Annotated in this window: 56 protein-coding genes (2 of these 56 running past the window's edge); 27 read left to right on the top strand and 29 right to left on the bottom strand. The window is 55.7% G+C overall.

What is annotated here, in order from left to right; genetic code table 11:
• The 4 genes from tssK to exaC form a co-directional block, all read right to left on the bottom strand.
• Positions 1-601, bottom strand: partial view of a type VI secretion system baseplate subunit TssK gene (gene tssK / locus H7K52_RS15340; RefSeq protein ID WP_033762909.1) — the beginning only. 740 nt of this gene lie to the left of the window's left edge; only the first 601 of its 1,341 coding nucleotides appear in the window; the start codon lies at positions 599-601; its stop codon lies beyond the left edge, outside the window.
• A gap of 5 nt (positions 602-606) precedes the next feature.
• On the bottom strand, positions 607-1,101 hold the full coding sequence (tssJ, locus tag H7K52_RS15335) for a type VI secretion system lipoprotein TssJ (RefSeq protein WP_003853323.1): 495 nt from the start codon (positions 1,099-1,101) through the stop codon (positions 607-609).
• 23 nt (positions 1,102-1,124) lie between these two features.
• Positions 1,125-1,721, bottom strand: a complete 597-nt coding sequence (locus H7K52_RS15330; protein ID WP_003853326.1) for a hypothetical protein — start codon at positions 1,719-1,721, stop codon at positions 1,125-1,127.
• 1,057 nt (positions 1,722-2,778) lie between these two features.
• A complete protein-coding gene (exaC, locus tag H7K52_RS15325; RefSeq protein WP_182630191.1) occupies positions 2,779-4,299 on the bottom strand; it encodes an acetaldehyde dehydrogenase ExaC in 1,521 nt (506 codons plus the stop codon).
• Between the two features lie 233 nt (positions 4,300-4,532).
• On the opposite strand from exaC, the gene H7K52_RS15320 reads away from it, so the two are divergent.
• Positions 4,533-5,096, top strand: coding sequence for a class I SAM-dependent methyltransferase (locus H7K52_RS15320; protein ID WP_003853330.1), 564 nt, complete (start codon positions 4,533-4,535; stop codon positions 5,094-5,096).
• Here H7K52_RS15320 and H7K52_RS15315 read toward each other — a convergent pair.
• Positions 5,084-5,809, bottom strand: coding sequence for a glutamine amidotransferase (locus H7K52_RS15315; protein ID WP_182630190.1), 726 nt, complete (start codon positions 5,807-5,809; stop codon positions 5,084-5,086). The genes H7K52_RS15320 and H7K52_RS15315 overlap by 13 nt on opposite strands.
• Positions 5,810-5,979: 170 nt before the next feature.
• On the opposite strand from H7K52_RS15315, the gene H7K52_RS15310 reads away from it, so the two are divergent.
• Positions 5,980-6,864, top strand: coding sequence for a DMT family transporter (locus tag H7K52_RS15310; protein ID WP_140033519.1), 885 nt, complete (start codon positions 5,980-5,982; stop codon positions 6,862-6,864).
• 46 nt (positions 6,865-6,910) lie between these two features.
• A complete protein-coding gene (locus H7K52_RS15305; RefSeq protein ID WP_182630189.1) occupies positions 6,911-8,290 on the top strand; it encodes a CoA transferase in 1,380 nt (459 codons plus the stop codon).
• A gap of 1 nt (position 8,291) precedes the next feature.
• Here the strand turns inward: H7K52_RS15305 and H7K52_RS15300 are convergent, their stop codons facing one another.
• Genes H7K52_RS15300 through ghrA form a run of 3 tightly spaced genes read right to left on the bottom strand, consistent with a single transcriptional unit; the run spans position 8,292 to position 10,605 of the window.
• Positions 8,292-8,858, bottom strand: a complete 567-nt coding sequence (locus H7K52_RS15300) for a TorD/DmsD family molecular chaperone (RefSeq protein WP_003853337.1) — start codon at positions 8,856-8,858, stop codon at positions 8,292-8,294.
• A 28-nt stretch (positions 8,859-8,886) separates the two neighbouring features.
• On the bottom strand, positions 8,887-9,624 hold the full coding sequence (locus H7K52_RS15295) for a phosphatase (protein WP_008925969.1): 738 nt from the start codon (positions 9,622-9,624) through the stop codon (positions 8,887-8,889).
• Positions 9,625-9,663: 39 nt separating this feature from the next.
• On the bottom strand, positions 9,664-10,605 hold the full coding sequence (gene ghrA / locus H7K52_RS15290; RefSeq protein ID WP_182630188.1) for a glyoxylate/hydroxypyruvate reductase GhrA: 942 nt from the start codon (positions 10,603-10,605) through the stop codon (positions 9,664-9,666).
• 209 nt (positions 10,606-10,814) lie between these two features.
• Between ghrA and treA the strand changes: the two genes are divergently transcribed.
• Both treA and H7K52_RS15280 read left to right on the top strand, forming a co-directional pair.
• Positions 10,815-12,500: an alpha,alpha-trehalase TreA gene (gene treA, locus H7K52_RS15285; protein WP_039661055.1), complete on the top strand. Its 1,686-nt coding sequence runs from the start codon at positions 10,815-10,817 to the stop codon at positions 12,498-12,500.
• A 191-nt stretch (positions 12,501-12,691) separates the two neighbouring features.
• Positions 12,692-14,791, top strand: a complete 2,100-nt coding sequence (locus H7K52_RS15280) for a TonB-dependent siderophore receptor (RefSeq protein ID WP_182630187.1) — start codon at positions 12,692-12,694, stop codon at positions 14,789-14,791.
• Between the two features lie 67 nt (positions 14,792-14,858).
• Here H7K52_RS15280 and H7K52_RS15275 read toward each other — a convergent pair whose 3' ends face one another.
• On the bottom strand, positions 14,859-15,107 hold the full coding sequence (locus H7K52_RS15275; RefSeq protein ID WP_003851381.1) for a GlsB/YeaQ/YmgE family stress response membrane protein: 249 nt from the start codon (positions 15,105-15,107) through the stop codon (positions 14,859-14,861).
• Positions 15,108-15,316: 209 nt separating this feature from the next.
• Between H7K52_RS15275 and H7K52_RS15270 the strand changes: the two genes are divergently transcribed.
• Both H7K52_RS15270 and H7K52_RS15265 read left to right on the top strand, forming a co-directional pair.
• A complete protein-coding gene (locus H7K52_RS15270) occupies positions 15,317-16,051 on the top strand; it encodes a flagellar brake protein (protein WP_008925965.1) in 735 nt (244 codons plus the stop codon).
• Between the two features lie 96 nt (positions 16,052-16,147).
• Positions 16,148-17,278 carry a mechanosensitive ion channel family protein gene (locus H7K52_RS15265; protein ID WP_008925964.1) on the top strand — a complete coding sequence of 377 codons (1,131 nt, stop codon included), beginning with the start codon at positions 16,148-16,150 and terminating at the stop codon, positions 17,276-17,278.
• A 117-nt stretch (positions 17,279-17,395) separates the two neighbouring features.
• Here the strand turns inward: H7K52_RS15265 and H7K52_RS15260 are convergent, their stop codons facing one another.
• From H7K52_RS15260 to H7K52_RS15225, 8 genes are all read right to left on the bottom strand, one after another.
• On the bottom strand, positions 17,396-18,814 hold the full coding sequence (locus H7K52_RS15260; protein ID WP_003851383.1) for an L-fucose/L-arabinose isomerase family protein: 1,419 nt from the start codon (positions 18,812-18,814) through the stop codon (positions 17,396-17,398).
• A 20-nt stretch (positions 18,815-18,834) separates the two neighbouring features.
• The gene (locus H7K52_RS15255) at positions 18,835-20,322 is read right to left on the bottom strand and encodes an FGGY family carbohydrate kinase (RefSeq protein ID WP_182630186.1); all 1,488 of its coding nucleotides are present in this window, start codon (positions 20,320-20,322) and stop codon (positions 18,835-18,837) included.
• A 2-nt stretch (positions 20,323-20,324) separates the two neighbouring features.
• Positions 20,325-21,269, bottom strand: a complete 945-nt coding sequence (locus H7K52_RS15250) for a transketolase family protein (protein ID WP_033762428.1) — start codon at positions 21,267-21,269, stop codon at positions 20,325-20,327.
• Entirely contained in the window at positions 21,262-22,092 is an 831-nt protein-coding gene (locus H7K52_RS15245) for a transketolase (protein WP_033762432.1), read from the bottom strand. Before H7K52_RS15245 ends, H7K52_RS15250 begins: the two co-directional genes overlap by 8 nt.
• A gap of 192 nt (positions 22,093-22,284) precedes the next feature.
• Complete coding sequence (locus tag H7K52_RS15240) at positions 22,285-23,391, bottom strand: ABC transporter permease (RefSeq protein ID WP_003851388.1); 1,107 nt, start codon at positions 23,389-23,391, stop codon at positions 22,285-22,287.
• 2 nt (positions 23,392-23,393) lie between these two features.
• On the bottom strand, positions 23,394-24,908 hold the full coding sequence (locus H7K52_RS15235; protein ID WP_140033522.1) for a sugar ABC transporter ATP-binding protein: 1,515 nt from the start codon (positions 24,906-24,908) through the stop codon (positions 23,394-23,396).
• Positions 24,908-25,507 carry a DUF2291 family protein gene (locus H7K52_RS15230; protein WP_003851391.1) on the bottom strand — a complete coding sequence of 200 codons (600 nt, stop codon included), beginning with the start codon at positions 25,505-25,507 and terminating at the stop codon, positions 24,908-24,910. The genes H7K52_RS15235 and H7K52_RS15230 overlap by 1 nt, the downstream gene beginning before the upstream one ends.
• A 2-nt stretch (positions 25,508-25,509) precedes the next feature.
• The gene (locus H7K52_RS15225) at positions 25,510-26,451 is read right to left on the bottom strand and encodes a D-ribose ABC transporter substrate-binding protein (protein ID WP_003851394.1); all 942 of its coding nucleotides are present in this window, start codon (positions 26,449-26,451) and stop codon (positions 25,510-25,512) included.
• Positions 26,452-26,633: 182 nt separating this feature from the next.
• Between H7K52_RS15225 and H7K52_RS15220 the strand changes: the two genes are divergently transcribed.
• The gene (locus tag H7K52_RS15220) at positions 26,634-27,590 is read left to right on the top strand and encodes a sugar-binding transcriptional regulator (RefSeq protein WP_003851396.1); all 957 of its coding nucleotides are present in this window, start codon (positions 26,634-26,636) and stop codon (positions 27,588-27,590) included.
• Between the two features lie 10 nt (positions 27,591-27,600).
• Here H7K52_RS15220 and emtA read toward each other — a convergent pair whose 3' ends face one another.
• Positions 27,601-28,230, bottom strand: a complete 630-nt coding sequence (gene emtA / locus H7K52_RS15215) for a membrane-bound lytic murein transglycosylase EmtA (RefSeq protein WP_003851398.1) — start codon at positions 28,228-28,230, stop codon at positions 27,601-27,603.
• A 164-nt stretch (positions 28,231-28,394) separates the two neighbouring features.
• Between emtA and ldcA the strand changes: the two genes are divergently transcribed.
• Positions 28,395-29,318, top strand: a complete 924-nt coding sequence (gene ldcA, locus H7K52_RS15210) for a muramoyltetrapeptide carboxypeptidase (protein WP_182630197.1) — start codon at positions 28,395-28,397, stop codon at positions 29,316-29,318.
• A gap of 22 nt (positions 29,319-29,340) precedes the next feature.
• Positions 29,341-30,003 (top strand): MBL fold metallo-hydrolase, encoded by a 663-nt coding sequence (locus H7K52_RS15205; protein ID WP_008925955.1) that lies wholly within the window; start codon positions 29,341-29,343, stop codon positions 30,001-30,003.
• Here H7K52_RS15205 and H7K52_RS15200 read toward each other — a convergent pair whose 3' ends face one another.
• The 3 genes from H7K52_RS15200 to H7K52_RS15190 form a co-directional block, all read right to left on the bottom strand.
• Positions 30,004-30,417 carry a GNAT family N-acetyltransferase gene (locus H7K52_RS15200; RefSeq protein ID WP_154926101.1) on the bottom strand — a complete coding sequence of 138 codons (414 nt, stop codon included), beginning with the start codon at positions 30,415-30,417 and terminating at the stop codon, positions 30,004-30,006. It abuts the gene before it with no gap.
• A gap of 16 nt (positions 30,418-30,433) precedes the next feature.
• Complete coding sequence (locus H7K52_RS15195) at positions 30,434-30,817, bottom strand: hypothetical protein (RefSeq protein ID WP_003851405.1); 384 nt, start codon at positions 30,815-30,817, stop codon at positions 30,434-30,436.
• 184 nt (positions 30,818-31,001) lie between these two features.
• Complete coding sequence (locus tag H7K52_RS15190; protein WP_003851407.1) at positions 31,002-31,181, bottom strand: hypothetical protein; 180 nt, start codon at positions 31,179-31,181, stop codon at positions 31,002-31,004.
• Positions 31,182-31,395: 214 nt separating this feature from the next.
• Between H7K52_RS15190 and H7K52_RS15185 the strand changes: the two genes are divergently transcribed.
• The 3 genes from H7K52_RS15185 to H7K52_RS15175 all read left to right on the top strand — a co-directional run bounded on the left by H7K52_RS15185 (position 31,396) and on the right by H7K52_RS15175 (position 33,378).
• Positions 31,396-31,725 carry a hypothetical protein gene (locus tag H7K52_RS15185; RefSeq protein WP_033762441.1) on the top strand — a complete coding sequence of 110 codons (330 nt, stop codon included), beginning with the start codon at positions 31,396-31,398 and terminating at the stop codon, positions 31,723-31,725.
• A gap of 61 nt (positions 31,726-31,786) precedes the next feature.
• On the top strand, positions 31,787-32,344 hold the full coding sequence (locus H7K52_RS15180; RefSeq protein ID WP_105099306.1) for a hypothetical protein: 558 nt from the start codon (positions 31,787-31,789) through the stop codon (positions 32,342-32,344).
• Between the two features lie 23 nt (positions 32,345-32,367).
• Complete coding sequence (locus tag H7K52_RS15175) at positions 32,368-33,378, top strand: Ppx/GppA phosphatase family protein (RefSeq protein ID WP_182630185.1); 1,011 nt, start codon at positions 32,368-32,370, stop codon at positions 33,376-33,378.
• 15 nt (positions 33,379-33,393) lie between these two features.
• Here the strand turns inward: H7K52_RS15175 and H7K52_RS15170 are convergent, their stop codons facing one another.
• Positions 33,394-33,606 (bottom strand): DUF2767 family protein, encoded by a 213-nt coding sequence (locus H7K52_RS15170; protein ID WP_008925950.1) that lies wholly within the window; start codon positions 33,604-33,606, stop codon positions 33,394-33,396.
• Between the two features lie 187 nt (positions 33,607-33,793).
• Between H7K52_RS15170 and H7K52_RS15165 the strand changes: the two genes are divergently transcribed.
• The 4 genes from H7K52_RS15165 (at position 33,794) to H7K52_RS15150 (ending at position 36,100) form a co-directional block, all read left to right on the top strand.
• Complete coding sequence (locus H7K52_RS15165; protein ID WP_003851418.1) at positions 33,794-34,042, top strand: ElaB/YgaM/YqjD family protein; 249 nt, start codon at positions 33,794-33,796, stop codon at positions 34,040-34,042.
• Positions 34,043-34,206: 164 nt separating this feature from the next.
• Positions 34,207-34,377: a hypothetical protein gene (locus tag H7K52_RS15160; RefSeq protein ID WP_003851420.1), complete on the top strand. Its 171-nt coding sequence runs from the start codon at positions 34,207-34,209 to the stop codon at positions 34,375-34,377.
• Positions 34,378-34,712: 335 nt separating this feature from the next.
• Complete coding sequence (locus H7K52_RS15155) at positions 34,713-35,774, top strand: glycosyltransferase family 9 protein (RefSeq protein ID WP_105099309.1); 1,062 nt, start codon at positions 34,713-34,715, stop codon at positions 35,772-35,774.
• Positions 35,774-36,100 (top strand): DUF1493 family protein, encoded by a 327-nt coding sequence (locus tag H7K52_RS15150; protein WP_003851424.1) that lies wholly within the window; start codon positions 35,774-35,776, stop codon positions 36,098-36,100. Before H7K52_RS15155 ends, H7K52_RS15150 begins: the two co-directional genes overlap by 1 nt.
• Here the strand turns inward: H7K52_RS15150 and H7K52_RS15145 are convergent.
• Both H7K52_RS15145 and icd read right to left on the bottom strand, forming a co-directional pair.
• Positions 36,097-37,107: a glycosyltransferase family 9 protein gene (locus tag H7K52_RS15145; protein ID WP_039661036.1), complete on the bottom strand. Its 1,011-nt coding sequence runs from the start codon at positions 37,105-37,107 to the stop codon at positions 36,097-36,099. The two genes, H7K52_RS15150 and H7K52_RS15145, sit on opposite strands and share 4 nt — an antisense overlap.
• A 720-nt stretch (positions 37,108-37,827) precedes the next feature.
• Positions 37,828-39,078: an NADP-dependent isocitrate dehydrogenase gene (gene icd, locus H7K52_RS15140; RefSeq protein ID WP_008925947.1), complete on the bottom strand. Its 1,251-nt coding sequence runs from the start codon at positions 39,076-39,078 to the stop codon at positions 37,828-37,830.
• Positions 39,079-39,182: 104 nt separating this feature from the next.
• On the opposite strand from icd, the gene rluE reads away from it, so the two are divergent.
• The 8 genes from rluE (at position 39,183) to H7K52_RS15100 (ending at position 47,037) form a co-directional block, all read left to right on the top strand.
• The gene (gene rluE / locus H7K52_RS15135) at positions 39,183-39,845 is read left to right on the top strand and encodes a 23S rRNA pseudouridine(2457) synthase RluE (protein ID WP_220486836.1); all 663 of its coding nucleotides are present in this window, start codon (positions 39,183-39,185) and stop codon (positions 39,843-39,845) included.
• Positions 39,846-39,889: 44 nt separating this feature from the next.
• Positions 39,890-40,363: an NUDIX domain-containing protein gene (locus tag H7K52_RS15130; RefSeq protein ID WP_003849831.1), complete on the top strand. Its 474-nt coding sequence runs from the start codon at positions 39,890-39,892 to the stop codon at positions 40,361-40,363.
• Positions 40,364-40,405: 42 nt separating this feature from the next.
• Positions 40,406-41,518 carry a tRNA 2-thiouridine(34) synthase MnmA gene (gene mnmA, locus H7K52_RS15125; RefSeq protein ID WP_003849832.1) on the top strand — a complete coding sequence of 371 codons (1,113 nt, stop codon included), beginning with the start codon at positions 40,406-40,408 and terminating at the stop codon, positions 41,516-41,518.
• A 42-nt stretch (positions 41,519-41,560) separates the two neighbouring features.
• Complete coding sequence (gene hflD / locus H7K52_RS15120; protein ID WP_008925946.1) at positions 41,561-42,202, top strand: high frequency lysogenization protein HflD; 642 nt, start codon at positions 41,561-41,563, stop codon at positions 42,200-42,202.
• A 43-nt stretch (positions 42,203-42,245) separates the two neighbouring features.
• Positions 42,246-43,616 carry an adenylosuccinate lyase gene (purB, locus tag H7K52_RS15115; RefSeq protein ID WP_008925945.1) on the top strand — a complete coding sequence of 457 codons (1,371 nt, stop codon included), beginning with the start codon at positions 42,246-42,248 and terminating at the stop codon, positions 43,614-43,616.
• A 104-nt stretch (positions 43,617-43,720) separates the two neighbouring features.
• Positions 43,721-44,389, top strand: coding sequence for a two-component system response regulator PhoP (gene phoP / locus H7K52_RS15110; RefSeq protein WP_003849836.1), 669 nt, complete (start codon positions 43,721-43,723; stop codon positions 44,387-44,389).
• 2 nt (positions 44,390-44,391) lie between these two features.
• Positions 44,392-45,852, top strand: coding sequence for a two-component system sensor histidine kinase PhoQ (gene phoQ, locus H7K52_RS15105; RefSeq protein WP_003849837.1), 1,461 nt, complete (start codon positions 44,392-44,394; stop codon positions 45,850-45,852).
• Positions 45,853-45,909: 57 nt separating this feature from the next.
• Positions 45,910-47,037 (top strand): ribosomal protein uL16 3-hydroxylase, encoded by a 1,128-nt coding sequence (locus H7K52_RS15100; protein WP_008925944.1) that lies wholly within the window; start codon positions 45,910-45,912, stop codon positions 47,035-47,037.
• A gap of 70 nt (positions 47,038-47,107) precedes the next feature.
• Here H7K52_RS15100 and pepT read toward each other — a convergent pair whose 3' ends face one another.
• From pepT to lolC, 5 genes are all read right to left on the bottom strand, one after another.
• Entirely contained in the window at positions 47,108-48,337 is a 1,230-nt protein-coding gene (gene pepT, locus H7K52_RS15095) for a peptidase T (RefSeq protein WP_182630183.1), read from the bottom strand.
• 479 nt (positions 48,338-48,816) lie between these two features.
• The gene (gene cobB, locus H7K52_RS15090; RefSeq protein WP_003849841.1) at positions 48,817-49,650 is read right to left on the bottom strand and encodes a Sir2 family NAD+-dependent deacetylase; all 834 of its coding nucleotides are present in this window, start codon (positions 49,648-49,650) and stop codon (positions 48,817-48,819) included.
• Between the two features lie 146 nt (positions 49,651-49,796).
• Entirely contained in the window at positions 49,797-51,041 is a 1,245-nt protein-coding gene (gene lolE, locus H7K52_RS15085) for a lipoprotein-releasing ABC transporter permease subunit LolE (RefSeq protein WP_003849842.1), read from the bottom strand.
• Entirely contained in the window at positions 51,041-51,745 is a 705-nt protein-coding gene (gene lolD, locus H7K52_RS15080; RefSeq protein WP_003849843.1) for a lipoprotein-releasing ABC transporter ATP-binding protein LolD, read from the bottom strand. The genes lolE and lolD overlap by 1 nt, the downstream gene beginning before the upstream one ends.
• On the bottom strand, positions 51,738-52,937 hold the full coding sequence (lolC, locus tag H7K52_RS15075) for a lipoprotein-releasing ABC transporter permease subunit LolC (protein ID WP_033743171.1): 1,200 nt from the start codon (positions 52,935-52,937) through the stop codon (positions 51,738-51,740). Before lolC ends, lolD begins: the two co-directional genes overlap by 8 nt.
• Before the next feature lie 249 nt (positions 52,938-53,186).
• Here lolC and H7K52_RS15070 point away from each other — a divergent pair, with 249 nt between their 5' ends.
• Complete coding sequence (locus H7K52_RS15070; RefSeq protein ID WP_003849845.1) at positions 53,187-53,396, top strand: hypothetical protein; 210 nt, start codon at positions 53,187-53,189, stop codon at positions 53,394-53,396.
• Between the two features lie 228 nt (positions 53,397-53,624).
• Positions 53,625-56,964, top strand: the 5' portion of a protein-coding gene (gene mfd, locus H7K52_RS15065; protein WP_182630182.1) for a transcription-repair coupling factor. Its footprint extends 104 nt past the window's final position; 3,340 of the gene's 3,444 nt are visible here — the first part of the coding sequence; it begins with the start codon at positions 53,625-53,627; its stop codon lies off the right edge, out of view.

The following is a 56,964-nucleotide window of genomic DNA, read 5'->3' as shown; positions in this document are numbered from 1 at the left end:
TTTGCAGTGGACGACTGCTGTTCAGGCCCAGCATCGGCGGGATGTAGTCGCTGTCGAGCCGGATGTGGTTGTCGCTGCGTTTTTCAATCACCTGCGCCACGCCCATCGCAGTCCACTCGGCGGTGAGATCCTGCTCCAGCATCAGACGCAGGCGCAGCTTGCCGAATTGCACTGTGGCGCTGCCCACGGCCTGTGCGTTGTCATCTTCCACGTCCGCTTCCCAGGCAAGGTAGCGCGCCAGAGAGTCCTGCGACTCCTGGAAAGCGACGGCTTCACGGCCATTGCGTCGGGCCGGTATCGCCAGCACGACCTTGCTGCGGTCAACAGAGGCCGGAAGATCCAGCGGTGCCGGGCCATGCTGTGGCTGGCTGAAGGAGAAAAATGTGCCATCCGGCAGGCAGCCGCTGGCGGCGCTCAGCGCAAGTTTTCCCTGACGCAGCAACGCTTCATCAAACTCCAGATCGTAAAAGCCCCAGGTATAAGCGCGCTGTGACTGGCCCCACTCACGCAGGGTGCTGAGAAGATAATTTTCTGACTGCTGGAAATGATGGGGACGCAGGAACATCCCCTCGGTCCAGACCACTTTTTCGGCTCTGTTCATAGGCATCACTGTTTTTCCACGCGAAGGCCATTAATCCCCGCCACAATGCGCGCATTCAGCTCGCCATCGTTACGTTTCCAGAACGCCCAGAATGAGGGCGACGCATCTTCAGGCACCGGCAGCGACAGGCGCCAGACTTTGCCGTCCAGCGCCTGATATTCCGCCATGATGCCGATGAAGCGTGTCTCCGGCAGGCTCTTGATGCGCAGCGTTTTACTGCGCTGCTCGGGTGTCAGGAAGAACTGCTGGGTATTGAGTTGTGCGCTGCCCAGTACGGTGGCGGACTGGTTTTGCAGGGAGAAGAAGTCTGCTGACATGAACTCCGCATCGGAGCTCAGTAACAACACCCGGACTTTCAGCGGCGCACCGCCATTGAGCTGATTCTGTCCTTGCACGTCCAGGTTGTAATAAGCCACAGGCTGCTTACTGCTGCTACAGGCCGCCAGCAGCAACGCCAGCAGCACTATCAGCCCACCACGCAGTTGAGTTGTTCTCATCATCAAGCCCTCCCTGCTTTTTGCGATTAGTTAATGATCCAGGTTCCGTTGGTGCTGTTCTGACAGGCAGTGCTGTCACCATTCACCGCGACACAGGTTTTCTTCTTGCTGCTACTGCGCGCACGACGTTTAGGCTGATCGGCTTTAACTGTCTGATCGTAGAGATCGCTTTTCACCACGGCGCGAAACGGCACATAGCCCGTCAACGTAACTGTCGCCTGCGGCGTGGCAGATTGCGGTGCATCTTTCACGGTAGCCGTGCCGCTATCCGGTTTCGCTTCTGCAGCCTGGGCCGGTTCACCCAGCGCCAGCCAGTTGTTCTCCACCTGACCAATCACGGTATAGCTTTCACCGGTTTTCAGCGTCTCCACCACCTTGCCACCGTAGCCTGGCTGGCTCATCACCGAGCCAGGATAGAGCGCGCGGTAAGTCTCGTTAATCGGGCTGAACTGCGCGGGGGGTTTTACGGCATAACGGTGGCTGAGCGCTACGCCGTCCACCGTGCTGGTGACCAGTGTGTCATCGGTCATTTTTGGCGGTGTTTTACAACCCGCGAGAGAGAAAACAAACATCAGGCCTAGTGCAATGTGGAGCTTCGCCATTTTTTTCATGTTGTGTTCCATTCATATCCTGGAGAGAGGCCAAAGGCCGGTTGTGAGTGTTGAAAATTTAGAAACAGGGCTTGAAAGAAGCGCAATCAGGGCCATTCAGAATGATCATTCTTAAACGAACGGCGCAAAACTGTTGCGTAACCTTACAAAAAACGATCAGTTAAAGTTAAGTATGAAAAACCATCAGCGAAGGTATGAGCGGGAATGGAGAAGAATCTGACCTGGCAATAAACGATCAGAAACATGATCAATTTTTTCCCGGCAAATTTTAGCAGGCAGGCAAAACCCAAGTTTTACTAATGCCATCCCTGGTCGTAAAACCGACAAACTGAATACGATTTACATACATAACGCTATTCGCTTACGAAATAAAATGACTTAACACACCTGTTAACACATGAATTAAATGCTTAACTTTCATGTACTTATTATCATTATAAAATTTCATAGCTACCGCACGAGCCAGGTAGTCCCTGCCCGTGGGTCTGAAATTACGATCCATGTGTAAATATAAGCTTCGAGTTTACAGAAGATTGACAAAATTTCAACGGGCCTATTTCATTAGAATTTACTTAAGAAATAATTAACTAAATAAGTTAAGCCAAATATGTCGAGCTTTTAAGCACCCACTTAGGACAAATCTTAACAACATGCAAAAATATAAAGTATTTTTACAAATTAGTGTTTTCACCCCTGAAGCATCATTAAAGTAACTCATGTAAAAAGTGGTGCTGATTGCGGGTGACGGAAGCGTGGTGAGAAACGGCATCCTTCACTGAAGTGCCGTTAAAGCGGCAGGATTTATCTGTAAAGAGACAATTTATCAATGAGTTAATTGATTGAATGACAGCGTTGCCGTGAGTGAAGAAGGGAAAGGAATTAAGGCAGATAAGCGAAACGCTACACGGCCACACTCTGTGCGCAGCCAGGACTGATTAAGCGTTCTTTACAAAAATCTGACCGCTGATAAGTTTAAGTGTGTCAGCAGGTTACAAAGTCGGGACATAAAAAAACCACGCCTCAGCGTGGTTTAACGGTAACAAACGGAAAAATTATTTGGTCAGGTCGATCAGAAGAAGCCCAGCGGCTCGATGCTGTAACTGACCAGCAGGTTTTTGGTCTGCTGATAGTGGTCCAGCATCATTTTGTGCGTCTCGCGACCAATACCCGATTTTTTATACCCACCAAACGCGGCGTGTGCCGGATAGAGGTGGTAGCAGTTAGTCCAGACGCGACCGGCTTTAATCGCCCTGCCCACCCGATAAGCACGGTTGATATCTCGTGTCCAGACGCCCGCACCCAGCCCATAAATAGAGTCGTTAGCAATGCTGACCGCTTCCGCCTCATCCCTAAAAGTGGTGATGCCGATCACCGGTCCAAAGATCTCCTCCTGGAAAACCCGCATGCTGTTGTTGCCTTTCAGCAGGGTGGGCTGAATGTAGTAACCGCTGTTAAGTTCATCATCCAGCTTCTCTACACCGCCACCCACCAGTACTTCGGCACCCTCCTGACGGGCAACCTCAAGGTAAGAGAGAATTTTATCAAACTGCTGCTGTGACGCCTGCGCGCCCACCATGGTCTCGGTGTCCAGCGGATCGCCCCGTTTAATGGTTTTTACCCGCTTCATTACGGCGGCCATAAACGGTTCGTAGATGGACTCCTGCACCAGTGCACGTGACGGACAGGTACAGATTTCGCCCTGATTCAGGAAGCCCAGCACCACGCCTTCAGCGGCTTTCTCAATAAAGCTCTCTTCCGCCTGCATGATGTCTTCAAAGAAGATGTTGGGTGATTTGCCCCCCAGTTCGACCGTTGAGGGAATCAGGCTTTTCGCTGCCAGTTCCAGAATGTGACCCCCGGTGGCGGTAGAGCCGGTAAAGGCCACCTTAGCAATGCCGGAGTGAGAAGCCAGCGCTTCGCCTGCCTCTTTACCAAAGCCGTGCACCACGTTCAGCACGCCTGGCGGCAGCAGGTCTTTAATCAGATCGACAAAAACGGTGATCGACAGCGGCGTCTGTTCTGCCGGTTTAAGTACAACGCAGTTACCTGCGCCCAGCGCCGGCGCCAGTTTCCAGGCCGCCATTAACAACGGGAAGTTCCAGGGGATAATTTGCGCCACCACGCCCAGCGGCTCGTGGAAATGGTAGGCAGCGGTGAACTCATCAATCTCTGCCGCACTGCCTTCCTGCGCCCGCACACAACCGGCAAAGTAGCGGAAGTGATCGACCGCCAGCGGCATATCCGCCGCCAGCGTTTCGCGTACCGGTTTCCCGTTGTCCCAGGTTTCATAGACCGCCATGGTCTCCAGATGCTGTTCCAGCCGATCGGCGATCTTCAGTAACAGCAGAGAACGTTGTTGTGGCGATGTCTTTCCCCAGGCGTCAGCCGCCGCAGCCGCAGCGGCGACGGCGTTATCAACATCGGCGGCATCTGAGCGGGGAAACTCACCGGCCGCAGAGCCGTTCACTGGCGAAGTATTGGTGAAGTAGTTGCCGTTCACCGGCGCGACGAATTCACCATTAATGAAGTTGCCATAATTCTTTTGTAATGTGATCAGAGAACCCTGTTCTCCGGGGGCGGCGTAACGCATGGTCATTCTCCTGACAGGTGACTGATGTAACAATGATGAAACTTATTATTAACATGAAGCATCATTGAGAGTCTGTCAGGTCTGTTATCCGGAAACTGTGACCGCCCCGAAGGAATAGGCGTTTCCGCTTCGTCTTTAGATAATTCCGACTTTTACCCAAACGGCTGTTCAAAGAGAAACTTCTGCGGCACAAAGAGGGTCAACCTGAGGATAAATTCATTCTGGAGATGAACATGCTGGCTTCAGCTATTACCCTGATGCGCGCTAAAGCCAATTTCGTGCATCAGTTTATCCGCAACCCACGCAAGATGGGCAGCATTACGCCCTCATCTGAGGCGTTGTGCCGCGCCATGATCGCATCAGTCGAATGGCCTGAAACATTACGTGTTGCCGAACTCGGCGCGGGTGATGGGGTGCTGACGCGCTGGATACTGGATCAGATGTCACCTGATGCCACGCTGGATGCTTTTGAGATCAGTAACACGCTGGCAGACAAACTTGTCGCGATGGATGATCCACGCATGACAGTACGGACCTGTTCTGCGGAGTACCTGAGCGGGGAATATGACGTGATTTTCTCTGGCCTGCCGCTGCTGTCACTTCCGCCTGAGCTGCGTGAAGCCATTCTGCGCGCGGTTTATAACGCCCTCGGCCCGAAGGGCGTGTTTGTGCAGTTCCAGTACACCTCGCTGACCCAGCCTGACTTGTCGCGCTACTTCACCTGGGAGCGCCAGCGGGTGCTGAAAAATGTGCCACCCGCCTGGGTTTATCGCTGCACGCGTCACTACGCGCCCTGAGCACGCCCCATTGCCGGGCGCGTCTGTTGCCAGAATGCCACCAGCAACGCACGCGCCCAGTCTTTTCCTTCAATCTCGTTTGCCCCATCCTCTGCGCAGCCCTGCGGCGTACAGACGTTCATGATGTGCCGTGAAAATTCGGGATGAAACTGCACTGAGAGCGCATGCGGTGTATAGCGCACAATCTGGCAGCCATCGCGTGCAGACGCGGCCAGCACCTGCGCCTGAGGCGGCGCGCTGATAACCGACTGACGATGCGATAGCCAGACGCTGAAATCCTGTGGCAGGTTTTGCAGCAGCGGATCGCGCTGCGCCTGAGCTGAGCAGCGAATCGGTAACAGACCACGCTCCCATCCATTGGGGTTATCTGCCACTTCGCCGCCCAGCGCATAGGCCATCAGCTGATGACCATAGCAGACGCCCAGCAGCGGCAGCTCGTGATCAATAGCCGCCCGTATCCACGCAGCGCTGCGTTCGCTCCACTCAGCATGGTCGGTGACCATCGCCCAGGAGCCGCTGAGGATCGCACCAGATATCTGATCGAAATTGGGTAATGCCTCGCCCAGATGGGGCCGGACAATCAGGTACGCATCAGGTTGCAAATCCAGCGCATCAATAAACCAGCGCGGCTGTTCACCAATCTCTGAGATGACATTTGCGGGTGGGACTTCAAGCTGAATTAACGCAAGGGGTAACGCGGACACAGGTGTCATACCGAATCGGTTCCTTAAGAAGTCGTTTCAAATCAGTCTGCCAGCATCGCACGCAAAAGTCTCAGCGGCTGCGCGGCAATTGCAGAAAATTTGTTGCTGCGATTGGCTGGAATGCCGCAGTTCGTGCCATCATTAGCGGGCTAAGCAAAAATCATCAAAAGGATATTATCGTGGCTGTGCGGCATTTTTTTCTGATTCTGATGGTGGTTTCAATCTGGGCCTTCAACAACGTTGCAGTGAAATGGGGCCTGCTGGAGCTGCCGCCTCTGTTTCTGACGTTTATGAGATTTGTGGTCGTGGCCATCGTGCTGGTGCCGTTTTGCCGGATTAATCGTCAACAGTTACGCTGGCTGCTGCTGCTGGCGTTTACGTTCGGCTTTATGCACTTCTCGCTGCTGTTTGTGGGCCTGCGCTACACCGATGCCGGCACTGGCGCCATTGTGGTGCAGCTGGGAACGCCCATTGCGATGCTGCTGGCAATGGTGGTGTTGAAAGAGAAGCTGAAGCTGGTGCAGTTGATGGGCATTATGATCTCGCTGAGCGGCGTGGTCGTGCTCTCCGGCAGCCCGACGATTCCGTCCTGGTGGGTGCTTTGTCTGCTGCTGTGCAGCGCCACCGGCTGGGCCGTCAGTAATCTGATTGTGAAGAAGTCACCGCCGATAAAGCCCTTAACCATGACCGGATGGATTGCGTTCCTGGCGATTCCAATCACAGGCGCGTCCAGCTTTGTGATGGAGTCGAACCAGCTCTATGCCCTGCAGCATGCAGGCTGGCACGGCTGGTTCGCAATTCTCTACAGCGCCATCGCCTCATCGATTGTGGCGTATACGCTGTGGTATATGCTGCTGAAGAAATATAACGTCAATCTGATCATGCCCTACTCGCTGCTGACGCCGGTTTTATCCGTGCTGATGGGGATTGTGGTACTCGGTGACAGCCTGAACAGCTTTAAGATTATCGGTGCTTCACTGGTGATCCTCGGCACGGCCATCGCGGTGATTAACCTGCGTAACCTGCGGATGCATGCCCGCTTCCCGCGCCTGCGGCGGCGTTAATCCGGCGTGCTATGCTTGAGAAATGACCTTTCTCAGGGAGCACAACATGGACTTAAAGCTTGCCGCTTCTTTGTGGCAGCAGATGCAGCAGGGATTGCGGGGCGACGCCGACGCCTTGCCTCTTCCCGCTTTCGTTGATCGCGCCACCTTCTCTTCTGCTTTTGCCGTCAGTGAACTGGCGGCCACCAGCATTGGTCTGGCAACTCAGGCCACCGCCGCGCTCATCGCCGCCTCCCGCCCTGACTATTGCTCTCCGCCCGTCGCCGTTAATGTGCGCCTGGCATCGCGCTGGTTTCAGCAGAGTTTTTATCCGCTGAACCGTGCTGCACCCGCGATGTGGGATGCGTTTGCCGGTGACTATCGCAGCCGCGATGGCTGGATCCGCCTGCATACCAATGCCGCACATCACCGGCTGGCGATGGAGCAGGTGCTGGGCGCGCACGCCGATCGCGCGGCGCTGGCGATGCAGGTCCAGCGGTGGCAGGCCAGCGAACTGGAGCAGGCGATTATTGATGCCGGTGGCTGTGCCGCAGAGATGCGAAGCGCCGCTGCCTGGCAGCAGCATCCGCAGGGTCAGGCAGTGCAGCGCGAACCGCTGTTTAGCTGGCAGATCACCCAGCCAGCTCCTCTGCCCGACTGGCCGCTGGCCGAGGCGCGTCCGTTAATGGGTATAAAAGTTCTGGATCTGACGCGGATTATTGCCGGGCCGGTCGCTACCCGGATTCTTGCCAGCCTGGGGGCCCGCGTGCTGCGCATCGATCCGCCGGGCTGGCAGGAGCCGACACTGGATGAGGAGCTGAGCTGCGGCAAGCGCCGTGCGGTGCTCGACCTGACTCAGACTGCCGATCGCGAGCAGTTTATCCGCCTGCTGCGCGAGGCAGACGTGCTGGTGCATGGCTATCGGGCGGATGCGCTGGAACGGCTTGGGTTTGACGCAGAGACCCTTCAGGCGCTCTCACCTGGCCTTGTCCTTGCCGGGCTTAATGCGTGGGGCTGGCAGGGACCGTGGCGCAACCGCCGGGGGTTTGACAGTCTGGTGCAGATGGGATGTGGCATTGCTGAACGGGGTATGCAGTGGCAGCAGAGCGACAAACCGGTTCCGCTGCCAGTTCAGGCACTGGATCATGCCACTGGCTATCTGCTGGCGGCGGCGGTGCTGGAGGGATTGAGGCGACGCGTTACAGATGGTCACGGCAGCCAGGTTCGGCTGTCACTGGCGCGCACCGCATGGCTATTGCAGCAGCACCCACTCGGGCAGTGCGCAGGCGCTGGCATTGAGCCACAGGTTAAAGATAACCTGCCCTGTTACGAATTAACGCCGTGGGGATTGGGGGTAAGGCTGCGGGCAGCAGCCTGGCTCCCCGGCACCCCGCAGATGTTCGCGACATCTGGCTCCGCGCCGGGTACGCACCCGGCGACCTGGTGAATCAGGCGTCGGGCGTTTCTTCGCTGCTATCCAGCAATTCGTTGTACATCGCCTGAATCGCTTCGCGGCTCAGCATCGCGAGGGTGCGGTAGAACGCAGTGGTAGCGTGCGCTTCCACTTTACCCAGGAACGTACCGCACCACGGCAGCAGATACTCTTCAAACAGCGCCAGTTGCGCTGCGCTCTCATCTTCCGCGGACTGATCTTCCAGCCATGATGCGGCCAGCAGCAGCACACCAAAATGGTCAGCAGGCGCATCGCTCAGCGGCATTCCGCGTGAGGTCAGAAATGCACGCACGTCCGCTTCAGCTTTGCCTTCCGGCCACTGTGACGCGTAAGGCGGCACATTACAGTCGCTGCCAACGAACAGCGCATTGTAATCAGCAGCCAGCGCCTGCGGATCGCTGTTCTGTTGCAGACGCGTCAGCAGCTCATCCTGCTCCAGCGGCCACTGCGACTGCAGTTTGCCTTCACGCAGCAGTGTGAACAGCGGCACCAGCAACGGGTCCTGCGGCTGACGATTAAACAGTGAGCCAATCACACGGCACAGAATGGAAAACTCATTCATGAGTCAGATTTCCTTGAGGCAAAATAAATTAAAAGTCAGCCAGTTCAGCAATAGATTTGCCGCTACGCATTTCCAGAAAGTCGAGCAGGCGACGCGGCGTGACATTTAACACCCGATCCTCGGGAAAATCCACCTCGCGGGCAATGCGCAGGCAGTGCTCGAAATGGCCGAGCGTGAAAGCCGTATGGGAGTCGGAGCCAAATGCCAGTCGTCCACCTGCATCGCGCACGGCGGCGGCGATAGCCCGGCAGTTAGGTTCACTGCCCGGACGCGAGTGGGTAAAGGAGGAGTTATTCAGCTCCAGCGCCACATTGTAATGCGCTGCGGCCTCGGCAATCGCCGGGATATCGACAGGGAATTTCGGGTTGCCCGGATGGCTGATGATATGGACCAGACCACCTGCCATGGCGGCAATCATTGCGTCAGTGTGATGCTTTCTGTCCCGCGGCGCATAAACCGGCTCGTGAAAACCGGCGACGATTAAATCCAGCGCATCAAGCATCGGACCTGAACAGTCGATCTCGCCCTGCTGATTTTTAATATTGGCTTCGATACCGCGCAGAATCCCTACACCATCAATAACACGCGGCCAGACGCGCATATTAATAAAGTGCCAGTAGTGCGGCGCGTCGGCCATGTCAGGGCCGTGATCGGTGATGGCAAACAGTTTCAGGCCGGTTTGCTTCGCCTGAGTCACGTAGTCATGCAGCGTGCTGTAAGCATGCGTGCTGGCGATGGTGTGCATATGCAGATCTACCGGATACATCCTCTTCTCCTGCTGAATGCCCCTGACGGGGCCGTTTCATTAATAGCCGCGCTGACGATCCACCCTGCCCTGCGGCGGCTCGCCTGCTTGATCCTGATTGATGGCACGGGCGATGTAGTCGATAGCTTCGTCGATTAAGGTTACCGCCGCATTATGGGGTGTGATCGTGACACGCGGATGGGACCATAGCGGATGTGCTTCGGGCAGCGGTTCCACCTGAAAGACATCCAGTGCTGCCGCTTTCAGCTGACCGCTGTTGAGCGCAGCCAGCAGATCCTCTTCCACCACCTGCGCGCCGCGTGCGATGTTAAGGAAGAACGCGCCGTGCGGCAGCTGCTGTAAAAAGTGCTGATCGATGAGATTGATTGTCTCGTGTGTGCTCGGCAGCAGGTTGATGATCACCCGCGTCTCCTGCAGAAACGCAGGCAACGCATCGTGTCCGGCAAAGCTGGTTACGCCATCAATTTTTTTTGGTGAGCGGCTCCAGACACGCAGCGGAAATCCCCAGGGTTTCAGGCTCTCCGCCACGCTTTGTCCCAGTACGCCGGCGCCCAGGATGCCGATGGTAAACGCTTCACGCGTGTAAGCGGGCAGCGGCTGCCAGCACTGTTGCTGCTGCTGAAGACGGTAGTCGTCAAAACGACGGAACCAGCTCAGCACGCTATGCACCGCGTACTCCTGCATCTGACGCGCCATCCCGGTATCTTCCAGCCGGTACAGCGGCACGCTGTCGGGCAGCATCTCAGGATGCTGCTGCAGCTGCTTAAGAATTTCGTCAACACCTGCGCCCAGTGCAAAAACGCCGCGCAGTGTGGCGCGTCCCTGCAGCATCTCTGCGGGCGGGGAGCGGACCAGCGCATAATCAGCCGGACCGTTGTCGCCTGGCTGCCAGGCGCGAACCCGCGCCTGAGGCAGGCGTTGTTGTAAACCGTTAATCCAGGCCGCTGCAGACTGCGACGGGTGATACCAGATGATCTCCATCCTGCTCTCCTTTTTTCTTTCAGCGTCGGGGAAAAGTGGGGTGAGAGCAAGAAAAAACCGGCGTGAAAAAGCGGTTTTTTCCATAAAAATAATTCCCGTGGCTTCACATTTCCGGCTCGCGTCAGGGTTAAATAGACAGATAAGGTCTAAAGTTGGTCCTGTGGTCAATGCGTTACGCGCGGCCGCATTTCGGACAAGGAGAAAAACCGATGACAAAAATTGAGGTAAACGCCAACCCACGGCGTCAGCGTTATGCGCCCTTTCTGCTCACGTTGCTGCTGAGCGTTCCCGCTTTCACCACCCATGCCGACGATAACAGCCGCATGCTGAACAATCAGCCGCAGCCGCCGGACGTTCGTTTAGGGCCGCTGTTTAACGCCGTGCAACAGGCGAAGTTCTATCCCGATCAAAAGACCTTTGCTGATGCCGTGCCGAAATTCGATCCCGCCTCGATTCTTGCCGACTGGCAGATGCAGAAGAAACAGCGCAATTTCGATCTGAAACGTTTTGTAGATACCAACTTTACGTTGCCCGCTGCGGGCGACAAATATGTCCCGCCCGCGGGACAAAACCTGCGTGAGCACATTGATGGCCTGTGGCCAGTACTGACCCGCACCACCAGCAGCGTGGGTCAGTACGACTCGCTGCTGCCATTGCCAAAACCCTACGTGGTGCCTGGCGGGCGTTTCCGCGAAGTTTATTACTGGGACAGCTACTTCACCATGCTGGGGCTGGCCGAGAGCGGACACTGGGATAAAGTCCAGGATATGACGGATAACTTCGCCTCGCTGCTTGACCGCTATGGCCACATTCCCAACGGCAACCGCAGCTACTACCTGAGCCGTTCACAGCCACCGTTCTTCAGCATGATGGTCGAGTTGCTGGCCACACATGATGACGGCAAAGCCTATACCCGCTACCTGCCGCAATTGCAGAAAGAGTATGACTACTGGATGGCCGACAGCGATAAAGTCGCGGCCGGTGCCGCCAGCAAGCGGGTGATTAAACTGGCGGATGGTACGTTGCTCAATCGCTACTGGGATGCGCGCGACGTGCCACGTACTGAATCCTGGATGGATGATATTGCCACCGCGCAGAAAGCGCCGCAGCGCAATAAAGCCGAGCTCTACCGCGAGCTGCGTTCCGGTGCCGCGTCGGGCTGGGATTTCAGTTCCCGCTGGTTCACCGATGCGCATAATCTGTCGACAATCCGCACCACACAGCTGGCGCCCGTTGACCTTAACAGCCTGATGTTCCACCTGGAGCAGACGCTGTCAAAAGGCTACCAGATGAATAAGCAGAGCGATCTGGCAAAGCAGTTTGCCGATCGCGCAGAGAAGCGTCAGGCAGCAATCAACCGCTATCTGTGGGACAGCAAACAGAACTGGTACGCCGACTATGACTGGCAGAAAAAACAGGTCCATCCGCAGTTAACGGCTGCTGCGCTGTTCCCGCTCTATCTTCAGGTAGCCAGTGACAGGCAGGCTGAAAGCACCGCCAGCGCGGTAGAAAAACAGCTGCTGAAGCCTGGTGGTCTGGTAACAACCACCGTAAACAACGGTCAGCAGTGGGACGCACCGAATGGCTGGGCTCCGCTGCAGTGGGTTGCTGTGGAAGGTCTTGAGCACTATAACCAGCCGAAACTCGCAAAAGAGGTCGGCTTACGCTTCCTGCAAAACGTCCAGAACACCTATGACCGTGAGCATAAACTGGTAGAGAAATATGTCGTTGACGGCAAAAATCTTGGCGGCGGCGGTGGCGGTGAATATCCGCTGCAGGATGGTTTCGGCTGGACAAACGGCGTTACGCTGAAACTGCTCGATAAGTATTGCCCGAAAGATAAAACCTGTAACAGCGCCCACGATATTCCTCAGGCGTCTGCCTCACAAAACTAAGTCACTCTGGATACCTCTGGCCCCGCCGGAGGTATCCGCACTCCCTTTCAGCGAATTTTACTTGACCTTCTTTCATCTACAGGCAAAATTGCAGCAAATTTACAAAAGGTAATAGTTCTCATTATGATAATGAGATTGCCTATCAATAATTTTATTCACCCGCCTGACCCTTTGCCAAGAAAGGAATTTTGATGAAACTGTCATTGTCGCTGAAAGGTTATGTTCACCTCTGCACCCTGGCGCTGACTGCGCCTGCTCTGAGTTTTGCTGCTGATATGGTTGTGACTGCCCAACCGCTGGAGGATTCGACCACGCCCACCCAGGGCTATCTGGCGACCACCAGCCAGGGCGCAACCAAGAGCGATCGTCCATTGATCACCACGCCGCAATCAATATCCGTAGTCACCCGCCAGCAGATGCAGGATCAGGGCGCACTGACCCTGAATCAGGCGCTGGGTTACAGCTCAGGCGTCTTTACTAACTTCGGCGGGGCCGCTACCCGTTACGACACCATTGCCCTGCGCGGCTTCCACGGTGGCGATGTCGATAACACCTTCCTCGACGGGATGCAGCTGATGAGTGACGGCGGCAGTTTCAACATATTGCAGGTGGATAATGCTTTCCTGGAACGCATCGACGTGATCAAAGGCCCCTCTTCCGCGCTCTATGGCCAGACAGTGCCGGGCGGACTGGTGAACATGGTGACTAAACGTCCTCAGTTCGCGGAAGAGGGTCACATTCAAGTGCAGGCGGGCAGCAACGCGACCACCGGCACGATGTTTGACTACACCAATGCCATTAATGACCAGTGGGCGTTTCGCCTGACCGGCGTAACCCGCAATAGCGATACCCAGTACGATCATACCCGTGAAGAGAAATATGCGCTGATGCCGCAGCTGATGTGGCAACCTGATGAAGATACCCATCTGATTCTGAAAGCCTACCTGCAAAAAGATCCGTCAGGCGGTTATCACGGTTCCGTGCCGGGTGACGGCAGCCTTACCGAACACAACGGCTATAAGTTGAGCAACGGCTTCTATGAGGGCAACAGCGATCTTGATCAGTTCAAACGCCACGAGCAGATCTACAGCTTCGATTTCGCCCATCGCTTTAACGACGTCTGGTCGTTCTCATCAACCGGCAGTTACAGCCACTCGAATGTCGATCTCGATCAGGTTTATCAGATTGGCTGGGATGAAAATAATCCCGATCTGCTGAATCGCTACTACTCTGGCGAGCGCTCGTCACTCTCCGCCTGGTCCACGGATAACCGCTTACAGGCGGAGTTCAACACCGGCGAACTGGAGCACCGCGTCACGCTGGGTGCCGAGTATCATCGTTACAAAAATGAGATTAGTGAGGCTGGCGGTCCGGCTAACCAGCTGAATGCCGTGACCGGCGATCAGGTGGGCGATATGCCTGAGCAGACCTGGGCAGATAGCACCCGCCGTTACTACCAGACCGGCCTCTATCTGCAGGATGAGATGAAGCTGGATCGCTGGCATCTCGATCTCTCCGGCCGTTACGATCGCATCGTCGCACAAAACAGCGGCAGCGATCGTCGTCAGGATGATCACATTAGCGGACGCGCCGCGCTGCTCTATGCCTTCGACAACGGCATTTCGCCTTATGTCAGCTGGAGCCAGGCGATTACCCCGACTGCGCTTACCGATCCCAACAATAACCTGCTGAAGCCGACCACCTCAGAGCAGTATGAAGCCGGGGTGAAATATCAGCCGGTGGGCACCCGCGATCTTTACAGCATGGCGGTTTATGACCTGACGCAGAAGGATGTGGCAAACCGTAATGTTAAAGACGGCACCTTTACGCCATCGGGCAAAGTCCATTCACAGGGTATTGAGCTGGAAGCACGTAATCAGTTAACCCCGCGTCTGAGCACCGTGGCGAGCTATACGCTGAACCATCTGCGCTTCAAAGATTCGGTGGATGGCAACAGCGGCCATACGCCGTATGTCACCCCTAACAGCATGGCTGCACTCTGGGGTCACTATCAGTTTGATTACGGTCTGAGTGCGGGCGCGGGCGTGCGTTACATCGGCAAACAGTGGGCGGACAATGAAAATACCACGCGCGTGCCGTCGGTGACGCTGTTTGATGCATCAGTGCGGGCCGATCTGGGTGTCTGGAACAGCAGCCTGAAAGGCGCATGGGTTCAGGTCAATGCCAATAACCTGACCGACCGCACCTATGTAGCGGGCTGTTACGGCACCGGCTATTGCTACTGGGGCGCGGAGCGCAGCGTGATGGCGACTGTCGGTTACGACTTCTGATAGCAGAGTAAAAGATAAAAAAAGGGGACGAATCGCTTCGTCCCCTTTTCTGTTAAAACTGTTACGTTTAACTGCGTACTTTGCGGTACACGAACAGCACCACGATGGCACCGATCACTGCGACCACAAAACTGCCGAAGTTAAACCCATCGACGCGGCCGAAGCCAAACAGCGTACTGATCCAGCCACCCACTACTGCACCGATAATACCCAGTACAACAGTCAGAATGAAACCGCCACCGTCTTTACCTGGCATAATCCACTTCGCCAGAATACCCGCGATCAAGCCAAAGACGATCCAGGAAATAATACCCATCTGTTGCTCCTTCCTTTTTATGATTAAATCGTGAACGCCTGATTTATCAAGCGGTTTACCGCGATAAGTATAGCCAGCATTTCGAAAATTGCTCGTCCGCTCACAGTTATTATTGATGACGAGCAAATTAAAGCTTTTTCCAGCCGCGCCGATAACCGTGACGAGGCAAAAAAAGAGTGTAAATACAGTAACCCCTTGTGGAGCAGGACGTGAAAGAAGCCGACCAGGAACAATATTTAAAACGTGGCACGCTGGCGGTTCTGGGCGTTATGAAAGATTTGCTGCGATTGCAGACGCCCTTACTGGTGCGCTTCCCGCGCGGGCAGTTTATCAGCCGGATGCTGACTGCCGATAAAGATCGCGTGGTGTTTGACCTCGGCAGTAATAACCTGGATAACGAGTACGCACTAACCAGCGATGATCTCAGTATCACCGCTGAAACCTTTGGTGCAAAAGTGGAGTTCAGCCTCACCTCACTGGAAAAAATTGAGTTTGAAGGCTTACCCGCTTTCAGCTCACCGCTGCCGGACCTGCTGTGGCAGATTCAGCGACGGGAATTTTTTCGGGTCTGCGCACCGATGGAGCCGCAGTTCTGGTGCCACACCCTGTGGCCGGATGGCAGTAAAACGCGTCTGCGATTACAGGATCTCTCTCTGGGCGGTATCGGTGTGCTGGTGGATGAACCGCTGCCGGAAGGCTTGCAGAATGGCGACAGCTTCAATCAGTTCCGGGTTGAGCTGGGCGAATATGGCATTTTTGAAGTGCCGGTGAAGCTGTTGAGTATTGGCGAACGCTGTGTCGTGAACCGCAAAAATGAAACCCTGATTACACCCCGCCTGAGCTTTCGTTTTGCCACGCTGAATCCGGCACAGGAGCGACAGCTTCAGCAGATTATCTTTGCTCTTGAGCGCCTGGCGCGCGATAAATCGACCCGATTCCAGTAACCGCTTTATGGATGCGCCACACAGGTGGGCCGCATCCAGGCTATGCTTCTTGCTTGTTTTCTTTTAAACCGGAACCCAGCAAGGAGACCCTCCCCAATGGAAAACTGGCTCTCTTCACGTCGTTTTCACGCCCTCTTTTTTAATCAGGAACTCTGGCTCAACAGCGCTATCGTTATCGTCTCTACCCTGGTGATTTACTGGGTATTACGTACCCTGATTCGCTTTATCTCCAACCGGATTGCCCTCTATAGCGAACATCGTCACGTCCGCGCCACTGCGATTCTGGTGGAGATATTGCGCAGCACCAGCCAGACACTGCTGCTGATCTTTTCGCTGCTGATTGCCCTGAAGTTTGTCGACCTGCCTGCTTCATGGAGCGTGACCATTGCGCACGGCTGGTTCCTGGCGCTGATTGTGCAGCTCGCGCTATGGATAGACTGCGGCATCCGGCTGTGGCTGAAAAGCCTGCTGCGCGATCCGATTCATGTGCGTAATCCGGTGACGACGGTGATCCTGGGCATTCTGCTGCGGGTGGTGGTCTGGATCATGATGTTCCTGGCCATTCTGTCGAACATCGGCATCAACATTACAGCACTGGTTGCCAGCCTTGGCGTTGGCGGTATCGCGATTGCGCTGGCAATTCAGACCGTGCTGAGTGATGTGTTTGCGTCGCTGGCGATAGGCTTTGACAAGCCGTTTGAGCACGGCGACTTTATTGTGTTTGGTGATATTGCGGGCACTATTGAACATATTGGCCTGAAAACCACGCGTCTGCGCAGCCTGAGCGGTGAGCAGATTGTTTGCTCAAACACTATTCTGTTGCAGCAGACCATCCATAACTACAAACGCATGCAGCAGCGCCGCATCGTCTTTAAGTTTGGTATCAGCTATGCCACGCCCTCTGATCAGGTTCGGGCGATCAGCCCGCTGGTTAAAGAGATTATCCAGGACATTGAGACGACCCGTTTTGACCGCGCCCACTTCCTGGCCTTTGAAGACTCAAAGCTGACCTTTGAAGTGGTCTATTTTGTGCTCGATGCGGATTACAACAAATACATGGATATTCAGCAGGAGATTAACCTGCAGCTGATGGCGGCTCTTGAAGCGCGTAACATCCGCTTCGCCTTCCCGATTCGTCAGGTGGAGTTCAGCGGCGGCAATCTGCCTCCGGTGGATCTGGTTGCGGTGGAAAATGAAGATGGCGAGGTGCGCAGGATGGCGCGCTAAACCCAGGCCCGCCCTCCTGTACTGGGATGGCGGGCAGGGATACCGATGCGGCCAGAACCGTAAGCGCATCGGCTGTCCCACCTTCCCCTATGGCGTTCTGCAATTCAGTCTCACCGTTTACTCATGCCGGTAACAACTTACACCGAGATACTCACTAAACGCTTCCTGCAGCACATCTGCCGTCGCTGAGTGATTCATCGCCACGTGATGCTCAAAGCCATTACGGCAGATCCACGCCAGCAATGTTTCCAGCTGCGGCACCTGAATCACCGCACGACAGCCCACCGTGTCCAGCGGATCGGTGACCGACATTCCCTCACCGACATAGGCTTTGATTTCGCCGCTAAAATCGTCGGTTGAAAGACGGAAGTAGGTCAGATCACCCTGCTTCATCCGGCCATGCACTGCACCGCAGGTGTTCTCTTTGCCCACCGTGGTGCCGATGATATCGGCCGTGCCCATCGTCGGTGACTCCAGGCTGGCACTGGCGAAGTTACCACAGTGAAACAGCACGCATTTGTCCCGTTCATCGCCAAAGTTGTTGTTCCAGTCCGCCAGTGAGGCAGGACTCAGCGAACAGCTGGCGAGCGCGTACATCGACAGCGCGCCCATTACATCCACTTCGCAGGCGCTGGGCATCAGCTGGCCCGACATCACGCTCATGATTGAGCAGACGTTAATCCCCAGATTCTCCTGCAGTGAGGTCCAGCACTGAATAGCGGTGGTATCAATATCGTTGTCACTGATCCATTCGCTGATCACCACAAACAGTTTGGCCATGGTCACCAGTTTGTCACCCGGAATGCCGCGCGCATCAGCGTTAGCCTCCAGGATTTCACGCTTCTCTGCTACGCGGATATCATCATCGCGCAGCCGGTTGGTACGCGTAAAAATCTCCGATAAATCCAGGGTTTCCACCGCGATGCCCATCTTCTCCAGCAGCTTTTCGCTATAACGCACGGTGTTAAATCCGGCGGGCCGCGCACCAATCGCCCCGACGCGCACCCGACGCATGGCATTCACGACACGACAGAGCTGGCTAAACCGCTGCAGATCCTGCCTGAAGACCTCACCGCTCAGGGCGCAGACGTGCTGGCGGGTCAGGGTAAACGGAATACCATATTGCCGCAGGTTATTGCAGAGCGAAATTTTGCCGCAGAAGCTGTCGCGACGGGTCGCCAGCCCCATTTTATCAAGATTATCCTCTTCCGCCTGCACCAGCACTGGCACATTCAGGCCGGCCAGACGCAGCGCTTCTGCAATCGCTTTTTCATCACCAAAGTTAGGCAGCAGCACCACAATGCCGTGAATTTTTTCGCGGTGCTCGCGAAACAGTGCAGCGCAGATTTTTGCCTCCTGCCGCGTCTCCACGCCGCCCAGATTGGTCTGGGTTTCGTCCAGCATGACGGTATTGATGTTCATTTTTTCAAACAGCGCGACCGCCTGCTGGCGCGCCTCGCCCACCAGATAGCTGGGAAAAAAACCCCGGTTGCCAATAATGACACCGAAGGTTAACTGCTGAGGAAGTGTTGACATGGCTCTGCTCCGGATAAGGATTAATGTGGCTGATAACGACAGCGTGCAACGGCATCGATCCAGCCTTTATAATTTTCCTGCATACGCTGCGCGTTCTCTTCACGCGGCAGGATGACGCTGCCGCCCTGTAAAGCCTGCATATCACTGCCCTGCTGCCACCACTCCAGCACTTTGCCTGCCAGCAGTGCCGCGCCCAGCGCGGAGACCTCAGCAGTCGGGACCCGCTGCAGCGGCCGCTGCAACACATCGGCCTGTAACTGCATCAGCCAGCTATTTTCAGTGGCGCTGCCATCGACACAGAGCGCCGGAAGCTGCTGTCCGCTGGCCTGCTCCATCGCGAAAAAGACATCGGCGATTTGCCAGACGATCGACTCCAGTGCCACCCGCGCCAGCACGTCGGGTGTTGCGGCATCCGTCAGTCCGCACACCATGCCGCGTGCCTGAAGATCCCACCAGGGCGCGCCCAGACCTGAGAGCGCAGGGACAAAATAGATGCCCTGATTGTCGTCGCAGCGTTGCGCCATCGCGGTCAGCTCACGTGGATCCTGTACGCCGAGCAGTTTACTCAGCCAGGCGGCACCGGAACCGGTGTGGGTGATGTTGCCTTCAAACGCATAACGCAGCGTGCCGTCATGCCAGGCCACCGTGGTGCTGAGGCCATTTTCCGTCAGCAGCGGCGTCGCCATGGACATCATCAATGAAGAGCCGGTGCCATAGGTGGCTTTTACCACTTCAGACTCGCCGCGGCGTTGCGCCTGCAGCGCGGCATGGGAATCACCAATACGCGCCAGAATCGGCGTGCCTGGCGCCAGACCGGGAATGTCATTTACCGCCACCACGCCCTGTTCACTGGCTGAGGAGGTGATACGCGGCAGTGCGGCGCGCGGCAACTGAAACAGCGCCAGCAGCTCGTCATCCCAGTCGTTGATGTGCAGACTGTAGAGCTGCGTGCGCGAGGCATTGGCGTGATCGGTAATAAAGACTTCGCCCGCGCTGAGCTGCCAGGTGAGCCAGCTGTCGACCGTGCCGATGCAAAGTTCGCCGGCCGCCGCCCGCGCCGCGCCGTCGGGAATGGTGGCCAGCATCCCGGTCAGCTTGGCGGCCGGAAACATCGGATCAACGGCCAGCCCGGTCAGGCCGGTGATGCGAGGCGCTTTACCCGCCTGCCGAAGGTCGCGACAGAATGACTCGGAGCGTCGATCCTGCCAGCTCACCAGCGGTGTCAGCGGCTGACCATCACGCCGCTGCCAGATCATCACCGACTCACGCTGATTACTGATCGCCACCGCCGCGACAGGCGCACCTGCACACGACGCCAGACAATGGGCGATGGCCTGTTTTACCGCCTGCCAGATTGCCACAGGATCCTGCTCAGCCAGACCGGGCTTCGGGTGTTGCAGGGTTAAACTCTGGCTACCGCGTGCCACCACACGGCCGTCGCGATCAACCGCAATCGCCTTGGCATTGGTGGTGCCTTCGTCAATCGCCAGAATCAGAGGTCCCACCATGTTTATGCTCCTGCGCAGATGCGCGCTGCACTGTTGACCACGCTGCGGGCATCAATGCCGTGATGGGCGCGGGTGGAGGCGCGATCGCCTGCAATCGCATATTCCCCATCCGCAATGCCAAGCCGCAACAGCGGGATGCCACAACCGCCTTCCGCCAGCACCTCAGCCACAAGGCTGCCGACGCCGCCATTGACGTTGTGCTCTTCCACGGTAATCACCGCTGGATAGTGATTTAGCAGGTTGCGCAGCTGTTGGGTATCACAGGGTCGAATCGATGGAACCGCGATCACACCGGCTGAAATGCCCTGTTCAGTCAGTTGCTCGGCGGCGTGAACCACCTCGTGAACCGTTGAGCCCATCGCCACCAGCGCGATGTCACTGCCTTCCCGCAGCACATCGATCGCGCCTGGTCTGAACTGATAATTTTCATCGTGCAGCTGCGGCAGATCTTTGCCATCCAGACGGATATAGACCGGCCCGACATGCTCAAGGGCGTAGTCGATGATCTGGCGGCACTCCAGCGGGCAGGAAGGCGCATAGATCTCAATATTGCCGAATCCGCGCATCACCGCGATGTCATCAATGCTGTGATGGGTGCTGGCTAACGGGCCATAACTGGCCCCGGCATTCAGCCCGAACAGTTTGACGTTGGTGTTGTTGTAGCAGACGTCGACTTTCACCTGCTCATTGGCACGTGACACCAGAAACGGCGCGGCGTTACAGGTCACCGCGACTTTGCCGCCCAGTGCCAGACCTGCCGCTGTTCCCACCAGCGTCTGCTCGGCGATGCCGACATTAATCAGCCGGTCGGGAAATGCCTTAATAAAGGGGGCAATTTTGGCGGTTGAGGTTGAGTCGGCCACCACAGGAACCAGATCCACGCCGCGATTCACCGCGTCGATAAAGGCCGTCACCATGACGCTTGCTAAATGTTGTGCATTACTCATCTTTGAGCTCCTCCAGTGCCAGTGCGATCTCTTCGCCTTTCGGCACCCGGTGATGCCATTCCGCCTTGCTCTGGATAAAGGAGACGCCAAAGCCTTTTTCGGTATGCGCCACAATCACCTGCGGTTTGCCGTTCTTCGGCAGGTTTTCAATGGTGTCGACCACTGATGCCATCGCATTGCCGTTGCACTCGGTGACCTCCAGCCCAAAGGCGCGCCATTTTTCCGGCAGCGGATCGGTGTTCATGATGTCGCGGGTCGCACCTGCCAGTTGCAGCTTGTTCTTGTCATTGATGATGATCAGGTTATCGAGGCCGTAATGCGCCGCCACCAGTGCCGCTTCCCAGTTACTGCCTTCCGCCAGCTCACCATCGCCGGTGACCACAAAGATGCGGCGCGAACTGTTATCTTTTTTCGCCGCGATAGCGATACCGACCGCCACAGGCAGGCCATGGCCCAGCGCGCCGGTATTGAGTTCGACGCCCGGCGTTTTCTGCCGGACCGGATGGCCGGGCAGATGCGAGTCCGCGTGCTGATAGGTCGCCAGCCAGTCGGTCGGGAAGTAGCCCGCTTCCGCCAGCACGCAGTAGTAGCCGCCCACCGCGTGCCCTTTCGACTGGATGTAGATGTCACGCTGATTATCATCCGTGCGATCCGGTGCGCAGTTCAGAATGCGAAAGTAGAGCGCAGTGAGGATCTCCACCTGCGACAGGTCAGCGCCGGTATGACCGCCTGCCGGGCTGCCTGCGTTAAGCTGGATGATGCGCCGACGGATAGCCCGCGCCCGGCGCTCAAGGTCTTCGACCGGAAGATTGAAAGGATTCATACACTACCTCTGAATTTTAAATCGGTTATGAATATATATTCACGCCAGTTAAAAAATTTTGTGCCTAAAAAAGTGTGTGGCTGATAAAGGTCTTGTCCTCTGTTCACCACACTGCCCGTCACTCCGGGCTGACTGCTGCCGCTTATGCAGAATCGCTTAGCGGTGCACCCTGCCCGGACGGCGATAAACCAGTCAGGATTTAGCCGGTGCCCCCTCCTCAATTAATGCTTTCTGCGCCACGACCGCCGCCTTCTGCTGCATCCGGCTCTGAGTCTGGTCGATGATGACCGCGATGATGATGACGATGCCTTTGATCACCATCTGCCAGAATTCGCTGACGCCCATCATGATCAGACCATCCGCCAGAAAGCCGATGACGAACGCACCGATCAGCGTCCCGACAATCGTGCCACGTCCGCCCGCCAGTGAGGTGCCGCCCAGTACCACAGCCGCAATGGCGTTCATCTCAAACGCTGTGCCGTTTGCCGGATGGCTGGCGACCAGTTGTGATGAGACCACAATGCCGGCAATCGCTGCGCAGAATCCCGACAGGGTATAAACCAGAATCTTCACCTGACGGGTTTTCACGCCTGAGAGTTCAGCGGCGCGCTCGTTGTCGCCGATGGCATAAACCTGACGGCCAAACGGCAGGCGACGAGCGATATAGGCGATCACCAGCGCCAGCACCACCATCATCCAGATGGCATAAGGCAGCCCGAGAAAGGTGCCGGCCCCGATTCGATCGAAGCCGGTATTACCCAATAGCGGATTACCCTGCAAACCGGGAAAGGTTTCGCCACCGGAGGTCAGCATCGCCGCACCGCGCAGGATGTACATGGTGCCAAGGGTGCAGATAAAAGGTGCGACGTTGTAGCGGGTAATGATCCAGCCGTTGCCTGCGCCAATAAGCGCACCGATCAACAGCACGACCGGCACGATTACCCAGACGCTGGGGAAGATGGCGATGCCAAACATCGGCAGCACAATCCCTTTGGTGATCAGCCAGCCCGCGATCATGCCGCACAGCCCCAGCGTCGCCCCAATCGACAGGTCAATGCCGGCGGTGATAATGACAAAGGTGATACCCAGCGCCAGAAAGGCGTTGATGGCGATGTGTTTCACCATGATCACCAGACTGCCGGTGGCAAGAAAGTCCGGCACGGTGATGGCGAAGAAGCCGACAATCAGAATCAGCGCAATAAAAGTACGCAGCTTCAGAAGCAGCAGCAGAATGCTTTCGCGTGAACTAAACGCTTTCGCCGGAAGTGTGTTCAGCGCGACGCTGTTATTGCTTTTCATGCTCAGAACCCCTGCGCACTTGCTTTCACCAGCGCTGCCTCTTCCGCCTGGTCTCGCGGAAGGTCAGCCGTAAGTTTGCCGCCCGACATCACCAGGATGCGATCGGCTACCGCCATAATCTCTTTCAGGTCTGAGGTGGAGAACAGCACCGCAATACCCTGCTGCGACAGCGCCACCATCATGCGAAACACCTCCGCTTTAGCCCCGACATCAATGCCGCGACTCGGCTCATCCAGCAGCAGCAGACGCGGATTCGTCAGCAGCGCGCGGCCAATCACCACTTTCTGCTGGTTGCCACCACTCAGTGCGCTGATCGCGATGTCCGGCGAGGAGATTTTGATTGCCAGATTACCGACCGTCTGAGTCACTGCCTGCTGCTCCGCCCGGTGCGCAATGGCAAAGCGGTGCGACAATCGCCGCCACAGGCTGGCGATGGTGAGATTACTGGCAACTGACGAGACCGGGAAAATCCCGGCGCGTTTGCGATCCTCCGGCACCAGACTCATCCCCATGCGGATGCGATCGGCAGTGGGCAGGCGCGTAGGCAGCGGTTTACTGTCGAGCCACAGCTTGCCCAGATAGTGACGCTGGCTGCCGAGCAGACACTCAAACAGCTCCGTGCGACCCGCCCCCATCAGGCCGTAGATACCGACAATCTCCCCGGCCCGCACCTGAAAACTGACGTCATCAACCAGGGTATTGCCGTTGGGGCTGACGCAGGTGATGTGCTGCGCCTCAAGAACCGGCGCGCCAAACTCACGCTCGTCCGGCAGGAAGGTGGTAACCGGCTCACTGCCGAGCATCTCGCGAACGATCCACGGCACATCGATGGTGCTGACCGGCGCTTCTGCCTGAAAGCGTCCGTCGCGCAGAATCGTAATCACGTCGCCAATTGCCATCAGCTCTTCCAGCCGATGCGAAATATAAATGAGGGTAACGCCCTGCTGCGTCAGGTCGCGGATGACCCGGAAGAGGATCTCAACTTCGGTTTTACTCAGCGCCGAGGTGGGCTCGTCAAGAATCAGAATGTCTGCATCTTCCGCCAGCGCTTTAGCGATCTCCACTAGCTGCTGCTGACCCACTTTGAGATTGCCGACCCGCTCACCGGGCGGGATAGGCTGGTCAAGACGCGCCATCAGTGCGGCGGTGCGTCGTGCCTGCTCCGCCTCATTGATCGGCGCCAGGCCACGCTGGATCTCCCGGCCCAGAAACAGGTTCTCCGCCACGGTAAGGTTTTCAAACAGATTCAGCTCCTGATGCACCATGCCGATGCCGTGCCGGGCGGCATCGCGGGTGCTGCTCAGCGTCAGCGGCTCACCATTCAGAAACAGCGACCCGGCGGTAGGCTGCTGCACGCCCGCCAGAATCTTCATCAGCGTCGATTTGCCCGCGCCGTTTTCACCGATAATCACATTCACTTTGCCGCGCCAGACCCGGTAATCGACGCGATCCAGCGCCAGCGTGCCGGGAAACAGCATGGAGATCTGTTCGGCCCGCAGAATAATTTCATCTTCCATCAGGGCGTCCCCCGCTTCAGCTCAATCGCCACCACCTCTTCAACGCTGTTCTGCCCGATGCTTACGGCCAGCAGCGCCTGCACTGGCTGGTTGACCCAACTGGCATCCAGTGGCGGCAACTGCTTCACTGCATGACGGTTGAGTGCCCGGGTGAGCTGGGCGTACTGCACCTGATTAGTAAATTCTTCGAAACGGAAACCGGCGGCATCCCGGATAGCGTTGCTGCGCAGTACCGGGCCAACGCTGATCGCCACCGGCTTACCATTAATCATCAGCGTCAGCGTGCGTTCACGCGGGTTACTCTCATCAAAAGCGCTGGCCGTCCCGCTGGCCCGCACAAAGACACTTTCGCGGCCGCCAGATTTCACCGTCTGACTTTTCGCTTCCATGTCGGCCCAGCTCAGCGCGTGGCTGTTCGCAGTGGCCATAACACGCGGCTGCCAGGTTTCCTCCGCAATCTGCTGCGGCGTCTGGGTGGTATAGCTGGGCTTCGCGTGCGGATCTTTCGGCATGATCGGGTTACCGTCCGCATCCAGATCCACCACGGTGCAGGCGCTGAGCAGCGCCATCCCGATCAATACCGCCAGTATCCGTTTCATGGTTATTTCGCCAGATTGAAGTTTTTCAGCTTCGCGGCGTTGCTTTCGTCAATCAGCACGCAGTCCATCAGCTGCTTCTCCTGCTTCTGCGCTTTGCCGTTCTTCAGGTAGTAATCCGCCTGCGAGACCGCCATCTGCGCCTGATCCCAGCCCGGCTGCAGCACCGTCGCTTTGATATTGCCTTTGTTGAGGATAGAATCGCGGGTGTAGTCACTGCCGTCGAAGCCCACCACGATCACCGATGTTTTTCCCGCGGCTTTCAGCGCCGCTTCTGCGCCCAGTGCCATGGTGTCGTTGCCGGAAATCACGCCCACGATGTTGGGGTGTTTTTGCAGCAGGGTTTCCATGCGGCTGAAGGCTTCGGTCTGACTCCAGTTGGCGCTCTGCTGCGCCACCATTTTCATGTCGGTATAATCATCCAGTACATCGTGATAACCCTGCGACCGCACGCCCGCATTGGTATCAGACTCCTTGCCGAGCAGTTCAATGTAGTCTCCTTTGCCGCCCAGCAATTTGGCAAATTTCTCTGCACCCAGCTGCGCGCCCTGATAGTTATTGGAGACGATCTGCGCCACGGCGATGCCGGTTTTATTAATTTCACGGTCAATCAGGAAAACCGGGATGCCGGCATCTTTGGCTTTCTGCACCGGTCCGACGGTGGCGTCCGCACCGGCGTTGTCCAGAATGATCGCTTTGGCTTTTCGTGCAATTGCGGTCTCAATCAGCTGGTTTTGCTTATTAACATCATCGTCATGCGACGCCACCAGCGTGGCGTAACCCAGCTCTTTCGCTTTGGCCAGAGCGCCTTCCGCCTCGGCTTTAAAGAAAGGGTTGTCATGGGATGGGGTGATAATCGCCAGCAGGCCTTGCTCCGCCGCCAGCGCCGTTGCAGAAAAAGCGATCATTGAAGCCAGCAGGGTCAGTTTAATCAGAGGACGAGTCATTATTATTCTCCGCTTGAATATATATTCACATGCGATTTTATATGCATAATGACTATGCGCCTGCGCGGACACGCCGTCCAATGCGCGATCTTTAAAAAGCGAAAACGATCACAAATTAGCCTGCGTTGTGATTTTGATCATCCTGGTTAACAATACCGGGCAGATTCAGAGAGGGAAAACCGATGGCAAAACAGGATGAACAACGACTGATGGTGAAGATTGCTACGCTTTACTATGTCGAAGGGATGAAGCAGTCCGACATTGCGCAGTCACTGACCTTATCGCAGTCGTTTGTCTCACGCATACTTAATCGCAGCGTGAAAGAAGGTGTGGTCAAGATCAGTGTGGTGCCACCGGCCAACGTCTATCCGGAGCTGGAAAAGGCCATTGAACAGACCTATAACCTGCCGCAGGCGATTGTGGTGGATGTGCCCGAGCAGGCGTCGTCGCTACAGATTAAACAGGCGATTGGATCGGCGGCTGCTCACTATCTGGAGACCCGGCTGCGTAATGATGAACTGATTGGCATTTCGTCATGGAGCGGCACTATCCGGGCGATGGTAGATGCGCTGCATCCGCTTAACAGCGCCTGTAAAGGGGTGATTCAGCTGCTGGGCGGCGTTGGGGCTAACGGCAACGTACAGGCCACCATTCTGACGCAGAATCTGGCGGCGCTGCTGAACTGTCCCGCCTGGCTGTTGCCGTCGCAGTCAATTGAGCATTCGGTCACCGATCGTCAGCGACTATCAGCCAACGCAGAGGTCGCCGAAGTCCTGAGTAAATTTGATCAGGTAGACCTGGCGATTGTCGGTATTGGCGACCTGGAGCCGTCAGCACTGCTGCGCAACTCCGGCAACTACTACGATGGCAACATGCTGCAGACGCTGGCAGCGCGCGGCGCAGTAGGCGATATCTGCCTGCACTACTTTGATGCCTGTGGTCAGCCGGTGCTGAAAGCCGAGGAAGATCCGGTGATTGGGATGGAACTGGCGCAGGTTAAACAGTGCCCGCAGGTCGTGGGGCTGGCAGGCGGACGGGAAAAAGCGCAGGCGATTCGGGGCGCGTTGCTGGGAGGTTACATTAAGGTGCTGATTATCGATTATCCCACGGCGCGACTACTGCTCACGCCGCAGGAGTAATCACACGCCATCAGATTGTGCGGTAGGCTGTGGTCACTTTCCAGAGATAGCGCGGTGCCTGCGCCGCCGGATGCTTTTTCTGTACGTGCTGATAAAACTCATCCGGGGACATGGAATTAATCATCGCAATGGCCCGATCGCGATCGCTGGAAAACGTCCTCAGCAACGCCCCTGCACCGTTGGCATAAGAGACGATGGTGGCATAACGCAGTGTCAGCGGATCACGAATGCCTGACAGTGCTGAATTCTGCAGAATACGGATGTAGGCGGTGCCGATATCAATATTTTTGGCCGGATCGCGCAACTCAGCATTCGATGGCTGACCACGACGGCCCAGTGTGCGATAGACCTCGCGCCCGGCAGTTGACGCTTTAATCTGCATGAGACCCACCGCATTAGAACGGCTCACCACGCCCGGATTTCCTCCCGACTCGACACTGATAATGGCGCTGATCAACTTCTCATCAACGCCATAATGACTGGCGGCATCTTCGGTAAACATTGCCCAGGTCCCATTGACGCTGGACGGGGGTGCCTGAGTTAATGGCGTGTTGCGTTGCTTAACGACCTGATGCGGTGGCTCGCTGGCACAGCCGGTCAGGAGTAACGCCGGGAGTATAAGGTGTCGGATTTTCAGCAATTTTTCGTCTCTTAGCTGTTGTGGCGAATGCTATCATACCCAGGCAGCCTGAGAGCAAAATTACCGTTTATCCTAAATGCATTAAAATGCGGCGCGTACCGTGACTTCAGCGAGGCTTTTCGCCATCATCGCCGTTAGTCAGCCGCCAACAGCAGGAAAGTATGATGATTTCACGTTCAGTTCGTCTTATCTCCCCCTCCGGTTACTGTCACAACCAACCTGCGGCGCAGCAGGCTATTACGCGCCTGCGTGCGGCGGGCCATCAGATAGAGAACGAACAGGTGATCACCCGCCGTTTTCAGCGCTTTGCGGGAACAGATGCAGAACGCCTGGCGGATATCAATCAGCTTGCCAGCCTGAGCACCCTGCCCGATATCGTGCTGGCAGTGCGAGGCGGTTATGGGGCCAGCCGGTTACTGGAATCCATCGACTACATCGGCCTGCAGCGCCGTCTGATGAATCAGCCAGTAGCGCTGTGTGGCCACAGCGACTTCACCGTGATTCAGCTGGCGTTACTGGCGCAGGTCGGCCTGATTACCTTCAGCGCCCCCATGCTGGCGGGTAATTTCGGCGCCGCGACCTTATCTGAATTTACCCTCCACCACTTCTGGCAGGCACTAACATCGCCTACAGTAGAGGTGAAATGGCAGAGTGAAACGCCAGATCAGGGCGAATGGCAGGGTACGCTGTGGGGCGGAAATCTGGCGATGATCTGCTCACTGATTGGCACGCCGTGGATGCCACAGATTGAGAACGGCATTCTGGTGATCGAAGATGTGAATGAACATCCGTTCCGCATTGAGCGCATGCTCATTCAGTTGCAGCAGAGCGGCATTCTGGCGCGCCAGCGGGCGATCGTCACAGGCAGCTTCACCAGCACGGCTCTGTCAGAGTATGACAATGGGTTTAATTTCGAGACCGTCTGGCAACACGTGCGTGACATCAGTGGTTTGCCAGTGATCAGTGGATTAGATTTTGGTCATGCTGCTGACACCGTCACACTGCCGCTGGGTACCCGCGCACGATTAGCGGTCAGTCAGGGCCACGCCCATTTACAGGCAACCGGCCACCCCGTCCTGCGGGAATAAAGTACGTTTCAGGAGATCGACATTGAAGCCGTTGTATGACGATTTGTGGATCTCGACCCCGGAATTTCCGGTGGAAGATGCCGTTAACGACCTGATGATGCATGGCTTTATGCTGCGTCACCCGCGCGGCAATCTGCTGATTGGCCGTGTAGAAAACCCGCTTGATCATGAAGTCATCGCCGATAGCGGCGGCGTCATCCGCCACTATCTGACCCACTGGCACGAATCTGCGCCCGGCGCGGCGGTGATTCAGCAACGCTTTAGTAGCGCGCTTTACTGCCATAGCCGGTCGCTGGGAGCGATAAGCCGTTTTGCTGAACCTGACGACACCTTTTCACAGCACGAGACGCACTTCGGGGATTTTCAATTACTGTCAACGCCAGGACACACACCAGGCAGTTGCAGTTATCTCTATACCTCGCCGCTGGGGCTGACCTATCTGTTTGTCGGCGACACTGTGACACGTTCTCATGATCAGTGGGTCACGGTGCTGGTGCCGGACAGTAATCTGGCTGAGCTGAGTCAAACGCTGGAGTTTTATCGATCGCTGCGTCCTGACGTGGTGCTGATGAGCACTACGCGTGGACATCTCTCCTGGAAAAAGGTCACGCTGCAGAGCTGGCTGGCGGCGATTGATGAGGCTGAACAGAATCCGCTGGATTTGCGTCAGCAACCCTTGTTTTGATTACAGGGCTTTCGTCAGATAGTGGCGCTGGTGATGCCGTGGATAGTTATCCAGACTGAAGCGCAGCGTATAGCCGAGCTTTTCATAAAACGGTCGCGCCTGAAAACTGGCGGTATCCACCTGCGCAAAACGACAGCCGCGATCCCGCGCCTCCTGCTCTGCCGCCTGCATCAACTTGCTGCCCGCCCCCTGCCCGCGTAGCGCCTCACTCACCCACAGCATATCAATCCGCAGCCAGTTTCCGGCGGTTGATCCGGTCAGCCCGGCCAGCTTTCTGCCCTGGTCATCACGAATAAACACGCCGATCGACCTGATCTCATTAGTATTAATATATTTGCTGTTGAACGCAGTCAGACCCAGTCTGACTTCATCCAGGTCCTGCGCGGTGACGTTATCGGTAATCTCAGGTTGCATAGTGGCTCCAGGGCGGTTAACTGTCGGAACGCTGACGATCGTCATAGCGCTCCAGGCTCAGCGCATCCACATCGCGTTTTTCGGTGCGGCTGCAGGGCAGCAGTTTATCGCTGTCGTGATAGACAAAGAAACTGGCTTGAGTGCGCTGGTTTACAATCAGCTGATCGCCGTTGCGAAATCGGGTAATCGCCACCTTATCGCCCGCTTCCAGACGGGTACGCTGCTGACCGGCCGCAATCTGGAAATGATTTTCTGGCCACATGAGGGTGGTTAAACCATATTCAGCACGTGAAACGGTCATGGTCGCCCTGCCAGGGCAGTTAAGCTGAAATTCGGTTTCGCTCCAGGCGGGTGCAATGTGACAGGCCAGCAGGCCCAGGGCAATTAACGCTGCCTTCATGCTGTGTCTCCGCTGATTTTACTAAGAATTTTTAGCTTAACATATTAACGTTCGCAGGAGGGTAATGAGGGATTGACACCAAGACCATTAAAAAATGGAATCGGTGTGCGCAAAAAGCTGAAAGTTGAGAAAAGATAAAGTAATCCGGCCAGTCAGACAGGCAGCCATACTGGCCGGATAAGGATTATTCAGCCGCCACCTCGGCCGCCACTAACATCAGCGCCAGCCCCGCATTCTCGCTATCGTAAGCCTGCATTGCTGCACGAATATCCGCTGAGCAGGCGATCACTTGTTGCTTCTTATCGGCTTCAAGCTGGTCAACTGCATGGCGAATAATCATTAGACTTGCTTCTTCTTCTTTCATCATTTATCCCTGGATTTGCCTAAGTGGTGCGCAAAGGAGCCAAGAATAACGTTTATTGATAAGCAAAGTCACCCTTTTACATTCCTGTTGCTTAACGATTAAACAAATCTCAAACAGAAAGCGTAGTGGAAACTGCTATGATTAAGTCATTAGTGGCGCCGCAGGAAAGACGCGGTGTCATAAAACGCCCAGGGATTGAAGCAGGTAGAAAATCATGATGCGACTAAGCATGTTTATCCTCATCACGATGATGACTGGATGTTCATCTGGCCCGAAAGGGGTGGAGTGCCCAGGTGAGGTCTCGACAATTTATGGTCAGTCGATGGGGGAAACTCAGGGCGTGATTTTTGACCTGGTTAACAGCTTCACGGTGACCCGTGAGAATGTCAGCGTGAAGAGTGGTCCGCTGCAGTCGCTGGATCGATTTAAATATGTTCCCTCCGCCATTACGCCTGAAGGCTACTATGCGCAACGCTTGTCAGATAAGCAGTTCCGCCTGATTAATCCTTATCAGGACACCCAAATCACCTGGACCTGTCCATAGGGGATGAATCCTGCTGCCAGATCGTTTATTGTCAGGAAACGTCAAGCAGCAGGTCCCTCCGATGGAAAAGCGTCTGGATAACAACGGTTATATTGACTTCCCCTTCCCCGCCACCCGCAACGCAGATGGCTCAGTGAATCCGTGTGGTTTTGATTTGACGCTGGAAACCGGTCGGCTTGAGGAGATCGCGGTGCTGAACCGCTCAGTAAATCTTCGGCGGCTGGTCGAAGAGATCAATCTGCAGGAAGGGCTGTTTATGACGCTGGCTTGTGACTGGCAGCAGCAGGCTGATGCTATCTGCGGTTTTATCGATGTGGCCTTTCGACCCGATCTTCCGCAACACGGGCACGAGGAGGCATTGCAGCTGGAGGCGAGCTTCTACCGTTATCTGGCCGGGCAGGAGAAGCAGCATCAGATGCCCGCAGAGAGCCTGGTCAATTATGCCCGTTCTGTACTCGACTGGAGCTGGTCACCGCTGCGCCAGCGTCAGCGCGATTACGAAAAAATCACTATTCAGTTCTATTGTCCTGAGGCGGATGACGCCGAATGGTGTTTTGATCATCTTCGTCATTTTCTGGTGAGCGTCTATCCGGCCTGCGTTGCCGCTCGTTCACGCTGATCCCCTTTGCTTCCGGAGTCGCTATGCGTTCTGCTGCGCTGTCTGCTTTTACACTCGTCTGCTCGCTGTTTTTTGCCGCCGCTGCCCAGGCCGATCGTTGCCAGCAAATTCGCGCCGGCCTGGATATCGGTTCTGGCACCACGAAAGTTGCGGTTGCGCGCGTCAACGTCTGCCAGCTACGCATTGAAAAAGTGCTGTATCAGGATCAGCGCGCCGTGGCCTGGAACGATGCCTTAGCGCATTCAGCAGATAACCAGCTCAATCCGGCGATAACACAGGAAGGCGTAGCCGCCCTACAGCAGCTTGTTGCGCACGCAAAGCGCTTTCATCCACAGCGAATCAGCGGCGTCGCCACGGCGGTGTTCCGCAACGCCAGTAACGGTCAGGCAGTCATTGAACAGTTGCAGCGTCAGACCGGTGCGGAAATCAACATCATCTCGCAACAGCAGGAAGCGAAACTCGGTTTCCTTTCCGCTAAAGCCGCGCTTAACGATCCGGCAATCCTCGATGAGCAGTTACTGGTCTGGGATATTGGCGGCGGGTCGATGCAGATGACCGCCTGGCGACAGCAGTCCGGCAAGCTGGTAGCCGATATCTATCAGGGTAAGCTGGCCTCGGTAACGTTAAAGAACTTTATTCTGACGGTGCTGAAGAATAGCCCGCAGGTCAGCTCCCCTAACCCGATTGGCTCCTGGCGGCCGTCGGTGCTGCGCTTTGTGCAGTTTTACGCGACGAATGAGGTCAGCCCGCAGATTAAACAGGATGTGGCCGGTCGTCGGGTCATTGGCATCGGGGGCGTACACGGTTTTTCGATCCGCAATCAGTTACCGGGAAAACCCCATCGCTATACGCTGACGGAATTACAGCAGCTTTCGCAGCAACAGGTCTGGAAAGGCGACAGTGAACTGTCGGGTGACTACCGCGCCACCGACGTCAGCAATCTGTTACTGGTGGAAGGGTTTATGCAGGCGCTGAAAATAGATCAGGTCACCCTTGTTGAGGCCAGCCTGATTCAGGGCGTGCTGCTGCAGTAGCGCGGCGCTCCCCCGCTATACGTCGGGTTTGACCAGCCGGATGGCATGATCCAGCCTCCGCTGTTCATCCCGTTCACTGTGGGCGCGCTGCTGGCGCGTACGTTTTAGCAGGTCATAGATTTCGCCACGGCGGGTGTCATGACCGCGCTCCATCAGCACAATCACCGCATCGCCAATCACCCGGCAGACTTCTTCATAGTCATCATCATTCAGTGTATCACGTTTCATCGCTTCTCCTCGGGCTGTGGCTTCCTGTGCCGCTTTTTCAAAGGCCAGACAGGAAATGGCTGGCCCGCAAACACCACGCCATTAACAGCCAGAAATGATTTCTTAGCCCTAAATCTCCCGCTGGAAGAGCAGAATTCACTATCTTTGCTACGCTTTGAGGGTCTCACTCATAACCAAGGAGCAATAAATGTCAGGAAAAATCGAAGATAAAGTAAAAGAAGCCGCTGGCGCAGTTCAGGAACAATGGGGTGCAGCAACCGGTTCATCTGAGCATCAGGCTAAAGGCGCAGCACGCCGTTACACCAACCAGGCAACCTATGCTGCCCGCGACGCTGCTGAAACTATCCGCGATCAGGTTCAGTCTAATCCTGTCGCCGGTCTGGCCGTTGCTGCAGGCGTTGGCGTATTTATCGGCTTCCTGCTGGGCCGCAAGTAAACCCGCTGAACGCCAACAGAACGGAAGCCGCGCGCTTCCGTTTTTTTTGCTCCGACGCGTCTCGCCAGCTGAGATATATCTGAAAGATAAGCCTTTTCAGGTCAGCGTGCCGGGAGACTCAGCGTTGAGTTATGTTCTCTTTCTGACAACATCAAGGTGACCTTATGAAAACACTTTCTGCTCTGCTGCTGGTTGCAGCAACGTTTACCTCTCTGGCGGGCTGCTCACAGAGGAGTGACGCGATTAAAGCCGATGGCCGTCCTCATGCGCCAAGCGGTCAGTCTTCACCGGGCGGTACGCTGGGCGCCGGACCCGTGGGGCAGCCTCAGTCATAATTCCCAGCCCCGGCACCTATGCCGGGGTTCATTCATGGCGTTGTATTATTCCTCAGTCACATAAAATATCTTCGCTAATGATTAAGCTGCTAGTAGTCCTGCCTGAAATTAAAACCTGCCTAATTCATTAATAAAACTTCCCAGAAAATTTCAATTTGATCACAAATAATTAAATTGCATTTTTATTTAAGTAAAAAAATCGGCCAAAGTTCAAACGAAAATTCAACGGCTCAGAAAAACATTTCGTATTAATGAACTTTATCTGTAGCGTCAATCTCTAACACTCCATAATATTTTCATTTTAATAACATTATTAAGTTCAAGAGAATTCTGACGTGAAGAAAAAAAAGATTTATCTGATAGACCGACTTTTAACGCTTTATTCTCGATTTTCCACCAGAAAAAAACCTCAGGACCTTAAGACGCTGACGCCCGATACGGTGGTGATCTACTCCACGACAGCGCTGGGGGATTTCCTGATGAACACCCCGGCTATCTGTAGCCTGAAAAAGCACTATCCTGAGAGCAAATTTGTTCTGGTCTCCAGCAAGAAAAATAAAGACCTTGTCAGCCGTTATGATTGGTTTGACAGGATCTATATATGGGATAACAAAATTGCGAATTTCCTGCCGCTGTTTTTCAAACTGCGTCGCCACAAACCTGACCTCTCAGTCATATTACACGCCCATTTCCCCTACGATATTATGAGTTCAGTACTGACGGGCAGTAAGGTCATTGTGCGCGACCATTATGGCAGCGAGTCGCCGGTGTTAAATAAATATCTGGATCACTATTCAGGCTATTTTGACGACCATACCATCAAGCGTAAGCTGAAACTGATTGAAGCCCTGGGTGCAGAGACAGAGCAGACCCGGATGCATCTGCCCGAGACGAATAGCAGCCTGCCCCCTAACGCTAACCATCGCCGTATTGGTTTTCAGTTGGGCGCATCGAAAGATATTCGCCGCTGGCCGCTGGCCTCTTTCCAGCAGCTGGCAATGACCCTGCTGGAACGCTGGCCCGACACTGAGATTATCATTACGGGTACCGCCGCTGAACAACCGCTGGAGCGGGAATTTATCGAAAGCCTGCCGCTGGACTACCGTAAGAATGTTACATCCATGGCAGGGAAAACTAATCTCAGTGGGTTGATTAACCTGATTCGCACACTGGACCTGCTGGTCACCGGTGATACCGGTCCACTGCACATCGCCGTAGCAGCGCAGACGCCAACGGTTAGCCTGTTCTCAACCGCCAATCCTCGCTATACCGGCCCCTGCCAGGACAGCGATCGCCACATTATCATTCATCGCCCGGATAAAACGGCGTCACAGCATCCGATGGCAAATATCAGGGTCGAAGAGGTCGGGCAGGCCGTGGCTAAGCTGGTGGGTTAATGAACGATTTTTCTCAAGCCATTGTTGCGCTGATTGAGTATCACAATCAGCCAACCGCGCTGGGCTGGTTCCGGAAAGTGGATCGGAGAAATTTTCATCTGCAGCAATTACCGCTGAATGAGGTAGAGTTTGCCCTTCTGATGAGCGATTTCTTTAGCACTTTTGGCGTCAGCGCAGAGCACTACAATGAAGCGCGCTATTTTCCGGCCTCTGCCCCGCGGCGCTTCCTGCCTGACCGGTGGTTCAGCGCAGGCACATATTGTCCATTAACCGTTGCCATGCTGTGTGAAGCGGCCAGACAGGGACACTGGCCTGAAAATGATTAGGGAATAATGGTCTGGACGAAGGCGTCATAAACTTCGCGACTGCTCAGCGCGTTGACCTCACGTGACGCTGGTTGCAGAACCTGATAGTTAACCTGCCACGGATGCCAGCACGCCGGATCGCTGTCGCCAAACAGCGCCACCACCGGTAATCCCAGCGCGGCACCCATGTGCATTGCCCCACCATCACTGCTCACCAGCCCCTGACACAACGACATGGCTGCAATCAGCTGCGGCAGGCTGGTGGTTGACACCGCCTTGATCGGCAGGTGCGGGCAGAGCGCCATAATTTCATGCGCTTTTTCGTCATCACCTGGATGACGCGGATTATCGCGACTGCCGGGTGACCACAGCAGCATAATCTGACAGGCATGCCGCGTTGCAATCTTTTCAGCCAGTTCGGCAAATCGGGTGGCTTCCCACTGCTGGCTCGGCTTACGGGCGCTGATCTGTAAGGCATAGACCGGCACAGTGGAATCAATCGCACAGGTATCACGCAGGCTGGCGGCAATTGCCGTATCCGGCAACAGCGTCAGTTTGCCCGGCGCTATGGCGCTGAGACTGAAGGGCCGCCCCAGACTGAACAGGGTTTCGCTGATATGACACGGAGACTTGCCCGGCGGGGGCAACAGATCGGTAATTAGCGGATGCGACTGTTCACCTAAAGCAATCACTCTGGTGGGCCGCACCGTTTTAACCCACTTCATACCGTGCTGATCCCAGCGGCTTTTTGCCAGAATCACAGCGTCATAACGTTGCTTTTTCAGGGTCAGCATCAGCTTCAGTCGCTGTAAAACACAAGCCAGCCGGCTCTGCCCTGCCTCGCGGTGATGCAGCTTGGTGTAAAAGAAGAGCTGCCGGATATCGGGATTATGCTGCAACACGGGCGCAGCGTAATTGTTGGTCAGCACATCGACCTGATGCTGGCCAGATTGCGCCAGCGCACTAATGAGCGGCGTGGTCAGTAACGTGTCGCCAATATTATCCCGACAAATAATTAAAACCCGCATATCTGACATCCTCTGCGCACAGGCTACGCCGTACTGGCTGAATTAAAGTAAGACTTGCCCATTCAACGTTCTGAACGCGTTAACGTAACGGCACAAGTCAGCAAATTAGTCAGCGCAGATTGAGGTTGGTTCAATAGTCACGATATTCTGGAAAGACATTGGCCATTTTAAAATCCCGTTCTCTGACTGATTCATTAGCCGGACTGTTGATTGAAAAAGTAAATAACACTTCAAAACTCAATGCCAACAAACACGCAATGAATTTTTTCAGACATGACTTCATGACTATGAATTAATTACCCACTTATAACGCCGGCAAAACCTGAGCAGAAAAAAGGCGAAAGATATTCAGCGTCATTAACTATTTAACGTTCTGAAAACTTTTCTCTGAGTACGCTATTTCATTAATCATTATTCAGATGATGCTGGAGGGAAGATTGACGATCGCGGTGTTTCTTTTACCGTGTAATCAGGCAGAGGAACGTATAGAAATATTACCGTGATACGCAGCGATAAATGATTCATCCACACACTTACCTGAAAAGACACCTGCAGCATGCGGTGCGAAAGCAATAAATGTCGTTGGGTTTTCTGCGTCTTTAAAGCGTGCGTCTGCTGAATCTGTTATGACTAAAAATGATGCGTAAGAAAGCGCGAGGGGTGAAAGCAGAAACAAAAAAACCAGCACAGCGTTGAACGCTATGCTGGCTCAGGCAGACATTACATATTTTCGATGATCGCGTCACCAAACTCTGAACATTTCAGCAGTTTAGCGCCATCCATCAGGCGTTCGAAATCGTAAGTCACGGTTTTGTTAGCGATAGCGCCTTCAACACCTTTAACAATCAGGTCAGCCGCTTCGAACCACTCCATGTGACGCAGCATCATTTCCGCTGACAGAATGACTGAACCTGGGTTCACTTTATCCTGACCAGCATACTTAGGTGCTGTACCGTGGGTTGCTTCGAACAGTGCACATTCGTCACCGATGTTCGCGCCTGGGGCGATACCGATACCGCCAACCTGCGCCGCCAGGGCGTCAGAGATGTAGTCACCGTTCAGGTTCATACAGGCGATAACATCATATTCTGCCGGACGCAGCAGGATCTGTTGCAGGAACGCATCAGCAATCACATCTTTAACGATGATCTCTTTGCCGGTGTTCGGGTTCTTAAACTTCATCCACGGGCCGCCGTCGATCAGTTCGCCGCCGAACTCTTCTTTCACTAACTGGTATCCCCAGTCTTTGAAAGAGCCTTCGGTGAACTTCATGATGTTGCCTTTGTGAACCAGGGTCAGTGAATCACGATCGTTGGTAATGGTGTATTCTACTGCCGCCCGTACCAGACGTTTGGTACCCGCTTCTGAACACGGCTTAACGCCGATACCGCACTGCTCAGGGAAGCGAATTTTCTTCACGCCCATCTCTTCGCGCAGGAACTTGATCACTTTGTCCGCTTCGGCAGAGCCCGCTTTCCACTCGATACCCGCATAGATATCTTCGGAGTTTTCACGGAAGATCACCATGTCGGTCTCTTCAGGGCGTTTAACCGGGCTTGGCGTGCCTTTGTAGTAACGTACAGGACGCAGGCAGACGTAGAGGTCAAGCTCCTGACGCAGTGCCACGTTCAGTGAACGAATACCGCCGCCGACCGGGGTGGTCAGTGGGCCTTTGATGGCCACGCGATATTCTTTGATTAAGTCGAGCGTTTCCTGTGGCAGCCAGACGTCCTGGCCGTAGAGTTCAACTGACTTCTCACCGGTGTAAATCTCCATCCAGGAGATTTTACGCTCGCCGTTGTAGGCTTTCTTCACCGCCGCGTCGACCACTTTCAGCATGACCGGGGAAACATCAACACCGATACCGTCACCCTCAATGTAAGGAATGACTGGATTGTTTGGCACGGTAAGCTTGCCCTGATTCAGGGTGATTTTCTGACCTTCCGCCGGAACAACTACTTTGCTTTCCATTAACCTCTCCTGGGCGTTTGTTAATGATTTGTAAGATGCGCGTCAATACTACTTGAATATTTCGGCCACGCCAATCACCGCAATTTCACGTTATAATGCGCCGATTGTCTCTGACTGCAAAGCCCATGCGAAAAACAACTCAACGAATTCACCAGGATAAACGATTCAGCCGCCCGACGCGTGATGCGCGACGCCCCCCTGCTCGCCCTGCGATGCCGCGCCGTGTGATTTTGTTTAACAAACCGTTCGACGTGCTGCCACAATTCACCGATGAAGCAGGTCGCCGCACCCTGAAAGATTTTGTCAGCGTCGCAGAAGTCTATGCCGCAGGCCGCCTCGATCGCGACAGTGAAGGTTTGATGGTGCTGACCAACGACGGCGCGCTGCAGGCCGCGCTGACGCAGCCCGGTAAACGGACCGGCAAGGTCTATTATGTGCAGGTAGAAGGCGAGCCACAGGAGGCGGATCTGCAGCCGCTGCGGGATGGGGTTAATCTTAAAGATGGCATGACCCTGCCCGCTGGCATAGAGAAAGTGCCTGAGCCTCAGTGGCTTTGGCCACGTCAGCCGCCGATCCGCGAACGTAAAAATATCCCGACGCAGTGGCTGAAAGTCACACTGTATGAAGGCCGTAATCGTCAGGTACGCCGGATGACAGCCCATATTGGTTTCCCCACCTTACGGTTAATTCGCTACGCGATGGGACAGTATTCACTCGACGATCTGGCTACCGGTGCATGGCGCGAACTCAGCAATATTGCGCCTTGAGCTTCTATCTTTTATAACCTCAGGTTAACAATTGCGGAGAAGAGATGTTTAAACCTCATGTTACTGTCGCCTGTCTGGTTCAGGCTGAAGGTGAACTGCTGGTGGTAGAAGAGACGATTAACGGTCGTGCCACCTGGAACCAGCCAGCCGGACATCTCGAAGCGGATGAAACGCTGCTGGAAGCTGCCGAACGTGAACTCTATGAAGAGACCGGCATCGCCGCTTCGATGCACTATTTCATCGGAATAAACCAGTGGATCGCGCCCGACAGTACGCCTTTTGTGCGTTTTTTATTTGGCGTCGATCTGGCGGAGAAAGCACCAACCCAGCCGCAGGACAGCGACATCGATTGTTGCTGGTGGCTGCCGCCAGCGCAGATTCTCACTGCCTCCAACCTGCGTTCGCCGCTGGTTGCGGAAAGCGTACGGCTGTGGCAACAGGGCACGCGCTACCCGCTACATCTGGTCAGCCCGTTCCAGTGGCCGTTTCACGAGGGTGCGCGCCTGCCTTCTGCATGATAGAATGCGCCGCCTGTTTTTTTATCGTAATGCGAGCGTGTCATGTCTGACAACAGCCAGAAAAAAGTGATCGTCGGTATGTCCGGCGGCGTCGATTCTTCCGTTTCCGCCTGGTTACTGCAGCAGCAGGGTTACCAGGTTGAAGGCCTGTTCATGAAGAACTGGGAGGAGGACGATGGCGAGGAGTATTGTACCGCCGCGGACGATCTGGCGGATGCGCAAGCGGTCTGCGACAAGCTGGGTATGAAGCTGCACAAAGTTAACTTTGCGGCTGAATACTGGGATAACGTCTTTGAGCATTTCCTCGAAGAGTACAAAGCGGGCCGCACGCCTAACCCCGATATTCTCTGCAACAAAGAGATCAAATTCAAAGCGTTCCTGGAGTTCGCCGCAGAGGACCTGGGCGCAGATTTCATCGCCACAGGTCACTACGTGCGCCGCCATGACGTGGACGGCCAGAGCCAGCTGTTACGCGGTCTGGATGGCAACAAAGACCAGAGCTATTTCCTCTATACGCTGAGCCACCAGCAGATCGCCCAGAGTCTGTTCCCGGTCGGCGAGCTGGAAAAACCGGAAGTGCGCCGCATTGCCGAACAGCTGGACCTGATCACCGCGAAGAAGAAAGATTCGACCGGCATCTGCTTTATCGGCGAACGCAAATTCCGCGACTTCCTGGCGCGCTATCTCCCCGCTCAGCCTGGCGAGATTGAAACCACGGAAGGCCAGATTGTCGGTGAACATCAGGGGCTGATGTACCATACTCTGGGACAGCGTAAAGGCCTGGGGATTGGCGGCCTGAAAGAGAGCAAAGATGATCCCTGGTATGTTGTCGACAAAGATGTGGCACGTAACCGCCTGATTGTCGCCCAGGGCGGCGATCATCCGCGGCTGATGTCCGTAGGCCTGATTGCACAGCAGCTGCACTGGGTTGATCGCCAGCCGATTACCGCCCCGCTTCGCTGCACCGTGAAAACCCGCTATCGTCAGACCGATATTCCCTGTGAGATTATTCCACACGGCGACGATCGCATTGAAGTGCGTTTCGATGAACCCGTCGCTGCGGTCACGCCGGGTCAGTCTGCGGTGTTTTACCTTGGTGACGTTTGCCTCGGTGGCGGTATTATCGAACAGCGCCTGCCGTTAGTGGCGGAGTAAGCGGGAACAGCCCGCGTTGATGACGCGTAAACAGGAGTAACCGTGGCGAAAAATTATCAGGAAATTACGCTGGCGCTGGCGGGCATCTGTCAGTCCGCCCATCTGGTGCAGCAGCTGGCTCAGCAGGGTCACTGCCAGCCAGAGGCGCTGACCGTGTCGCTGCGCAGCGTGCTGGACCTTAATCCTGGCTCCACGCTGGCGGTGTTTGGCAACAATGAAGCCAACCTGCGCCTCGGGCTCGAAACCCTGATGGCGGTGCTGAACAGCAGCAGTCGCCAGGGCGCAGGCGCAGAACTGACGCGTTATACCCTGAGCATGATGGTGCTGGAGCGCAAGCTTAGCGCCAGTAAATCCGCCATGGCCACACTGGCACAGCGCATTACACAGCTGGATCGCCAGCTGGCGCATTATGAACTTGAGTCCGACACCATACTGAGCGCGATGGCGGCCATCTATGTAGATGTGATCAGCCCGCTTGGCCCACGTATTCAGGTTACCGGTTCGCCTGCAGTGCTGCAGAATACGCAGGTGCAGAGTAAAGTGCGCGCCACGCTGTTAGCCGGTATCCGTGCGGCTGTCTTGTGGCAGCAGGTCGGTGGTGGCCGACTGCAACTGATGTTCTCGCGTCAGCGTTTGCTGCGTGAAGCAAAAACCCTCTTATCCCGGCTGCCACTGACTTACTAAGTCGGTGCGGCAAAACACGCTAAATGATTCAGGAGTTGCACTGATGGAATTATCCTCTCTGACCGCCGTTTCACCTGTCGATGGTCGTTACGGCGATAAAGTCAGCCCGCTGCGTGCGATTTTCAGCGAATACGGTTTGCTGAAATTCCGCGTTGAGGTTGAAGTTCGCTGGTTACAAAAACTGGCCGGGACCGCAGAGATCAAGGAAGTTCCTGCATTTGATGCCGACGCAAACGCTTTCCTTGATGCGATTGTCGCCGGTTTTTCTGAAGATGATGCGGCACGCATTAAAGCTATCGAGCGCACCACTAACCACGATGTGAAAGCGGTAGAGTATTTCCTGAAAGAGAAAGTCGCCGATCTGCCTGCCCTGCACGCCGTTTCTGAATTTATCCACTTCGCCTGCACTTCAGAAGATATTAACAATCTGTCGCACGCGCTGATGCTGGAAACCGCCCGTTGTGACGTCATCCTGCCCTACTGGCAGCAGCTGATCAGCGCTGTCAAAGGCCTTGCCAGCGAATACCGTGATATCCCGCTGCTCTCCCGCACCCACGGCCAGCCAGCCACGCCGTCGACCATGGGTAAAGAGATGGCTAACGTGGCTTACCGTCTGGAGCGTCAGTTACGTCAGCTGAAGCAGATCGAGGTGCTGGGCAAAATCAACGGCGCGGTCGGTAACTACAATGCCCACATTGCCGCCTATCCGGAAGTGGACTGGCATGAACTGAGCGAGAACTTTGTCACCTCGCTGGGGATCACGTGGAACCCCTACACCACGCAGATTGAGCCGCACGACTATATCGCTGAGATGTTCGACTGTATCGCCCGCTTTAACACCATCCTGATCGATTTCGATCGCGATATCTGGGGCTATGTGGCACTGAACCATTTTAAACAGAAAACCATTGCGGGCGAGATTGGTTCATCCACCATGCCGCATAAAGTGAACCCTATCGACTTCGAAAACTCGGAAGGCAATCTGGGTCTGGCGAATGCCGTAATGCAGCATCTGGCCAGCAAGCTGCCGGTTTCACGCTGGCAGCGCGATCTGACCGACTCCACCGTGCTGCGTAACCTCGGTGTGGGCGTCGGTTATGCGCTGATCGCCTATCAGGCCACCCTGAAAGGCATCTCGAAGCTGGAAGTGAACCGTGACCGCCTGCTGGATGAGCTGGACCACAACTGGGAAGTGCTGGCAGAACCGATTCAGACGGTGATGCGCCGTTACGGTATTGAAAAACCTTATGAGAAGTTGAAAGAGCTGACGCGTGGTAAACGCGTGGATGCCGCTGGTATGCAGGCGTTTATCGACAGTCTGGCGTTGCCAGAAGAAGAAAAAGTCCGTCTTAAGCAGATGACGCCAGCAAACTATATTGGCCGCGCTATTCAGATGGTTGACGATCTGAAATAATACCCGCCGCAGACCGGCCCCGTCCGGTCTGCGTTAACATCTTGTTTAATACATTTCGCGTATACTTTCTGCAGGTTGACTCAAACAGAGTGTAAGGAATTTCTATGCGTGTTCTGGTTGTTGAAGACAATGCCCTGCTGCGCCATCATCTCGCCGTCCAGTTACGTGACATGGGCCATCAGGTCGATGCCGCCGAAGACGCCAAAGAAGCCGACTATTTTCTTCGCGAACATCTGCCCGATATCGCACTGGTCGATCTCGGCCTGCCGGATGAAGATGGCATGTCGCTGATTCGCCGCTGGCGCAGTGATGCCGTGCGTCAGCCGATTCTGGTGCTAACCGCCCGCGAAGGCTGGCAGGCGAAAGTGGAAGCGCTGGAAGCCGGAGCGGATGACTACGTCACCAAGCCGTTTCACATTGAAGAGGTCGCGGCACGTCTGCAGGCGCTGATGCGCCGTAACAGTGGGCATGCGTCGCAGATCATCGATATGGCACCGTTTCAGGTGGATCTCTCGCGCCGTGAACTCACGGTCAATGAAGAGCCGGTGAAGCTTACCGCCTTTGAATACACCATTGTCGAGACGCTGATCCGTAACGCGGGCAAAGTGGTCAGTAAAGACTCGCTGATGCTGCAGCTTTATCCTGACGCTGAACTGCGTGAAAGCCACACCATCGATGTTCTGATGGGGCGTCTGCGCAAAAAAATTCTGGCGTTGCACCCAACCGACGTCATCGCCACTGTCCGTGGCCAGGGTTACCGCTTTGATCTCTGACCATGTCCTGGTTTAACCGTTATCGCCCTATCTCGCTGCGCGCCCGCTTTCTGCTGGCGTCTGCAGCAATAGTTCTCTTCCTCTCGCTCTCTTACGGCATGGTCGCCGTGATTGGCTATGTGGTGAGTTTCGATAAAAACACCTACCGCGTCATGCGCGGCGAGAGCAATCTGTTCTTTACGCTGGCGCAATGGCATGACAACACGCTCACCATCGCCCAGCCGGAACGGATGACACTCAATTTCCCGACACTGGTGTTCATTTACGATGAGCACGGTAAGCTGCTGTGGCAGCAACGCGATGTGCCTGAGATCCGCAAAAAAATCCGTCGTGAATGGCTGCTGAAGCCCGACTTTTACGAGATTGATACCAGCAACCGCACCAGCATGGTGGCGATGGGCAATAACGTGAATGCTAAGCAGCGGCTCAACGACTGGGACACGGACAGCAACGACACCTTTACCCACTCAGTTGCCGTTAACCGTTACGATGCCACCACCAATCTCCCTGCGCTCACCATCGTGGTCGTCGATTCGATCCCGCAGGAGCTGCAGCATTCTGATGTGGTCTGGTCATGGTTCAGCTATGTGCTGGCGGCCAACCTGATACTGATTATTCCGCTGTTGTGGCTGGCGGCGCACTGGAGTCTGCGACCGATTGGCGCGCTGACACAGCAGGTGCGTGAACTGGAGACCAGTCAGCGCGAGAACCTGGCAGATAATCCACCGCAGGAGCTGCGCAGTCTGGTGCGCAACCTCAATCTGTTACTGACGAATGAGCGGCAGCGTTATACCCGCTATCGCACCACGCTTTCGGATCTGACCCACAGCCTGAAAACCCCGCTGGCCGTCTTACAGAGCACCCTGCGGTCGCTGCGAAACGGCAAAGAGCTGACAATAGAGCAGGCTGAGCCGGTCATGCTGGAGCAGATCAGCCGTATCTCGCAGCAGGTCGGATATTATCTGCATCGCGCCAGTATGCAGGCCGACCACAACCCCTTGCAGCGCGACATCCATTCCGTGTCCGGTTTGCTCGACAGCCTCTGTTCGGCGCTGAATAAAGTCTATCAGCGCAAGGGTGTGGCGATTTCGCTGGATATATCCCCGGAGCTGACCTTTGTGGGCGACCAGAATGATTTTATGGAAGTGCTGGGCAACGTGCTGGATAACGCCTGCAAGTACTGCCTGGAGTTTATCGAAGTCAGCGCTTATCAGAGCGAAAATGCACTGCATCTCTATATCGACGATGATGGTCCGGGCATTCCTGAAAGCAAGCGTGATTTAGTCTTCGTCCGGGGTCAGCGCGCCGATACCCTGCGTCCCGGTCAGGGGCTGGGTCTGGCGGTGGTGCGCGACATTCTGGAGCAGTATGAAGGCAACGTGATTGCCTCCAGCAGCGCACTTGGCGGAACACGCATGGAAGTAGTCTTTCAGCGCCAGGAAGTCGAACATCGCCGCGAGTAGAAAACCCTCAGGGCTGTTATACTTGCTGGCATTTACAGCCCTAAGCGGAACCCTTTTATGGACTATCAGCTCGATATTAACTGGCCCGATTTTATTCAGCGCTACTGGCAGAAACGCCCGGTAGTGCTGAAGCGTGGTTTTAAAAACTTTGTCGATCCTCTTTCACCGGATGAACTTGCTGGTCTGGCGATGGAAAACGAGGTGGACAGCCGCCTCGTCAGTCATCAGGATGGCAAATGGCAGGTCAGCCACGGCCCGTTCGAGAGCTACGATCATCTGGGAGAGAACAACTGGTCGCTGCTGGTCCAGGCGGTCAATCACTGGCATGAGCCTTCTGCCGCGCTGATGCGCCCTTTCCGTTTCCTGCCTGACTGGCGCGTCGATGACCTGATGGTATCTTTTGCCGTGCCTGGCGGCGGTGTCGGCCCGCATTTCGATCAGTATGATGTATTTATCATTCAGGGTACCGGTCGCCGTCGCTGGCGCGTTGGTGAGAAAGTGCCGATGAAGCAGCACTGCCCGCACCCGGATCTGCTGCAGGTTGAACCGTTCGATGCCATCATTGATGAAGAAATGGAGCCGGGCGATATTCTCTACATCCCGCCAGGATTCCCGCACGAAGGTTACTCACTGGAAAACGCCCTGAACTACTCCGTGGGTTTCCGCGCTCCAAGCGGCCGGGAGTTAATTAGCGGCTTTGCTGATTACGCGCTGGCCAATGAGCTGGGCAGCCTGCGCTTTAGCGATCCGGATGTGCCTTCTCGCGACTGTCCATCACAGATCCTGCCGCAGGAGATTGAAGGCGTTCGTCAGCTGATGCTGGATGTGGTCAATCAGCCAGAGCATTTTGAGCAGTGGTTTGGCGAATTTATTTCGCAGTCGCGTCACGAACTCGACGTCGCGCCGCCGGAACCGCCTTATCAGCCTGACGAAATTTATGATGCGCTGCAACAGGGTGATACCCTGAGTCGGTTAGGTGGCCTGCGTGTTCTGACCCTTGGCGACGCGGTTTATATCAACGGCGAGCGGGTTGAGTGTTCACGCCCCGATGTGATGGCAGTGCTGGCGAATCACTATCGCATCACACTCGACGATCTGGGTGATGCGCTGGATGATCCCGCCGTACTGGCGCAGATCGCCGGTCTGGTGAATGCCGGTTACTGGTTCTTTGGCGACGACGAATAATCAACACAGCGCTATCGGGCGCTGCTGCTGAATCAGGCTCTCTGACCCTTGTGGCAGAGAGCCTTTTTATTTAACTCTTCTTCTGCGCTGCCAGCTCTGACAGACGCACAATCACTTCCACCGACTTCGCCATGATATTCAGCGACGCGAATTCATGCTTGCCGTGATAGTTATAGCCGCCGGTAAAAATATTCGGGCAAGGCAACCCTTTCCACGACAGTGACGAGCCATCTGTACCACCGCGAATCGGTTTCACCACCGGTTCAATGTCACAGTCACGCATCGCCTGTAAAGCCAGGTCGATAATATGCGGGAACGGCTCGACCTTTTCACGCATGTTGCGATAGCTGTTAGTGATCTCAACCGTGACGGAGCAGTCCGGGTGCAACGTTTTGTTAATCTCCACTGCAATCTGCAGCAGCGTCTGTTTACGCTGTTCAAAACTCTCTGTTTCGAAGTCACGAATGATATAGAGCATCTCAGCGTGCTCTACACTGCCTTTGATCTGATGCAGATGATAGAAGCCCTCATAGCCGTCGGTATATTGCGGTTTTTCACTGGCCGGAACGGCAGCATGGAACTGATTTGCCAGCTCCAGCGCATTGACCATCACGCCTTTTGCGGAGCCCGGGTGCACGTTATTACCGACAATTTTGACGGTGGCGGAGGCGGCATTGAAGTTCTCATACTCGAACTCGCCCAGATCGCTGCCATCAATGGTGTATGCCCAGTCAGCCGCGAACGCGTCCACATCAAAATGTGAGGTGCCACGACCAATCTCTTCATCGGGCGTAAAGGCGACGCGGATCGCACCGTGCGGCGTGTCGCTTTTTGCCAGGTGCGCCATTGCCGTCATGATCTCGGCAATACCCGCTTTATCGTCCGCACCCAGCAGGGTTTTGCCATCGGTGGTAATCAGTGTGTGTCCAATCAGCTTGTGCAGCACCGGGAACATCACTGGCGAGAGAATCTCGTTGCCATTACCCAGGGCAATGTCTCCGCCGCGATAATTTTCGATAATCTGAGGGTTCACATGTTTTGCCGTAAAGTCAGGCGACGTATCCATGTGCGAGATAAAACCGATGACCGGCGTCGGCCAGTCGACATTGGCGGGCAATGTGCCCATGACGCAGCAGTGATCGCTTAGGGTGACATCGACAAAACCCAGCGCCAGCAGCTCTTCCTGAAGCTGACGCGCCAGCGTCCACTGCCCTTCACTGCTGGGGACCTGACGAGCCTGCGGCTTAGCCTGCGTCTCAACTGCCACATAACTTAAAAAGCGCTCAAGTAACTGTTCCATAGCCCATCCTTTAAAAGTGCCGTCCGATATTATTCACAGACCCGGCGGTTATAACGTTGCGTAAAATCATCTGGAGACAGGTTAGCGCTGTCGATAACCTTTGGGAAAGCAATAAGCCCGAAATAAAAGCCTTATTACAAGATTGTTGCAGTAAACCTCGCAATGTTAATAACAAAGAGGCGGTTTGACCCGGCGAGAAAATCACCGCAGCATGCAGACTCAACACAACGGTTACAGGGTCAGAGGAGAAAAGCGTCCCGTGGCTGGGACAAAAATCCGGGCGCGTTTTGAATAACATAAGCGTCGGCCTGTTTACGGGCGCACCTCAGGGATGAGGTGCGTCATCGTGCGGGCCAGGCAGTTATGGATGACGGTTTTGCGGCTTTCCGATCTGACCGTGTTCCCGGTGCAGGCTGGATCTCACCGCTAATCGGGCCAGATTTTGCCTGTAACCTCGGGTGCGGTTATAGCCGCCCCGCTTACTTATAAAGCCCGCGCAGCAGCTTATGCACAAACTCCGGCACCACTTCGCTCGCCAGACCATAGTGCCGCTCGGCAAATTCGTTGCCCACCTGGCTCGGTTCCAGATTCAGCTCAACGGTATGCGCGCCCTGGATTTTGGCTTCATGGACAAAACCTGCGGCCGGATAAACGTGGCCTGAAGTGCCGATAGCAATAAAGTAGTCCGCCTGTTCAAGCGCCTGATAAATCTGCTCCATGCCCAGCGGCATTTCGCCAAACCACACCACATGCGGCCGCAGTGCAGAGGGGAACTGGCAACAGGTGCAGCGATCGTCCGGCGTGATATCACCGGTCCACTCAATCACCTGACCGCTGGTGACACAGCGCACTTTTAACAGCTCACCGTGCATGTGCAGCACCCGACTGTTTCCGGCTCGCTCATGCAGATTGTCGATGTTTTGTGTGACCAGCAGGAAATTATCGCCTAATACCTGCTCCAGTTCTGCCAGCGCCAGATGAGCGGCATTGGGCTGAATCTCCGCCTCCTGTAACTGCTGGCGGCGCGCATTATAGAAGCGCTGCACCAGCGCGGGATCGCGCCTGAAGCCTTCAGGCGTTGCAACATCTTCCACGTGGTGCTCTTCCCACAGGCCGTCAGCCGCGCGAAAGGTCCGGATGCCGGACTCCGCTGAAATGCCTGCGCCGGTCAGCACCACAACATGCGGCTGAGGATGGGCGGCAAGTTCGGCCTGACGATCGCGCTCAAAAATGCGCTGGCGAAAGCGCTGATGCACTTTTCTCCGGGTTTTCTTCAGGCGGGCAAGTCGTATGCGGCGACGTGGTGTACGCATAAAATCTCCTGGCGTAGCGGCTGCGGTGAGCCGCTCTAAACAGATTCCGGGTCAACATCACCCGATAGTAACGGTTGCTGAGGGCACAACCCAACAGCAAAGGTCTTAAACAGATGCGGCGCGAAAACCTCTCGCGCCGCATTTTTTCACTGACCGCTTAATACCCGAGCCGGGTCAATGCGGCTGGCACGTCTGGCGGGATACCAGCTCGCCAGCAGGCTCAGCAGAATCGCCGTAATCAGTACTGAGAACACATCAATCCAGTGCAATTCCGACGGCAGGAAATCAATGAAGTAAATATCCCCCGCCAGCAGATGATGGCCGGTAATCGACTCCAGTCCGCGCACCAGCGAGGTCAGGTTAAGCGCCACCAGCACGCCCACGACCACGCCGCTGACGCTGCCCAGCAGACCCGCCAGCAAACCGTACCAGATAAAGATGGCGCGGATCAGCCGATCTTTAGCGCCGAGTGTGCGCAGCACTGCAATGTCACTGCTTTTGTCTTTTACCGCCATTACCAGCGTGGAAACGATGTTAAAACAGGCAACGCCAATCACCAGCACCATCGCCAGATACATGATCGCGCGGATCATCTGAATGTCGCGATACATATAGCCGTAAGTGCCAATCCAGCTCTTGATGTAGACGTAAGAGCGGGTCGCCTCACCCGCATCGCGCACCAGTTTGACCGCCTGGAAGGGGTCGGTCATCTTCAGGGCGATGCCCGACACGCTGTCACCCATCTCCAGATAGTGCTGCGCATCGGCCAGCGGCACCAGCGCCAGACTGTGATCGAGCATGCCGCTCAATTGCAGGATACCGCTGACCTGAAGCCGGATACGTTTTGGCTGCAGCAGTTTGTTATCACCATCGTTATTGGGGATCATAATGGTGATCCAGTCGCCCTGCTTCACATTCAGCGATTTCGCGATGCCGCCGCCCAGAATGATTTGCTGCTTACCGGCGGCAAAAGTGGACCAGGCGTTATTGGCGACAAACTGTGGCAGTGCGCTGAGACGCGGCTCTTGTGCGGGATCAACGCCTTTAACCTGCAGCGCTTCCAGCCGGGCACCGCTCTCAATCAGGCCAGTGAAGTTCACGTAGGGCGCTGCCGCTGCAATGCCGGGCACCTTTTCAATCGGGGCAATCATCGACTGCCAGTGCTGAAACGGCTGATTGACCGCCTCGATCTCACCGTGCGGCACCACCGCCAGAATGCGATTGTTCAGCTCACGCTCAAAACCGTTCATGGCGCTCAGACCGATAATCAGCACCGCCACGCCCAGCGCAATCCCGATAGTAGAGATCACCGAAATCAGCGAGACCATGCCGCCACGACGGCGGCCGCGGCTAAAGCGCAGGCCCAGCAACAGGGATAACGACGAGCCCATTACAGCGCTCCTGCCATAGTAAGCTGCTCGCTTAACTGACCGTCACGCATCTCCATCTGTCGCGTCATGCGTTTTGCCAGCATCAGATCGTGCGTGACCACCAGAAACGCGGTGCCCTGACGCACGTTCAGTTCGCCCAGCAGTTCAAAAATAGCGTCAGCGTTGCGCGCATCCAGGTTGCCGGTTGGCTCATCCGCCATCACCAGACGAGGACGGTTGACCAGCGCACGGGCAATCGCCACGCGCTGGCGTTCGCCGCCTGACAGTTCAGAAGGCCGGTGCGTGGCGCGATGGTCCAGACCGACTGCCGCCAGCATCTCACGGGCGCGATCCTGCGCTTCCGCTTTCGCAGTTTTGCCAATGAGCAGTGGCATCGCCACGTTCTCCAGCGCACTGAAGTCCGGCAACAGATGGTGGAACTGATAGATAAAGCCCAGCTCGCGGTTACGCAGTTCGGCTTTGGCTGATGAGGACATGGCATTAAGTGACTGACCATCAAACACCACGTCACCCGAGGTCGGCGCATCCAGACCGCCCAGCAGGTGCAGCAGCGTACTTTTACCGGAGCCTGAGCTGCCAACGATAGCCGTCAGTTCACCGGGCTGGAGGCTGAAAGCCACATTGCGCAGCACATCGGTCTGCACGCTGCCTTCCTGATAGCGTTTGCACAGGTCGCGGCACTGCAACAAAGGAGTGTTACTCATAACGTAAAGCCTCAGCAGGTTGAACGGCGGCAGCGCGCCACGAAGGATAGAGCGTAGACAACAGCGCCACAATCATCGCGCTGAGGGCGATAGTGACCACCTGCCACACATTAATATCAACCGGCAACGCGGCCCCATCAAGGAACAGGCCAATTACCGGCATTAAGTTGTTGAGCTGGCTGGCGAGCAGGACGCCGAGCAGCGTGCCGAGCAGCGTGCCGATAATCCCGGCGCTGGCACCCTGAACCATAAACACCGCCACGATTTGCCGGCGTGTCAGGCCCTGGGTCTGGAGGATCGCCACTTCGCCCTGCTTCTCCATGATCAGCAGGCCTAATGACGTGATGATGTTAAAGGCTGCGACGGCGATGATCAGGCTCAGCAGCAGGCCCATCATGTTTTTCTCCATGCGCACTGCCTGGAAAAGATCGCCTTTGCGCTCACGCCAGTCTTTCCAGATAAGGCCCGCAGGCAATGTCTGCTGACTCAGACTGTCGACTGATAGCGGTTTATCCAGCCACAGTCGCCAGCCAGTAATATTCCCGGCCGGATAACGCATGACGCGCGACGCATCCTGCAGATTGACCAGAATCTGATACCCGTCGACTTCGCTATTGGCAGCATAGGTGCCCGCTACCGTAAACAGACGCTGACTCGGCACCCGCCCCATTGGCGTGAACTGGCTGACAGACGGCACCATCAGACGCAGCTGATCGCCACGTTTTACGCCAAGTTGTGATGCCAGCTGTTCGCCGAGAATGACATTGTACTGTCCGGGCTGCAGCACGCTCTGCTGGGTATTCACCAGGAACGGCGTCAGCGGATCTTTTTCATCCGGATTAATGCCCAGCATTACGCCAACGGAGACGCTGCGCGGGCTTTGCAGCACCACATTGGCGGTGGTCAGCGGCGCAATGCGGTTAACGCCCTGCAGATTCAGCGAGGCGGCGGGTTGCTGTTGGGGATTGAGACTGCCTTTGTCGCTGGTAATCAGCGCCTGCGGCATCAGCCCAAGAATATTGCCTTCGAGTTCACGCTCAAAACCGTTCATCACCGATAACACGGTGACCATCGCCAGCACGCCAAGCGTAATGCCAATCGTTGAGAGCCAGGAGACAAAGCGACCGAAGCGATCCGATGCTCGTCCGCGCATGTAACGCAGACCGATAAATAGCGCGACAGGTTGATACATGGAATCCAGTAAGCCGTTGCCTGAAAATAGGTAGTGGGATGATAAAGGAGCGGCTGGCTTTATGAAACCTCTAACCCTCTGAGTCGGCAGCAAAGTTGCATCCGGATGCGTCATCTCTTGCCCCAAAGCCGCGGAATAGCCGATAAAGCCGCCGCTTATTGGCTGATTATTCAGCGCAGGTGGGGTGTAGACTATAATCAGTAACAGGATAAGGGGTGAATTTATCGCACAGCGGTAGAGGTAGCGACCATGTTGAAATTTCCCAAAGGCAGTATCGTCAAACATAAATCCGGGGAGATCAGAGGCGAAATTATCAATGTCTTTGAGCAGGGAAACGCACCCGCCGGCTACTACGTAAAGTGGGACGACGGCAACCTCAGCTACCATCCTGAGCAGGAACTATCCTGGGCAAATATCGACCGCCCACGCATGCATTACACACAGCAATCCATAAAATAAAATGCCCGCTTAACCCCGTCGCTGCATAGCGACGGCGGTTTTTTATGTTGCCTCGCCAGACTCCGTCTATTCTCTCTCTATCCGCTGCATTACCGCTGACGCCAGGTAATGGCTGACCAATCCCTGGATTCAGCGCGGCGCGGCAGGAAAATTGTGCCGCAAAGGTGATCCCCCTGACATAATATGGAATGATTACGTCCTGGAAAAATGGAGCAACCCCGAGATCCCATGCCCGAACAGACTCGTTATACCCTGCCCGTTAAATCCGGCGACCACCGTCAGCTTGGCCAGATTATAGGCGCAGCGCACGCGGTGGAGTGTGCCAGCATTACCGAACACCATGCGGGTCCGGTATTGATGATTACCCCCGATACCCAAACCGCCCTGCGTCTGCTGGATGAGATCCGTCAGTTTACCGATCTGCCGGTGACGCACCTCGCTGACTGGGAGACACTCCCCTACGACAGCTTCTCGCCGCATCAGGATATTATCTCCGCGCGACTGTCGACACTCTACCAGCTGCCGGTGATGCAGCGCGGTATGCTGATCATGCCGGTCAACACCCTGATGCAGCGCGTCTGCCCGCACAGTTTCCTGCACGGCCATGCGCTGGTGATGAAGCAGGGACAAAAACTGTCACGCGACCGGCTGCGCGACCAGCTTGAGCAGGCCGGTTATCGCCATGTCGATCAGGTGATGGAGCACGGTGAATACGCCACGCGCGGCGCCCTGCTCGACCTTTTCCCGATGGGCAGCGATCAGCCTTATCGCATCGACTTTTTCGATGATGAGATTGATAGCCTGCGCCTGTTCGACGTCGACAGTCAGCGTACGCTGGAAGCCGTCCCGGAAATTAACCTGTTGCCGGCCCATGAGTTTCCCAGCGACAAAGCGGCTATTGAGCTGTTTCGCAGCCGCTGGCGCGAAATTTTTGATGTGCGCCGCGAGTCGGAGCATGTCTATCAGCAGGTAAGTAAAGGCACGCTGCCTGCGGGCATTGAATACTGGCAGCCGCTCTTTTTTGAACAGCCGTTACCCAGCCTGTTCAGCTATCTGCCAGATAACACCCTGATTGTGAACTGTGGCGATCTGGAAGGCAGCGCCCGCCGCTTCTGGCAGGATGCTGAGGCGCGTTATGAGAACCGCCGCGTTGACCCGATGCGTCCGCTGCTGGAGCCGGTTACCCTGTGGCTGCGTCCCGATGCCCTGATGGGTGAGTTGAAAGCCTGGCCACGCATTCAGATGACCAATGAAGTGCTGCCCGACAAAGCGGCGAATACCAATCTCGGTTACACCCCGCTGCCCGACCTTGCCGTTCAGGCGCAGGCGAAAGCGCCGCTCGACCATCTGCGTCAGTTTATTGAAACCTTCAGCGGTGCAGTCGTCTTCTCGGTTGAAAGCGAAGGCCGCCGCGAGACCCTGCAGGAACTGCTGGCCCGGATTAAACTGCGCCCTCAGCCGGTACATCGTTTCGATGAAACCGTCGACGATCGTTTCAGTCTGATGATTGGTGCCAGCGAGCGCGGTTTCATTGATACCCAGGGTAACCGGGCACTGATTTGCGAAAGCGATCTGCTGGGCGAACGCGTCAGTCGTCGCCGTCAGGATACCCGTCGCACTATCAATCCGGACATTCTGATCCGTAACCTGGCGGAGCTGAGCCCCGGCCAGCCGGTGGTGCATCTGGAGCACGGTGTGGGGCGCTATATCGGCCTGACGACGCTGGAAGCGGGTGGTATTCAGGCGGAATACCTGATGCTCTCTTACGCCAATGACGCCAAACTCTATGTGCCGGTTTCGTCCCTGCACCTGATCAGTCGCTACGCGGGTGGCGCGGACGATAACGCCCCACTGCATAAACTGGGCAGTGATGCCTGGTCACGCGCCCGGCAGAAAGCGGCTGAGAAAGTGCGTGATGTGGCGGCGGAACTGCTGGATATCTATGCCCAGCGCGCCGCCAAATCCGGCTTTGCCTTTAAGCATAATCGTGAACAGTATCAGCTGTTCTGCGAAAGCTTCCCCTTTGAAACCACACCGGACCAGGCGCAGGCAATCAATGCGGTGCTGAGTGATATGTGCCAGCCGCTGGCCATGGACCGCCTGGTGTGCGGCGACGTCGGCTTCGGTAAAACCGAAGTGGCAATGCGCGCGGCGTTTCTGGCGATTGAGAACCATAAACAGGTGGCCGTGCTGGTGCCGACCACCCTGCTGGCACAGCAGCACTACGATAACTTCCGCGATCGCTTCGCCAACTGGCCGGTCCGCATTGAGATGCTCTCCCGTTTCCGTACCGCCAAAGAGCAGGCACAGGTGCTGGAACAGGCCAGTGACGGCAAGATCGACATTTTAATCGGCACCCATAAGCTGCTGATGAGCGATCTCAAATGGCACGATCTCGGCCTGCTGATTGTTGATGAAGAGCACCGCTTCGGGGTGCGTCACAAAGAGCGCATCAAGGCGATGCGTGCCGATGTGGACATTCTGACCCTGACCGCCACGCCGATCCCGCGTACGCTGAATATGGCCATGAGCGGCATGCGCGATCTCTCGATTATCGCCACACCGCCTGCCCGCCGTTTAGCGGTAAAAACCTTTGTGCGTGAATTTGACGATCTGGTGATCCGTGAAGCGATCCTGCGTGAAGTTCTGCGTGGCGGACAGGTCTACTATCTTTACAACGACGTTGAAAATATTGAGAAAGCGGCGCAGCGTCTCAGCGAACTGGTGCCGGAAGCGCGTGTGGCGATTGGTCATGGCCAGATGCGTGAGCGCGATCTGGAACGGGTGATGAACGATTTCCATCATCAGCGTTTTAACGTGCTGGTCTGTACCACCATTATCGAAACCGGTATCGACATTCCGACTGCCAATACCATCATCATTGAGCGGGCCGATCACTTTGGTCTGGCACAGCTGCATCAGCTGCGTGGTCGCGTTGGCCGTTCGCATCATCAGGCTTATGCCTGGCTGTTAACGCCGCATCCAAAATCGATGACCGCCGATGCACATAAGCGACTGGAAGCGATCGCCTCTCTGGAAGATCTGGGAGCCGGTTTTGCGCTGGCTACGCACGACCTGGAGATTCGCGGTGCCGGCGAGCTACTGGGTGATGAGCAGAGCGGACAGATGGAGACGCTGGGCTTCACACTCTATATGGAACTGCTGGAGAATGCGGTCGACGCGCTAAAAGCGGGTCGCGAGCCGTCACTGGAAGATCTCACCAGTAATCAGACAGAGGTAGAGCTGCGGATGCCCGCCCTGCTGCCAGAGACGTTTATCCCGGATGTCAGCACCCGTCTTTCGCTCTATAAGCGCATCGCCAGCGCAGAGGTTGAAGAGGAATTACAGGAGCTGAAAGTGGAGATGATCGACCGATTTGGCCTGCTGCCCGATCCAGCCCGAAATCTGCTGGAAGTGGCGATTATCCGTCTGAAGGCCCGTGCTGTCGGTCTGCGTAAGATCGAAGCCAGCGACAAAGGCGGTTATTTCGATTTTGCGCCGAAGAACAATGTGGATCCAGCATGGCTGATCGGCCTGTTGCAGAAAGAGCCACAGCAGTGGAAGCTGG

The sequence above is a fragment of the Pantoea hericii genome (assembly GCF_014155795.1).
Classification (GTDB): Bacteria; Pseudomonadota; Gammaproteobacteria; order Enterobacterales; family Enterobacteriaceae; genus Pantoea; species Pantoea eucalypti.
Note: the sequence above shows the minus strand (reverse complement) of the source record. Positions and strands in the feature narration are given on the sequence as shown.

What these genes read in the sequence shown, in the direction of transcription:
- H7K52_RS15260 (WP_003851383.1), bottom strand. Translation starts at nt 18,814, where the DNA reads ATGTCAACACTTCCTCAGCAGTTAACCTTCGGTGTCATTATTGGCAAC.
- H7K52_RS15240 (WP_003851388.1), bottom strand. Translation starts at nt 23,391, where the DNA reads ATGAAAAGCAATAACAGCGTCGCGCTGAACACACTTCCGGCGAAAGCG.
- H7K52_RS15320 (WP_003853330.1), top strand. Translation starts at nt 4,533, where the DNA reads ATGCTGGCTTCAGCTATTACCCTGATGCGCGCTAAAGCCAATTTCGTG.
- H7K52_RS15200 (WP_154926101.1), bottom strand. Translation starts at nt 30,417, where the DNA reads ATGCAACCTGAGATTACCGATAACGTCACCGCGCAGGACCTGGATGAA.
- H7K52_RS15275 (WP_003851381.1), bottom strand. Translation starts at nt 15,107, where the DNA reads ATGGGTATTATTTCCTGGATCGTCTTTGGCTTGATCGCGGGTATTCTG.
- H7K52_RS15150 (WP_003851424.1), top strand. Translation starts at nt 35,774, where the DNA reads ATGAACGATTTTTCTCAAGCCATTGTTGCGCTGATTGAGTATCACAAT.
- H7K52_RS15225 (WP_003851394.1), bottom strand. Translation starts at nt 26,451, where the DNA reads ATGACTCGTCCTCTGATTAAACTGACCCTGCTGGCTTCAATGATCGCT.
- H7K52_RS15295 (WP_008925969.1), bottom strand. Translation starts at nt 9,624, where the DNA reads ATGTATCCGGTAGATCTGCATATGCACACCATCGCCAGCACGCATGCT.
- lolE (WP_003849842.1), bottom strand. Translation starts at nt 51,041, where the DNA reads ATGGGCTCGTCGTTATCCCTGTTGCTGGGCCTGCGCTTTAGCCGCGGC.
- tssJ (WP_003853323.1), bottom strand. Translation starts at nt 1,101, where the DNA reads ATGATGAGAACAACTCAACTGCGTGGTGGGCTGATAGTGCTGCTGGCG.
- H7K52_RS15220 (WP_003851396.1), top strand. Translation starts at nt 26,634, where the DNA reads ATGGCAAAACAGGATGAACAACGACTGATGGTGAAGATTGCTACGCTT.
- cobB (WP_003849841.1), bottom strand. Translation starts at nt 49,650, where the DNA reads ATGCGTACACCACGTCGCCGCATACGACTTGCCCGCCTGAAGAAAACC.
- lolC (WP_033743171.1), bottom strand. Translation starts at nt 52,937, where the DNA reads ATGTATCAACCTGTCGCGCTATTTATCGGTCTGCGTTACATGCGCGGA.
- H7K52_RS15265 (WP_008925964.1), top strand. Translation starts at nt 16,148, where the DNA reads ATGGAAAACTGGCTCTCTTCACGTCGTTTTCACGCCCTCTTTTTTAAT.
- icd (WP_008925947.1), bottom strand. Translation starts at nt 39,078, where the DNA reads ATGGAAAGCAAAGTAGTTGTTCCGGCGGAAGGTCAGAAAATCACCCTG.
- H7K52_RS15235 (WP_140033522.1), bottom strand. Translation starts at nt 24,908, where the DNA reads ATGGAAGATGAAATTATTCTGCGGGCCGAACAGATCTCCATGCTGTTT.
- H7K52_RS15160 (WP_003851420.1), top strand. Translation starts at nt 34,207, where the DNA reads ATGAAAACACTTTCTGCTCTGCTGCTGGTTGCAGCAACGTTTACCTCT.
- H7K52_RS15250 (WP_033762428.1), bottom strand. Translation starts at nt 21,269, where the DNA reads ATGAGTAATGCACAACATTTAGCAAGCGTCATGGTGACGGCCTTTATC.
- H7K52_RS15330 (WP_003853326.1), bottom strand. Translation starts at nt 1,721, where the DNA reads ATGGAACACAACATGAAAAAAATGGCGAAGCTCCACATTGCACTAGGC.
- purB (WP_008925945.1), top strand. Translation starts at nt 42,246, where the DNA reads ATGGAATTATCCTCTCTGACCGCCGTTTCACCTGTCGATGGTCGTTAC.
- H7K52_RS15245 (WP_033762432.1), bottom strand. Translation starts at nt 22,092, where the DNA reads ATGAATCCTTTCAATCTTCCGGTCGAAGACCTTGAGCGCCGGGCGCGG.
- exaC (WP_182630191.1), bottom strand. Translation starts at nt 4,299, where the DNA reads ATGCGTTACGCCGCCCCCGGAGAACAGGGTTCTCTGATCACATTACAA.
- H7K52_RS15145 (WP_039661036.1), bottom strand. Translation starts at nt 37,107, where the DNA reads ATGCGGGTTTTAATTATTTGTCGGGATAATATTGGCGACACGTTACTG.
- phoQ (WP_003849837.1), top strand. Translation starts at nt 44,392, where the DNA reads ATGTCCTGGTTTAACCGTTATCGCCCTATCTCGCTGCGCGCCCGCTTT.
- mnmA (WP_003849832.1), top strand. Translation starts at nt 40,406, where the DNA reads ATGTCTGACAACAGCCAGAAAAAAGTGATCGTCGGTATGTCCGGCGGC.
- H7K52_RS15315 (WP_182630190.1), bottom strand. Translation starts at nt 5,809, where the DNA reads ATGACACCTGTGTCCGCGTTACCCCTTGCGTTAATTCAGCTTGAAGTC.
- H7K52_RS15170 (WP_008925950.1), bottom strand. Translation starts at nt 33,606, where the DNA reads ATGAAACGTGATACACTGAATGATGATGACTATGAAGAAGTCTGCCGG.
- H7K52_RS15195 (WP_003851405.1), bottom strand. Translation starts at nt 30,817, where the DNA reads ATGAAGGCAGCGTTAATTGCCCTGGGCCTGCTGGCCTGTCACATTGCA.
- H7K52_RS15100 (WP_008925944.1), top strand. Translation starts at nt 45,910, where the DNA reads ATGGACTATCAGCTCGATATTAACTGGCCCGATTTTATTCAGCGCTAC.
- H7K52_RS15175 (WP_182630185.1), top strand. Translation starts at nt 32,368, where the DNA reads ATGCGTTCTGCTGCGCTGTCTGCTTTTACACTCGTCTGCTCGCTGTTT.
- lolD (WP_003849843.1), bottom strand. Translation starts at nt 51,745, where the DNA reads ATGAGTAACACTCCTTTGTTGCAGTGCCGCGACCTGTGCAAACGCTAT.
- treA (WP_039661055.1), top strand. Translation starts at nt 10,815, where the DNA reads ATGACAAAAATTGAGGTAAACGCCAACCCACGGCGTCAGCGTTATGCG.
- H7K52_RS15070 (WP_003849845.1), top strand. Translation starts at nt 53,187, where the DNA reads ATGTTGAAATTTCCCAAAGGCAGTATCGTCAAACATAAATCCGGGGAG.
- H7K52_RS15180 (WP_105099306.1), top strand. Translation starts at nt 31,787, where the DNA reads ATGGAAAAGCGTCTGGATAACAACGGTTATATTGACTTCCCCTTCCCC.
- pepT (WP_182630183.1), bottom strand. Translation starts at nt 48,337, where the DNA reads ATGGAACAGTTACTTGAGCGCTTTTTAAGTTATGTGGCAGTTGAGACG.
- ghrA (WP_182630188.1), bottom strand. Translation starts at nt 10,605, where the DNA reads ATGGAGATCATCTGGTATCACCCGTCGCAGTCTGCAGCGGCCTGGATT.
- H7K52_RS15230 (WP_003851391.1), bottom strand. Translation starts at nt 25,507, where the DNA reads ATGAAACGGATACTGGCGGTATTGATCGGGATGGCGCTGCTCAGCGCC.
- H7K52_RS15190 (WP_003851407.1), bottom strand. Translation starts at nt 31,181, where the DNA reads ATGAAAGAAGAAGAAGCAAGTCTAATGATTATTCGCCATGCAGTTGAC.
- H7K52_RS15280 (WP_182630187.1), top strand. Translation starts at nt 12,692, where the DNA reads ATGAAACTGTCATTGTCGCTGAAAGGTTATGTTCACCTCTGCACCCTG.
- ldcA (WP_182630197.1), top strand. Translation starts at nt 28,395, where the DNA reads ATGATTTCACGTTCAGTTCGTCTTATCTCCCCCTCCGGTTACTGTCAC.
- H7K52_RS15300 (WP_003853337.1), bottom strand. Translation starts at nt 8,858, where the DNA reads ATGAATGAGTTTTCCATTCTGTGCCGTGTGATTGGCTCACTGTTTAAT.
- H7K52_RS15185 (WP_033762441.1), top strand. Translation starts at nt 31,396, where the DNA reads ATGATGCGACTAAGCATGTTTATCCTCATCACGATGATGACTGGATGT.
- H7K52_RS15255 (WP_182630186.1), bottom strand. Translation starts at nt 20,322, where the DNA reads ATGGTGGGACCTCTGATTCTGGCGATTGACGAAGGCACCACCAATGCC.
- H7K52_RS15165 (WP_003851418.1), top strand. Translation starts at nt 33,794, where the DNA reads ATGTCAGGAAAAATCGAAGATAAAGTAAAAGAAGCCGCTGGCGCAGTT.
- H7K52_RS15130 (WP_003849831.1), top strand. Translation starts at nt 39,890, where the DNA reads ATGTTTAAACCTCATGTTACTGTCGCCTGTCTGGTTCAGGCTGAAGGT.
- phoP (WP_003849836.1), top strand. Translation starts at nt 43,721, where the DNA reads ATGCGTGTTCTGGTTGTTGAAGACAATGCCCTGCTGCGCCATCATCTC.
- H7K52_RS15305 (WP_182630189.1), top strand. Translation starts at nt 6,911, where the DNA reads ATGGACTTAAAGCTTGCCGCTTCTTTGTGGCAGCAGATGCAGCAGGGA.